Below are 57671 nucleotides of genomic sequence, written 5' to 3'. Positions count from 1 at the left end.
TCACCGCTTGAGCGGGTTTGCCCTTCATGGGCGTCTCTCGCTACCACATAAGATTGACGCAGAGCCTCAATTTGAGGCTCTGTTAGGTATTCTTGGGCAACGTCTTTGAGGCTATCGAATAGATACAAATTAAAGGCCCGGAAGGTTAATTAGTTCGAATGGCGCTATTAGCGACTGTGAGCTAACGAGTGTGAGCGATGCTGCTTACTGCTGCAAGTTCAGCCGCTTCTTGCTCTTGTTGCTCTTGACGCTCACGAGCATCTAGTACGTCTTTAGTGATAAGACCTTCTTCGATTTCACGAAGAGCGATAACCGTTGGCTTATCGTTTTCTTCAGGCACTAGTGAATCTTTACCGCCAGTTTGCATTTGACGTGCGCGGCGAGCCGCAATAAGAACTAGGTCGAAACGGTTGCCAACTTTTTCAACAGCGTCTTGAACAGTTACGCGTGCCATGAGGACTCCAAATAGTAATTAACTAATAAATTTTTTATGACGAGAAAGTATACAAGTTTAACTAGATAGTTTCTAGTTCACCGTATACTTATCTCAATGGAAAATCCAGTTATACCAATCACAGTAAATAAGTGCTCAGAGATAGCGCCGGAAAAAAGTTTGAGAACAAGGAAGAATTTTTCGATAAGTAGTGACCCTACAATCAAAAATTCTAACGACGTTATCAGGCTTTTTCACAAGCTAGAATGACCAGTTGTTTACTACGATTGGTATCAGAGATTATTCCGCCAGTAGTGCTGTAAGCATGCCGCTGTATTTTGCTGCTTGCTTATCTTCTTTTAAGCGCTCCGCACGAATGATTGCTCTGAAGTCCATTAGGGCTGCATCAAAGTCATCATTCACGATCACATAATCGTATTCTGCATAGTGAGAAATCTCTGATTTTGCTTCGCTCATGCGTTTCGCAATAACTTCGTCGCTATCTTGACCGCGAACATTTAAACGACGCTCTAGCTCACCATTTGATGGTGGAAGAATGAAGACACTCTTCGCTTGAGGCATTTGTTCTCGGATCTGACGAGCACCTTGCCAGTCGATATCTAGGAATACATCGATACCGCGGTCTAGGTTTTCTTCAATCCAAACGCGTGACGTACCGTAGTAGTTGCCGAATACTTCAGCATACTCTAGGAACTCACCTTTACTAATAAGGTCTTCAAAATGATGTTTTTCTACAAAGTGGTAGTGAACACCATTTTCTTCACCAGGGCGCATACCGCGAGTGGTGTGTGAAACAGATACCTTCATTGCGTAGGTTGGATTGGTTTCTAGCATTGCTGAGATCAAGCTCGACTTACCTGCGCCACTAGGTGCAGATACGATGTAAAGAGTACCTTTGCCCATCTGTATATTTCCACTGTTGGTTGGATAGAGTGAAGGCGATAAACCGACACTATAAAAGATAGCACTGACCTTAATTGTTATACCGATGGCTGCATCTATAAAGGGATAACGAGTGAAACTAATAGAGACAACTGGTGAAAATTAGGTCAGAAAAATGGAGGCGAAGAGTAGCATATTTAGATGATTGAGAACAACTGACTTGATCGTTATTTATTAGCGAATGATCTTATCAAGGATCTTTGTATAAATGTAATGACTCATCATGTTCACTTTTTTATGTGATCTGGGCAAAATTTGTTGAAGTTTTAATCCCAACCCTTACAATCCGCGCAAACGATTAAATGCTGTATATGTCTAGGGTTAACAGACCCTACTGGACTAGATGTTTCTACTACCAAGCCTACCTTGGTGACTACAGTTTTTAGTGTAGAGACCTCTCTATTCTCACAGCATTTGAATCTCAAATTCTTAATTTATTGCAAAGGTTTTGTTGTGAGTACCGATTCCACCCTGAAAGCCCAGAACACCTCTGGCTCGCTTGATTCGATGTTTAAAATCACTGAAAGAAAAACCACGATTGGCACAGAGCTGTACGCGGGTTTTATTACTTTCTTAGCGATGAGCTACATTCTGGCGGTTAACCCAGCGATTTTGGGGGATATCCCAGGTATGGACAAAGGGGCAGTATTTACAGCAACCGCTCTGTCTGCCGCTATCGCAACGCTTATTATGGGCATTTGGGGCAACTACCCAGTCATGCTTGCACCAGGCATGAGCATGAACGGCTTCTTCAAAGGCTTATTATTAAGTGGCTCTGTTGCAGTGCTTTGGAATGAAGCGCTGTTTGGCATCTTCCTATCGGGTATCCTTTACCTCGCGTTCTCGTTGACCAATATCCGTAAATCGATGATTGAGTCGATTCCTGAAGATTTGAAGTTGGCGATTACCGTGTCTCTCGGACTGTTCATTGCTTTCTTAGGCCTCAAGAATGCGGGCATCATTGTTTCTAACCCGTTCGTCTTGGTTGGCTTAGGTGACATTTCCGATCCGAAAGTGATCATCGCTTATGTGAGCATCTTCATTGCATTAGGCTGTATGGTTCGTGATATTAAGTTAGCAACCTTTATCTCGTTCGTTTCTGCTATTGCACTGACCATTCTTGCTGATGTCTTCATGGGCACTTCAAATGCACCAATCCCAGAACAGTTCATTGCTATGCCACCAAGCATGGCAGGTAGCTTTGGTGCTATTTTTGATTTCTCTGCTTTTACGCCAGAGAAAATGTTTGACCTCTTGTTCATCGTCCTTATTTTCCTGATTGTCGATTTCTTTGATGGCTTGAGCACAATTGTTGGTGTGGGCCGCGATGCAGGTATCATTGACAAAGACGGCAAGGTACCAAACGCAAAATCAGCGTTAGTCGCCGATGCGGGCGGTACAGTGATTGGTTCAATTCTAGGTACCACATCGATTACTGCTTTCTCTGAATCGGGTATTGCTTCTTCTCAAGGTGCAAAAACGGGCTTGGCAGCAGTCATGGTGGCGGGGCTGTTCTTAATCTCGCTTTTCCTATACCCACTTTTCTCTATCTTCTCGGCGGCAATGGTTGCGCCTGCGATGGTTGTAGTGGGCATCTACATGGTGGGTCGTCTTGGTCAGATTAACTGGGAAAAGAAAGAGTCACGTATTGCAGCTTTCTTCACCATCATGTTCACCGTACTCAGCTTCTCTCCTGCCAATGGTATGGCGATGGGTTTCATCAGCTACGCATTCACCATGGTTGTGGCAGGTAAGCGTAAAGAAGTACACCCGCTTATCTACGGACTGTGTGTGGTGTTCTTAACTTACCTAATCCTGCTATAAGCTTAATAGCGAAGTAACGTTTGTTAAGCAATAGTCGTTAAGTAACAAACCAATAGATGGCTCTGCAGTGAAAGTGGGGCCATTTTTGTATCTGTTATCTCTTAGAATGCGCGACTTATATTGATGCATGCTATTGTAGAGGTTGGATTAATTATTTTTGAAGAGTGACTATGTCTTCTCACTTACCTAAGTCTTTTAGTAAGCCTTTCCTTAAGGTTTTCCACATTCTTGAAGCCGTTCTATTAGTGGCGATCACACTGGCGACACTGTTTGCCATGATGGAAGAGTTCATGCACGTCTTTGCTGAACGTCGAGTACAACTGACCGACATTCTGCTGATGTTTATCTACTTAGAAGTGCTAGCCATGGTTCAGCAGTTCGTGATGAACGGTAAGATCCCAGTGCGATACCCTATCTATATCGCGATGATGGCGATAGCACGTTACATCACCTTGGGTATGAAAGAGTTGGATGCGGTACTGATTGTTTGGTTATCTTTAGCGGCATTTATCTTAGCTGCAGCAACTCTGTTGATTCGAGTTGGTCACCATTACTGGCCATATGTCGATCTCAGAACTAAGCAGCCAGACGAGTAAATTTTTTGAGATCAAAATCTTACAAATCAAGCCCGGCGACCTAGCTGAGCTTGAATTAAAGCCAACCGAACAAAAAAACATCAATTATTTTCAAATAAAGCTTTACAACCGGGCCTAGATCACCAAGAATGGCCTCGCTCTGTTTTCAGAGTTATTAAATGAAACATCCAGTTGTAAAGTAAAACCCTTAGTATTGCTTCATTGTTATTCTCAGTGTTTCCCTTGGCTTCATAGATACATTAAATAATTCAAGCTTTCAGCGCATCGCACTTTTGGCGATTAATTTTTTATTTTTATATAAGGGACACATCATGTCTAACAAAACAAACGGCGTAGTAAAATGGTTTAACGAAGAGAAAGGTTTCGGTTTCCTAACTCAAGACAACGGCGGCGCTGACGTATTCGTTCACTTCCGTGCTATCGCATCTGAAGGTTTCAAGACTCTTAAAGAAGGCCAACAAGTGTCTTTCGAAGTAGAGCAAGGCCAAAAAGGTCTTCAAGCTGCAAACGTTGTAGCTCTATAAGATTTTAAGTCGGCGCAGGTTGCATTAGCAACTTGCGTCACTTTCTCCCTTAAATCTTTCCCCTCTAGTTCCATCTGTAATACCCCCCTCAAAATATTCTAAAATCCTTTGTTACATCCGCTTCTCTGTTTTATCTATCTCTATCTCTTGCTCCAAAAAAATCTCCTGCGTAATAATCTGCTCACTTAGTCATCCTGATTGGCATTATTTTATCCATAAAAAAAGCCCCTAAAATTAGGAGCTTATCTTGATTTAATTAACACTGTTAGTTAATCAACACTGATTCAGCTAATGGCTATTCACAGCGTATTACTGACAAACTATTATTCAATATTCTGGATCTGCTCACGCATCTGTTCGATAAGAACCTTAAGCTCTACGCCCGATGCTGTGATGTCTGTGCTGATCGACTTAGACGCTAGCGTGTTTGATTCACGGTTGAACTCTTGCATCATGAAGTCAAGCTTACGGCCACAAGCGCCACCTTTCTTCAATACTGCATTGGCTTCTTTCACGTGAGAGTCTAGGCGGTCTAGCTCTTCTGCGACGTCTGACTTCTGTGCTAGCAGGATAAGCTCTTGTTCAACGCGAGAACCTTCAAGCTCAACTTTAGCTTCTTCAAATTTGTTAAGTAGACGCTCACGTTGCCATTCTAGGATCTCAGGCATGCGTGCACGAACTTTCACTACTTCTTCAGTGATCGCATCCAAGCGCTGAACGATGAGCGCCTTCATGTTTTCACCTTCACGAGCACGAGCATCAATGAACTCTGCAATCGCATCGTTGAATGCTTCTAGCAGGTCTTTGTTGATGGCATCCATATCTTGCTCTGGCGTTTCCATCACGCCAGGCCAGTTCATGACTTGGAATGGGTTCAAACGGCTGTTTTCACCTGTCATGGTCATAACTTGGTTAGCTGCATTAATGACTTGCTGAGCCAAACCTTCGTTGATACTTAGCTCACCTTTTGCCGCTGGGTTTACCTCAAAGCGTAGGTTACATTCAACCTTACCGCGCGCTAGACGCTTACGGAAACGCTCACGTAAGATTGGTTCTAAACCACGGAACTGTTCAGGCATACGGAAGTAAGTTTCTAGGTAGCGTTGGTTTACACTACGGATTTCCCATACTGCTGTACCCCAATCGCCTTTTACTTCTTTACGCGCGTACGCGGTCATACTATAAATCATCGAATTTTCCTGTCTTTTATCATTCTGAAAATAACGCGCACGAATAGTATCACGATATGGTGTACTCCCGAAGCCTGTCGCTTTTCACTATCGATAGCCTTTGCGATAACTCCCCCTTTCATGGAGATTAGCTTTTAATGGCCAATCGCTTTTAATGAGCAATAGCGTTTAATGACTAATAGCGTTTAATGACTAATAGCTCCTAATAACTAATAGCTCCTAATAACCAATAGCTTCGAACAGTAAATAGATTTGAAAGGTAAACTGCTATATAATCTTGCCCCAATCAAAACTGTCTCACCCCTTTCTTAGGTGATGCACTCTTTCGATAGTCAATCACTTCAGACTGTTAATAAGGTAGATACCAATGCGTCCAAATGACCGCGCTGTAGATCAAATTCGTCCAATTAAAATTACTCGTAACTACACAGCTTATGCTGAAGGTTCTGTATTAGTTGAGTTCGGCAACACCAAAGTTCTATGTAATGCGACGGTAGAAGAAAACGTACCGCGTTGGTTAAAAGGCCAAGGAAAGGGTTGGGTAACCGCTGAATACGGTATGCTTCCACGTGCAACGCACACTCGTAACCGTCGTGAAGCGGCGAGCGGCAAGCAAGGTGGTCGTACGATGGAAATCCAACGTCTGATCGCTCGTAGCCTACGTGCTGTTGTTGACCTGAAAGTACTGGGTGAAATCATGATCACTGTCGATTGTGATGTTATCCAAGCAGACGGCGGTACTCGTACTGCTTCTATCTCAGGTGCAAGCGTTGCAATGGCTGATGCTATCAACAGCTTATTAGCAAGCGGTAAACTGAAAAAGAACCCAATGAAAGGCCACGTAGCGGCAGTTTCAGTGGGCATCGTTGGTGCACAAGCACTGTGTGACCTTGAGTACGTTGAAGACTCAGCAGCTGATACCGACATGAACGTTGTAATGACTGAAGACGGTAAGATGATTGAGATTCAAGGCACCGCAGAAGGCGAACCGTTCAGCCACGAAGAGCTGATGCAGCTTTTAGCCCTGGCGAATAAGGGTATTGCTGACATTGTTGAAGCGCAGAAGTCGGCGTTAGCAGAATAGTTTTTAGATAGCTCCTTTCTTAAGGGGCTATTTTTTTATTTTCGTCATAGATAACTCCACACCTGTGTTAGCTACAATTTTTCACCCTAATCACATAGGTTCCCTATGCTCATAGGGCTGAAAAACTTTGCTGCCTTGTTGTAGAGCTATCTATTTAGAAAATACATCATCGTTAGCTTTCGAAGTGATCGGAAGTTAGGAATTGGAAAGTAAATTAATTTAGAGGATGAGCATGAAAGCATATCAACGTGAATTTATTGAATTTGCACTAGAGAAAGAAGTACTTAAGTTTGGTGAGTTTACTTTAAAGTCTGGCCGTAAGAGCCCTTACTTCTTCAATGCTGGATTGTTTAATACAGGTCGTGACTTAGCGCGTTTAGGTCGCTTCTACGCAGCAGCATTGGCAGATTCAGGCATTGAGTTCGATGTACTATTTGGCCCTGCATACAAGGGTATCCCAATTGCAACGACAACAGCAGTTGCTTTGGCTGATCATCATGATGTAGACACGCCTTACTGCTTCAACCGTAAAGAAGCGAAGAATCACGGTGAAGGTGGCAACCTAGTGGGTAGCGAACTTGAAGGTCGCATCATGCTAGTGGACGATGTGATCACTGCTGGTACTGCAATTCGTGAGTCGATGGAAATCATCCAAGCAAACGGCGCTGACTTAGCGGGTGTGCTTGTTGCTATCGACCGTCAAGAGAAAGGCAAAGGCGAGCTGTCTGCAATTCAAGAAGTTGAACGCGATTTCGGTTGTGCAATCATCTCAATCGTTAGCCTGACTGATCTTGTGACTTTCCTTGAAGAGAAAGGCACAGACGCAGCGCACCTCGAATCTGTAAAAGCGTACCGCGCTCAATATGGTATCTAATACTACTCGTAATTAGACTATAGAATGCACAAGGGGCTGATGATTCATCAGCCCCTTTTCTTTTGGTTCAGTATATTATTTATAACGAATGCCGCGCTCCACTTCGGGATCTTCCATCGTTTTGAAGCGCTTGTGCAGCCACATCCATTGCTCTGGTGCTCGCAAAATAATCTTCTCAAGATAGCGATTTAGATAAGCGGCCGCCGCTTTCTCATCTTTCTGAGGATAGTTATCTTCGATTGATTCATCGGCCATGATTTCATACTTGCCGTCGGCATTTCTAAAACCAGACCCTGGAACAAGGGCGCATCGGCTGGTGTAAGCCAAAATACTGGTGCCTGTTGTGGTACATGCATCTTCTACAGCAAAGAAAGGGACAAACACAGACTTGTTACGGCCGTAATCATGATCTGGCAGGTAGAAAAGGATCTCCCCCTGACGCAGGATTCGAATCATGCGTTTTACATCTTTACGGTGAATCAGGCGATTGCCATTCTGAGTACGACCACGGTATTGAATGAACTCATAAGCCGGATTGTTGTGTGGGCGGTAAACACCTAAACCTGAAATACCTAGAACAGCCATTGCTCGCGCAGTGATCTCTAAGTTCAAGGCATGCACACAGCACAACAAAACACCTTTGCCGTTGGCTTTGTGAGTACGCAGCATTTGGGTGTCTTTATCCACTAGGATTCTTTTGAAACGCCAAGTTGGCCAAAACCACGTAATGCCGGTTTCGATCAGTGCCATACCCGTATTTTTGAAGTTTTCATTGACCATTGCAGCGACTTCATCCGCTGGCTTATCGGGAAATGCTAATTCTAAATTGCGTGTCGCCACAGCAACTCGTTTCTTGCCATAACGAGCCCCGAGAGTTCCCAACGATCGACCTAATATTAATAGTAGTCGGTAAGGAAGGACATTGACGATAAGCGCTAATAACCCGAAGCCAAACCATACACCCCAATATTTAGGGTGAAGTAGAGCTAGAGTAAAAGGCGGCTTAGTAATCACGTGTTGTGCCGTGCCGTTTGCTGAAGAAGTTTTCGTCGTCATAACCATCACTTAAGATTTGATTGCTACTTAATTTGATTGCTACTTAATCTGAGCGCTTAGCAGTGCCCAATAAGCATCAAAGTTTTCTGTCGGTTGATATTTGAAGTCAGAACGTACAAATCGATTCAGGCTGCCTTCAACTTGACCTAGCAACTGAGCCGCTAAGATTTTCTCATCAACTGGGAACGATTTTCCTTCACGAAGCTTTCTTTCGCGAAGAATTTGGCGAAGTTGAGTCTCAATACGTTCGAAAAGCTGATTAATTCGTTCACGAAGACGCTCATTCTCAAACATTAGGGCATGACCCGATAAAATACGAGTTAAGCCTGGGTTGCGCTCAGAGAAGACTAAGATCAGTTGCATCACTAAGCGGATACGCTCAAGAGTGTCTTTCTCTTCATCGAGAATGCGGTTGATTCGAGACATCAACGCTTCTTCTATAAACTCGATCAAGCCTTCAAACATGCGGGCTTTGCTTGGGAAGTGGCGGTATAACGCAGCTTCAGATACGCCGACTTGCTTAGCCAACTTTACCGTTGTGATACGAGAAGCACCTTCGGTCGATTCCAACATTTGTGCGAGAGCTTGTAGGATTTCTTCACGACGGTTTGATTTTCGAGTACCAGCCATCTATTTACTTCCTTTCCTAAAGATGAGGATTGAGTGAAGAAAGATTATAAACACCATTCAATTCTGTTTCCTAGTTTTGTGAGCCCTAGGTCAACAGAATCGAGAGGTGTCAGCAGATTGTCAGAGCAAATCTGTGCGTTTATGCATCAATAAGCTGTTGGATCTGATCGAGGATCTGGAAACCTAGCGTGTCTTTGCTCTCTAGTGGTAGAGATTTATCGCCGCCTTTCCAGTAAAGGTGCAATTCATTGCTACTGCTATTGAAACCTTGGCCTTCGACAGAAACGTCATTGGCACAAATCATATCAAGGTTCTTTCTTTCGAGCTTTCCGCGAGCGTATTTCTCTACATCTTGAGTTTCAGCAGCAAAGCCTACGGTAAAGGGACGACCTTCGGTCATTGAGGCAACGGAAGCGACAATGTCTGGGTTCTTAACCATTTGAATGGTCATGTCGTCTTTACCATCGACCTTTTTAAGCTTTTGGTCTGCAATGGACTGTGGACGATAGTCGGCCACTGCAGCACAGCTAATGAATATATCGTGTTGAGAAGCGTTTGTTGTAACCGCATCAAACATCTGCTGAGCGCTGTCGACATCGATACGATTAACTTTGTTTGGCGTTGCTAGTGATACCGGGCCGCTGACTAGAGTGACTGTTGCGCCTTGTTTAGCAGCGGCTTCAGCCAGTGCATAGCCCATCTTGCCAGAGCTGTGATTGGTAATGTAACGCACAGGATCGATGGCTTCACGAGTTGGCCCCGCCGTTATCAATACAGAGAGACCAGCAAGCGGCTTAGGTTGGAAGAAGTCTTCACAACGGTGTACGAGTTGCATTGGTTCTAGCATGCGACCCATGCCGACATCACCACACGCTTGCTCGCCTGCAGCAGGGCCCCAGATTTCACAACCACGACGTTTTAGCGTGGCAATGTTCTCTTGAGTCGCCGGGTGGCTGTACATTTGCTGGTTCATTGCTGGGGATACCGCAACTGGCGCATCGGTCGCCAAAACCAGAGTGGTCAGCAAGTCGTTGCCCATGCCCGCCGTCATGCGAGCAATAAGGTCAGCCGTTGCTGGCGCTAATAGTACTAAATCGGCCCATTTCGCGAGTTCGATGTGCCCCATCGAAGCTTCAGCAGCAGGATCAAGCAAACTATCAGACACCGGTCTTCCAGATACAGCTTGCATGGTGAGAGGAGTGATGAACTCCTTAGCCGCATTTGTCATAACGACTTGTACCTGCGCTCCTCGTTCAATTAAGCGGCGAGTCAGTTCGGCACATTTATAAGCTGCGATACCACCACTAATACCAAGTAGGATTTTTTTGCCAACTAAGCCTTGTTGGTCAGCGCTGCTCTGTTGATTAACCAGTGTTTGCATGATTCTGTTCCTTAATTTTTCTGGGACTTACGATATCAGAACAAAGGATTAGTGCCTAGAAGCAGAATTGGAACAGATTTGACGCTCATCAAGTTGGTGTTATCAAACTTATCAATTACATGGTTTTGCTAGCGACTCGTTTCCTTTGGTCTTTATTAAACGATCTCTCTTAATAAGCTCATTAAGCTGATGCGTTGTGTTCATGACTAACTAGTTAGCTTTATATGCCTATAAGTAAAATGCCTGCTGAATCTATGCCAAGAGAAAAGCTACTCAATAGAGGGCCGGACTCTTTGACTGATGCAGAGCTGCTCGCGATATTTCTTCGAACGGGTACGCAAGGAATGAACGTTCTAGAGCTTTCTGACAAGTTGATCAAAGATTTTGGTTCGCTGCGTCATCTTTTTTCAGCAACGGAGGCCGAGTTTTGTGCTCATAAGGGAATGGGGCAGGCAAAGTTCGTCCAATTGCAGGCCGTATTGGAGATGACGCAACGCTACTTAGCAGAGACATTATCTCGAGGGGACGCGTTGACCAGTCCGAATCATACCAAGTTGTATCTTTCGAGTATGTTGCGCGATCGCCAGCGAGAAGCCTTCTATATATTGTTCTTAGATAATCAAAACCGGGTAATAAAGGATGAAGTCATGTTTGAAGGAACCATCGATGCAGCATCGGTTTACCCAAGAGAAGTCGTCAAAAGGGCACTTCATCATAATGCCGCCGCCTTAATCTTGGCTCACAACCATCCTTCTGGTGTTGCGGAGCCAAGCCAAGCAGACAGGCGAATTACACGTCGATTAACCGATGCATTGGCGCTGGTGGACATCCGAATTCTCGACCATTTTGTGGTTGGAGATGGTGAAGTTATCTCTTTTGCAGAGAGAGGATGGATTTGAATCACATTTTAGGTTGTTAGTTGCGTTAAATCTGCTATTATTCCGCCCACATTTTAGAACCTTAAATCAGCTCTGATTACTCAAATAGCTGCGGTGCTCAAAAAAAGATCACGAAATCCTTAAAAAGGATCTGTTCGGGTCTTGAGCAATGCATGTCAAGTTAGTATAATACGCGACCTTTGATAGCCTTGAATGGATTTTCCATTGTGGTTTTTACCTCTATTTTCAGAATTGATAGAGAGGTTCGGCCACCAAGGTTGATATCGAGCTGAAACGATTTGGAGAGACATTCATGTCCCGAGTATGTCAAGTAACTGGTAAGCGTCCAGTAACGGGTAACAACCGTTCACACGCACGCAATGCTACCAAGCGTCGTTTTCTGCCGAACCTACAAACTCACCGTTTCTGGGTAGAGAGCGAAAAACGTTTTGTTAAACTACGTCTAACTGCTAAAGGCATGCGTATTATTGATAAGAAAGGCATCGATGCTGTTCTTGTTGATATCCGTGCACGTGGCGAAAACGTTTAAGAGGAATTAAGCAATGGCTAAAGGCATTCGTGAGAAAATCCGTCTAGTATCTTCTGCTGGAACTGGTCACTTCTACACAACTGACAAGAACAAGCGTAACATGCCAGGCAAATTTGAGATCAAAAAGTTTGATCCAGTAGTTCGCCAGCACGTTATGTACAAAGAAGCTAAAATCAAGTAATTGATAGCCCCTTTGTCTCTTCTTTTATAGAAGAATAAATTAAAAACCCAGCTTATAGCTGGGTTTTTTTATGCCCAAAATTTGATTCGCCCCAGTATTTTGAGAGGCTTAAGCTTTTTCGAGAAGACTCAGTGTTTTTGATAGGCGTAAGTTTCATTGACTCAATTTGGCACCTACCGTAAAGACGTTACACTTGCCGATGGGCTTATGTGATAGAAAATAGCGCAACATAGAAAGTATCGCCTTTTTCACGATATACTGAACACTCAATAGGTTAGATGAGCAGAATCAGATGAGATATCGTGGACGCCGGTGGAACAACATACTCATGTTAAGCGTGATCGCTTTTATTGGGGTATTAAACCTGCCCACTTTGATCAAAGCGTATCTTATCGAGCCCGAGCCTGAAGTTAATGTCAGCAGTCCTTATCCCTCTCTTTTAAATCCAGCAGCTGAGCTTCAAGCTTTACACTTTGCTCATTGGTCAGTTTTGAAAGAGGATGGTCATTGGATTTATCAATTTAAAGACACAACACTTCCTCAAACTACCAGTGCACAAGAGCTGTCTCAGCGATGGCAAGAGCTTGTGGGCACTGAAGTCGATTCAAAAACTTATACCGATCTTGCCCCTCAGCTAAAGACACCCCACACCATTGAAGTGTGGTATCAAGACCAAGAAGAGCCACAGCGCATTACTTATTATCAATTGCCTGAATTTTGGTTGTTAAAAAACTGGAATGATCAGTGGCTAGCAGTGTCTATTGAAGAGAACTATTTGTTTCCAAGCTTTGGCTCAGACCAGTCCTTAAAATCAGACAAACTATCTACATCAAACAAGCAGTCTATATCAGACAAACCAATGACATCGGACGACTAACTATGCCTGAATTACCCGAAGTTGAAGTAAGCCGCATGGGGATCTCGCCTCATTTAGTTGGCGAGACGATTAAAACCCTTACCTTTCGTACCCCCAAGCTGCGTTGGGATATCCCTCAAGAACTTAAGAAATTAGAAGGGCAGGTGATTCGCTCTATCTCGCGTCGCGCAAAGTACCTACTGATTGAAACCGATATGGGCACAGCCATTGTTCACCTTGGTATGTCTGGCTCACTGCGCGTGTTAGACGCAGATTTCCCGCCAGCAAAACACGATCACGTGGATCTTAAGCTCACCAATGGCAAGATATTGCGTTACAACGATCCGCGTCGTTTTGGTGCTTGGCTATGGTCGGCGCCTGATGAGATACATACTGTACTACTTGGCTCTGGTCCTGAGCCGTTAACCGATGACTTCAACGCAGATTACATTGCCGAGAAAGCAGAAAAGCGTAAAGTTGCCGTCAAACAGTTCATTATGGACAACAAAGTAGTGGTAGGAGTGGGTAACATCTACGCTAATGAGGCGCTGTTTTCTTCACGAATTCATCCACTTCGCCCTGCTAACAAGATAACTCAAGCAGAGTGGATGTTACTGACCAAAGAGATAAAACAAGTACTTGCGACTGCCATCAAACAAGGTGGCACTACTTTAAAAGATTTTGCGCAAGCAGATGGCAAGCCGGGGTATTTCGCTCAAGAGTTGCAAGTATATGGGAAAGCGGGTGAAAAGTGCCCAAGCTGTGAAGCTCTGATTCAAGAGTTGAAAATAGGGCAAAGAAATACGTTTTTTTGCGAAGAGTGCCAAGTATAAAAAAGCTGAACGCGTGTTCACTTTTTACTGCTAGTAGATATAAGTGCTAGTCGCTATAATTGCAATAATGATATGAATTGAGAATAGTAGAATGAAATATTTAGTAACTGGCGTTGCCGGTTTTATCGGCTCTGCAGTGTCAGAGCGACTATGCGCAGCAGGCCATGAGGTTGTCGGTATTGATAACTTGAATGACTACTACGAAGTCTCTCTGAAACATGACCGCCTTAAACGTATCGAACATGAAAACCTGACCTTTATTGAGCTGGATCTTTCTGATAGAGAGGGCATGGCGAAGCTGTTTGCTGAGCAAAAATTTGACCGTGTGATTCATTTAGCAGCGCAAGCTGGCGTTCGTTACTCAATTGATAACCCAATGGCGTATGCCGATAGCAACCTTGTCGGTCACTTAGCTATTCTTGAAGGCTGTCGCCATAATAAGGTTGAACACCTTGTTTATGCTTCATCGAGTTCCGTTTATGGCTTGAATCAAAAAATGCCATTCCATACAGCAGACAGTGTTGATCACCCGATTTCACTGTACGCCGCGACTAAGAAGTCGAATGAGTTGATGGCGCATACCTATTCTCATTTATACGACGTACCAACGACAGGTCTTCGCTTCTTTACGGTTTACGGCCCTTGGAGTCGCCCTGATATGGCGATGTTCAAGTTTGCGAATCTAATCGTAGCGGGCAAAGAAATCGACATTTATAACAACGGCGACATGATGCGTGACTTCACTTATATCGATGATATTGTTGAAGGTATTATTCGTGTTCAAGATCGTATTCCAGCCAAGCAACCAGATTGGACCGTTGAGCAAGGGTCACCAGCAACCAGTTCTGCTCCGTATCGCGTGTTTAACATCGGTCATGGCAGCCCGGTTAAATTAATGGACTACATCGAAGCATTAGAAGGTGCTCTAGGTGTTGAAGCGAAAAAGAACTTCATGCCAATGCAGCCTGGTGATGTGTACGCGACTTACGCTGATACGGAAGATTTGTTTGAAGCGGTTGGCTATAAACCTCAAGTGAAGATCCAAGAAGGCGCGAAAGCTTTCGCAGATTGGTATAAAGCCTATTACTCGCTGTAGTAATTGATAAACTTTGAATAAAAAATAGCGCTCACTGAGCGCTATTTTTTTCGGTTTAGGTAAAGAGAATTACTTGGCTGTCTTCAGCTTTATCTCGGCTGCCACCTTTTGTGGCACAAACTGGCTAATGTCTCCACCATGAATGGCCACCTCTCGAACTATTGTCGAAGAGAGGAATGCATACTCCTCTGAAGGTGTTAAAAATACACTTTCAAGGCCTGGAAGTAGCTTTCTGTACATGCTGGTGAGTCCAAACTCGTACTCAAAATCCATGGTTGTTCTTAGGCCTCGCACCAACACATTCGCTTGCTGCTGTTTAGCAAAATCGACCAGTAACCCCGAAAATCCTTCAACAGACACGTTAGGTAAGTGAGACACCGCATCACGTAACAACTCTACACGTTCATCTAATTCAAACATGGTTTTTTTACTTGGGCTCGCTGCTACTCCAACAGTGATATGGTCAAACATGCTAGCGGCACGAACAATGATATCAAGGTGGCCATTGGTCACCGGATCAAAAGTTCCTGGATAAATAACGTGTGTGCTCATTTTAGCTGTCCTTGCTTAATGTAGTGTTCGAATTCGGTGCTTTACTAGAGTTTAAGGCCTTATCGAGTTGCTGCTTTACCATATCGAGTGTGATGTCTTTCATCAGGTCATCGCCTTTAGCACGGGTTCCCCATGGAAGGTCTGCGACTGGTTTACCTTGTTGTGCTTCTACGTGCTGTTGATAAACACTCACTACGATATCGAGATCGTTGTAAGGTCCTGTTCTACGAGGATCGCTGTGCGCGTACAAGCCGATTACAGGCGTTGACTGCGTAGTTGCCAAGTGGGCTGGGCCAGTATCAGGTGCCAATACCACCGTTGCATGTTTCAGTACGGCAGTCAGTTGCTTCAAGTTCGTTTTGCCAATCAAGTTGGTTACTGGCGACTGGCATAATTTTTCGATGTCGCTACCAAGGTTAACTTCTCTTGGTGCCGGAGAACCACATAACACCACTTGCATGCCTTGTTCGACAGCATAATCAGCAATAGCTGCATATCGCTCAGTTAACCAATTGCGTGAATCTTTGCTTGCAGCTGGGGAGATAACCAAGGTCGGCTTGTCTGCCATGGTGCTAATTGCGAGTTGTTCATCTTCAGGTGTTAAAGGGATATCCCATTGAGGCTTATCGAAGGGGACACCAATGTAGCGAGCAAATTCGGCAAAGTTATCCAACACATGAAACTTATCTGAAATAGGTAGATGGTGGTTGGTAAAGAGTGACTGCATTTCACGAGTACGGTTTTTGCCAAATCCCACTTTGCACTTCGCCTTTATCCCCCAAGATAGCACGCTGGCTCTGAGTGCGGCTTGCATATGCAGAAGTGCATCAAATTTACGATCAGATAGCTGACGCCATAATTCACGCATTCCTTTGAAGCCTTGTTTCTTATCGAAAACAATCACCTCAATACCGGGTAGATCACCGATCAGCATGGCTTCTATTTTGCCCGTTATCCAAGTGATTTTCGTTTCAGGCCACTGCTTCTGGATGGCTTGAACCACAGAAATAGCATGACAAACATCGCCAATCGCGGAGAGGCGAAGTATGCAAAGAGATTGAGGTGCAGTTGAGAACAGTGACATAAAGTGCCCGAAAAAAGTGAATAACATCAGAATTATGCAGATACTCGCATTAGTTGTAAAATAGCAATGACGAAAAGCGACCCAAAGGCCTCATAGATGGAAACGATTAGCACCAAGAACCAAACAATTTGGTACGACCCTGAACTTTTGGCTCAGGTACCAGAGGGCGATATCGCTCAGATTTTTGAGGCTGAATATTGGCAGCAACAAGACGCCATTTCAGGCAGTGCTCAAGGACGCGGTACCACATGGTTCATTCAGCTTGATGGAATACAGGCCGCATTGCGCCATTATCGCCGTGGCGGATTGTTTGGGAAGCTCGTCGAAGACCAATATCGCTTCTCTGATTGGGAAAACACGCGCTGTGCGATGGAGCTTAATGTTCTCAAGGCATTGGCAAACGCAGGTGTGAATGTACCGAAGCCCATTGCTGCTAGAGCCATTAAAAGCGGACTACTTTATCGAGCGGACTTAATGTCTGAACGAATTCCCAATGCCAAAGATCTGGTTGATGTCTTGGTCAATGGCCCGATAGATGCGGATATTTATCGTCGAATTGGGCAAGAGGTACGCAAGATGCACGATGCTGGGGTTAATCATACCGATCTCAACATTCATAATATCTTGCTTGATGACTCGCAAAGGGTGTGGATCATTGATTTTGATAAGTGTGGTCATCAAGCGGGTGATGACTGGAAAGAAGGCAACTTGAATCGCTTAAAGCGCTCGTTCTTAAAAGAAGTGAACAAGCGCCAGATTCAATGGCAAGAGCCGGATTGGGAACTGTTATTGCAAGGCTACCAAGGTTAGTTGCTGTTAGTTAAGAGTGGTGACTAGCTAAGAAGGCCATTAGCTAAGAATGGCCATTAATTAAGAATGTATGCCAAGGTTTTATTCAACGCCCCTCGGTTCTGTTCAACCACTTGATAAGCCGCTAAGCCTCTGTTTTTACGCAAGTCAGGCTGAGAGAATAGCTCTCTTAGCTGGCCTGCAATTTCATTACTGTTTTGACTAATAGTGACAGCTTGAGCTTCAAGTAGTTTGTCTGTGATCTCGCTGAAGTTAAAATAGCTAGGGCCATTGAGTAAAGGTAACTGCAGTGCCGCAGGCTCTAGAAGATTGTGGCCACCTACCTTATCGCCCACAAGGCTCCCTCCCATAAAGCACACATCAGATCCGCCGAGTAATACCAACATTTCTCCCATCGTATCCGCAATATACACTTCAACATTAGAGGTGATTGGTTGCTGACTCGTTCGAGTAATGGTGTTGAATTGGTGTTGTTTAGCCAGTTCCGTCACTTGATTAAATCGCTCTGGATGACGAGGCACAATCATCAGCAAAGTATTAGGATTGTCTTTAAGGAGCTGTTTATGAGCGTCTAAGATAATTTCATCTTCGCCTTGATGAGTGCTGGCTGCTATCCACACACAGCGTTCAAAGCCAATTTGTTCACGTAACGCTTTGCCTTTTGATACTTGTTCAGCTGAAACTTCAATATCAAACTTGATCGACCCAGTCACATGCACAGATGCTTTATCTAACCCTAATCGTATAAAACGCTCAGCATCACTTGGGTATTGGCAAAGTACTTGAGAGAGATTTTTGGCTAAGAGATCAAAAACGGCTTGGAATTTAGCATAACGCTGGCACGAGCGTTCAGATAGGCGAGCGTTGAGTACCGAAATGGGGATTCCAGCTTTCGCGACGCAGTGCAGTGTATTTGGCCATAACTCGGTTTCCATGATTAGCATCTGTTTAGGCTGAACAGTCTTCAAAAAACCTCGAATACACCAAGAAAAATCAATCGGCATGTAGCGATGCTCGACTAAATCACCGAGTTTTTCTATCTGTTCTGCACCCGTGCTGGTTGTCGTGGTGACAATAATGGCTTGGTTTGGATCTCGTTGCTTCAGTTGCTTGATGATCGGTACGGCGGCAATCGATTCACCAACCGATACTGCGTGAATCCAGATAGGATTCTTACCTTGAGTTTGCGGTGTGATCCCGAAATGTTCTTTCCAACGCTGACCAAAACTTGGCTTTCCAGGTTTGCTCTTATAAAGCCCATACAGCAGTAGCGGAGAAGCTAATGACAATATGAGAGTATAGATAAGTCGTATAAGCATAAAAATATAAAAACTTTGAGAGTAAAACGAAGAAACATCGTAGATTAACTCTATCTTAAGTTAGAATGTTATTTTAGAAAACAGGCATTAAAGAGATAAACTGTGAACTGCCAAAAACGTCGCTATTTGATGTATATATCACAAAATTATTCATATGCAATATTGCGCCCATTACAAAAAGTAATCTTGGAACACCAAGGCGAAGTGCGTTGGTTCTTAGAGGGGAATGAAGTTGATGGTAGGTTTCTATTACATGACGAGGTTCAATTAAACAGTATAGTTGAGGTGAACCAATGGAGTCCTGATGCGGTATTTGTACCGGGTAATGTCGTTCCTAGTTTTATCCCAGGGGTTAAGGTGGGAGTCTTTCATGGTTTTGATTCTGGGAAAAGAGAAGGAAAACATTATGCGATTCGAGGTAGTTTTGACCTCTATTGCACGCAAGGGCCGCAAACGACTGAACCATTTTTAAAATTAAAAACTAAACATGGTTTTTTCGATGTAAAAGAAACAGGTTGGCCTATGTTAGATCCGTTGTTTTCTAAACAAAGTGACAATCCATATTTAAATGAGCACGACTCACGGCCAACCGTTCTGATGTGCTCCACATTCTCTCGTAACCTAACTTGTGCTCCACACTTATACGATGAAGTAAAACGAATGTCTGAAAGTGGGAAATGGCGGTGGTTAGTACAGTTTCACCCTAAAATGTCATCTGATATTGTTGATATGTATAAATCATTAGAGAGTGAAAACTTAACGTTTGTTGAAACTGATAACGTGATTCCACTTTTACAGGCAGCTGATGTAATGCTGTGTGATACATCTTCTGTGTTACTAATGTTTTTGCTTCAAAGGAAGCCTGTGGTGACATTTCGTAATCAGAACCCTATGCCTCACCTACATAATATTGAGAATAGTAATGATGTAGAGCCGGCGATAGAATATGCGTTAAGCAAACCTGACTCTTTAATGAAAGAGGTTGAGGATTATTCTGAGTTTATTCATCCTGACCAAGATGGACAGTCTAGCAAGCGTGTACTTAATGCGAGTAATGAACTCATCGAGTCAGGGCTAGGCTCACTCAAAAGAAAACCACTAAATTTAATTAGAAATTTTAAGCTGAGAAGAAAGCTCGGTTATTGGAGGTGGTGGTAACGCTTTAGAGCTCTGAGTTATGCCCCTAATTGTCCAATGATTAAGTGATAGATAAATATGAAAAAAATTAAGCTACTCGCTGTAACCCATCACAGTCGCCCTAATATCAATCCTATTCGACCTGAGGCCTCTCAAATCATTGGCTTACATCATTCTGGAGCCGTAGATGTGACGGTACTTTGTAATCCAGGATCAGGGTTGATAGATTATTTTGAAAAGCAGGGTATTAAGGTTTTAACTGATCCGCTAGATAAAAAATTATCGACATCTACGATAAAAAAGATTCGACAGCTCATTACCTCTGAAGATATCGATATTCTTCACCTATTTAATAACATTGCTTGCAGTAACGGGGCAACGGCAGCTATAGGCACCAAAGCTAAAGTCATTGCCTATAGAGGACAAACTGGCAATATCAGTCGTTTTGATCCTACCAGCTACATTAATATGCTTCATCCAAGGCTGAATAAAATCATATGCGTTGCCAATAAAGTGAGAGATGATCTAAAGCAGCATATTTGGGGGGATAAAAATAAACCTGTGACCGTGTACAAAGGGCATGATCAGTCGTGGTATCAGAAATCAGCAGCAGATCTGTCATCACTCAATCTTCCTAATGATAGCTTTAAGTTATCATTAGTTGCAAACCTCAGACCACGAAAAGGCCTGCATGTATTAATGGACGCAGTTAGTCTTTTACCAACAGATATTAATCTTGATGTCTTGCTTGTAGGTGCAGATCCTAAATCTGAAAAAATACAAGAAATGATAAATCGTAGCGGTAAGCCAAACCGAATTCATGCTTTAGGGTACCGTACAGACGCCCCTGAGGTAGCTGCTGCTTCTGATTTGACTATTCTGCCCACAACCAAGCGTGAAGGTTTGTGCCGAGCTGTTTTGGAAGCGAATTCATATGGTGTACCAGCTATAGTTTCCGATACTGGAGGCAACGCTGAATTAGTGGCTAATGGTGAAACAGGGCTGGTGGTAGCTCCAGGTGACGCTCAGCAGCTTGCCGATGCCATACTTAAGCTCTATAACGACCGAGAATTGTGTCAACAGTTCGGCAGAGCGGCAAAACAACGAGTTATCGATAAATTTAATGTAGAACAAGGTGTTCAGGCAACGTTAGATGTATATCTAGATTTGTTAGAGTGACCGTTCCTCGATTATTTTATTGATACGTTTTTGAATACTTTTAGAAATTCTATTAGCGACTTGCTTATACAGTAGGTCGGAGTTTCTCAAGATAAACAAAAGTTTGTTTTTTTTAATGATAGCTTTACGCTTGAAAGTATTTTTTTTTGTTGGGTTACGATCCATGTAGCTATAGTAACGGATTAACGTTCTTTTTTTTGTTTGTTGTTTATAAAACTCGACGTCTGCTATTTGTCCCGCATAAAACTGTAAGAATAAGGGCTTAAGGTATTTAATTTTTGCTATCGATTCGATTACTTGATGGCCTACACCATAAAAATGTAGGTAGTGTGATTGTGCTGGGTATAAATGTGCAATGGCTTTATCTTCTTCGTTAAACGGGTCGTAGATTATGCTCCAATGAGTGCTGTGACACTCTGTAAAATCAAAGTTATGGTCACGTTTTGGAGGTTGAAGAGGAGAGTAAAGCAGAGCTCTATTGATGTTAAGTTGACCGGCGTAATATGTTACGGCAAATGCCCCCATGCTCGCCCCGTAGCCCAAACGTTCTGGAAATCGCTTTAGCAATACTGCAAGTTTTGGGACATACTCCTCAAATTCTGAGCAAAGAAACCAGTGGTTCAGAGATAAAGTATTGATCGCAACAACGTTGATACCAAGCGAAGAGATAAATTTAAAGCCCCAGGCATGTGCGCCAGAGTGTAGTTGCTTCTCAGAAAGCAGTTTACCCGCAGGGTTGAAGCAGATAACGACAGGTTTGTTATAGTCAAAAAAGGCACACTCAACGAGAGTATTGCCCACAATTGATCTGTTGCTGTATACAATATCCATGATTATTATAGATTCTTTAATTTTTTGTATCTAGGCTTAAAAGTCACAGCACTTCGTAATAACCTTTGTGACCATTTTTTACTACTACTTCCAAAATCATGTGGGCCTTGAGGACCTAGATAATGGTAAAGTACCTTATCTATATATATAGCTCTAGAGCCAGAAAGCTCTAGTAATGGCAATGTTATGTATTTATCACTACAGCGTCGAGTGTACCTCTCGTCATTTGTAACTAAGTCCTCATATCTAATTTTTCGGGCTTCTGACCAAGATCGAATACGACCAGTAAATAAGTAAGAGTTGAGTACTCGTTTCTGCTCATTCTTTGTTAAGGTAAAGCTTGAAGGGTCAACCTTTTTCCATAAAGCGAATTTAAATGTCTTTAAATGGTTAGCTCGCCATTTTGCAAATCGGAATAAATTAAATCTTTCGACAAATACAGGATAGGATGAGCAGTTTATTCCTCTCTTTCCGTTAACGGTATAAGAGCCAAAGGTCATCCAACATTGGTGTTTTTCGTACTCATTTTTTAAGTACTCTAATGAGGTTGAATTTGCAAGAGAGTCATCTCCATCAATAAGCACAATTACGTCATCATCATTCGGGTTTGCGCATTTTATGGTTTCTGCAATATTTCCAATAGAGTACAATTTTTTTTTGTGTCGAATAAGATGAAACCTATGGTCATCTTTAATGTTCTCCTCTATGACCTTACAACTACTATCATTAGAAAGGTCATCACCGAAATAAACTTCAAAGTTACTGAAAGTCTGTGACTTTAAAATGTCGATATTTTTTTTTAGCATGTTAGACATGTTATATACGGCACTAATTATTATAAACTTCATTGAAATTTTGACTCTGTGTTATTTTCTTGATTGCTGATAATTAATATGTAGGTTGATATTAAATAGAAGTAAAATTGATGTGCTCGTTCAAATGGCATATCAGTAATGCTCAATACCAAATACATACCAATTAGAATAAAAAACATGTTTTTATTTTGACCAGGTTTTATTTTATATAATGGGTAAATAATGAGAGAAAGGGTGAGTAATAGCCCTATGATACCATATTTAGCAAGGTCATTTATCCATTGATTATGAAAGTGTACATAGTGTGCTGCTTCTTTAGTATATATACCTTGATCAATCATAGCTTCTTTCACTTTAATTTGACCTTTATCACCAACACCGATTAACCAGTTATTCTTTATTATTTCGATACCAGCATGCCACATCTGAAACCGTAAACCAATTGACGAGCCCATATCATTATTTTTAATTCGTTCAAGCTCTGTTTTAGTTTCAATAATCCTGTTTTCTATAGGTTTTTCTAAAAAAACACCTGTGACAACTATAATTATCAAAATAGAAACTACAGATTTTATATTTATTTTTTTTAAATTTAAAGAAGTTACTATTAAAATAGCCAAACCAAAAAAATAAGCTATCCATGGTCCTCGGGATAAAGATAAAATCAAAGGGAGCAAACTTGCAAAAGCTAAAAAAAAGCTTATCCATTGATGCTTTTTGTTTTTGCTATTTATAAAGTAATACAGGTTAATAACTGAGGTGAAACCACTGATAATCCCAATTCTTATTGGGTTTATACTCCAATACCTGTTGAGTAAATTCCCATCTAGGTATTGCAAAAATAGGAAGATTAGGAAACTGACAGATAGTAACCAAATTAAATGTCTAAAATTTATTTCATTTATATAAATTCTAGGAAGTATGATTAAATATAGTGTTACCAAGCTAATAACTCTAAAACTACTCGATGATACTCCGTAAGTAAAATAAGCAACAATACATAAGGAAAACCCAAAAATTAATATCCAAAGGAATTTATTACTTTTAATAGTGCTAGGTATGTCACTATAACCAAGGTGAATTAACCGGATAATAAAAGCAAGAGGGACTAGAGCATTAAGTACCTTACTACCATTATCTAGTATGAATAACCCACTGAAAGCCCAAAATATCGGTAAGATTATTATAAATGAAAAAATATTGTATTTTTTTAATATTTCTAGCATGTATATTATACTCTATAAGGGTTTTTATCAGTATCAGGACGAGTCTTAAGCAGCCTTAAGATCCACATATATTGCTCTGGGTTTTTGCTCACGTAATTTTCAATACATTGGTTCATCATACGTGCGTCCTCTTCTTCGCTTCCTGTTGGGAAGGGTAGAGCAGGGTAGAAGTCCAAGGCGTATTGGCCTGTACTGCTATCGTATTGAGCAAACAAGGGCACAATTTTAGCTTTACTTAGTTTTGATAGGCGACCAAGGCCTGAGATAGTTGCTTTTTGAGTCGCGAAAAAGTCAACGAAGACACTGTGCTCACGGCCAAGATCTTCATCAGGGAGGTAGTAACCCAGGTACCCATCACGTACCGACTTGATGAAAGGTTTGATACCACCACTGCGATCATAAACACGACCGCCGTATTGCACGCGCTGTCGGTGCATTAGCCAGTCACTGAGTTTGTTTTTTTGTGCTTTCGCCATCGCAGATACAGGTAAATTGCGTGAAGCTAATAATACCGCTGGGATATCGATAGCCCATGTGTGTGGCACCAGCAAGATCACATTCTCGCCACTGTCTGTAATATCGGTTAGGTTGCTCAGGCCGTTTATCGAAGTGTTATTCTCTAGCCAAGTTTTACTCTTGAGTGTCAGTGAAGCAAATCCCATCAAAAATGAGATGGAAGTAACGTATGACTGATAGAGAGTTTCTTCGCGCTCTTCGATAGATTGCTCAGGGAAACACATCTCAAGATTCACTCGAGCCCGGCGGTTAGCCTTATTCTTAATTTTTACAGCTTGCTTAGCCATAAACTTAACTAATGCTAAACGAATGCTATTAGGTAAGAAGCAGACTAAAGACGATAACAAAACAGCGATCCAAGTTCCCCAGTATTTAGGTGCTAGAAAACCCCATTCAAACTCAGGATTGTAAGCTTTTGGATCAAAATCATTGCGTTGTGTGGTCATTCATTCACTACATTATTTAAATCAGAGAGTTAACTTAATATCGGTCACTCTGGGAATGATTATATTCGTTAGACATTCCCAATAATACACGCTAAAAGTAGGGTGTATTATTGGTCCTAATCTGAAATATACCGTTAAGCGTTTACGATCTTCATGTACTCAGCAACGCCATCGGCTACTGCTTTAAACTCGATATCGCAACCTGTACCGCGAAGCTTCGTTAGGTCTGCTTGAGTGAATTCCTGGTAAGCGCCTTTTAAATGCTCAGGGAAAGGAATCGTTTCGATTTCGCCTTTACCATGGTGCTTGATAACTGCCTTGGCGACTTCTTCAAACGACTCAGCATTGCCAGTACCTAGATTAAAGAGGCCAGATACCCCATTCTCTAAGAACCACAAGTTTACAGCCGCGACATCACCCACATACACAAAATCACGCTTAAAGGTTTCGCTAGCTGCGAACAATTTCGGGTTTTCACCGGCATTCATTTGGTTGTTTAGGTGGAAAGCGACAGAGGCCATGCTGCCTTTGTGTTGCTCGCGTGGACCATAAACATTGAAGTAACGGAACCCTACGATTTGCGAAAGCGTTTCGTTGTGTGCTGCTGCATCCGCGGTTAAGCGACGAACGTAGTTATCAAATTGTTGTTTTGAATAGCCGTAGACATTCAATGCACCTTCGTACTCTCGTTCTTCAATGAAAGTGTCGGTTTCACCGTAAGTTGCAGCTGAAGAGGCATACAAGAAAGGAATTTCACGTTCAACACAGTAATGAAGTAGCTCTTTTGAGTATTCATAGTTGTTGAGCATCATGTATTTGCCATCCCACTCAGTGGTAGCAGAGCATGCTCCTTCATGGAAAACAGCTTCAATATGACCAAAATCATCACCGGCCATGACTTGAGTTAGGAAGTCATCACGATCCATGTAATCCGTGATGTCTAGGTCTACAAGGTTCTTAAATTTCTTACCATCTTTTAAGTTGTCGACGACTAGAATATCGTTGTGGCCCGCTTCATTAAGCGCCTTAACAATATTGCTGCCAATCATGCCAGCACCACCCGTTACGATAATCATAATTTTCTAACTCTTTTGAATACAAAACTGTCACGAGTATAGCAAGGAATGGATAAAGCGGGCTAGTGGAATAATTCCCTAACCAGAGTATGATATGGCTAGATAAAATATGAATTAAATCGAGTAAATAACTCGAAGCTATAGGTATGAGTATGAAAATTGCAATAGCTGGGACAGGGTATGTTGGGTTATCCAATGCGATGTTATTAGCACAAAATCACGAAGTGGTAGCGGTCGATATCATTGAAGAAAAAGTGATAATGCTTAATAACAAAAAATCACCGATTGTTGATAATGAGATTGAACACTTTCTGTCAAGCAAAGCGCTAAACTTTAGAGCGACAACTGACAAGGCAGCTTACGAAGACGCTGAATTCGTTATCATTGCTACACCAACCGATTATGATCCTAAAAATAACTATTTCAACACATCTTCTGTTGAATCTGTTATTAAGGATGTTATGAGCATAAACCCTAATGCGGTAATGGTGATCAAATCAACGGTTCCTGTAGGTTACACTGCGCAGATCAGTGAAGAGTTAGATTGCGAAAACGTCATTTTCTCTCCGGAGTTTTTGCGTGAAGGCAAGGCCCTGTACGACAATCTACACCCATCACGTATTATCGTTGGTGAATGTTCTGAACGCGCTAAAGTGTTTGCGAATCTTCTTGTGGAAGGTGCGGAAAAAGAAAACATCGACGTACTGTTTACTCACTCAACGGAAGCAGAAGCAGTAAAGTTATTCTCAAATACTTATCTAGCGATGCGAGTTTCTTATTTCAATGAGCTTGATTCTTACGCGGAAGCGCATGGCTTGGATTCTCGTCAGATCATCGAAGGTGTTGGCTTAGACCCTCGTATCGGCAATCATTACAACAACCCTTCATTTGGTTACGGTGGTTACTGCTTACCAAAAGACACCAAGCAACTATTAGCAAACTATCAAGATGTACCAAACAATATTGTGGGTGCGATTGTTGATGCAAACCGTACCCGAAAAGACTTCATTGCGGATTCAATTATTAAGCGCTCGCCTAAAATTGTCGGTATTTATCGTTTGATCATGAAGGCGGGCTCTGACAATTTCCGTGCTTCTTCCATCCAAGGGATCATGAAGCGTTTAAAAGCCAAAGGCATCGAAGTCGTCGTGTATGAGCCGGTATTGGAAGAAGAGCATTTCTTTAACTCTAAAGTTTATTCTGACCTTGAAGATTTTAAAACCGTATCGGATGTGATTGTATCTAACAGAATGGTAGAAGAAATCGCAGACGTAGCAGATAAGGTGTACACACGAGACCTGTTTGGCAGCGATTGATTACAGTAGCGATTGATTGTACGAGTGATTAAGATTAATGACACGAGCGATTAATGACAGCTGTGATTGATCAAAGGTGTGACGGTTGAAGGTGAATTTTAGCGTTTGCTAATTCGACCAGATGTTAACAGCTCGATCTATCCGTTTAGTGGCGATATACTGAACCTCTAAACGGATAGGGACACTTATTACCAATGAAAACACGTGACAAGATTGTTTATGCTGCTCTAGAGCTTTTTAATGAGCACGGCGAGCGCAGTATTACGACCAATCATATTGCTGAGCATATCGAAATTAGCCCTGGTAATCTCTACTACCACTTCCGCAACAAACAAGAAATTGTCCGTGATATCTTTACTCTCTATTCGACAGAGTTGCTTGAAAGGTTCACACCGATTCAAGGGCAACAAGAAAGCCTCACGCTACTCAAGCGCTACCTAGATTCTATCTTCACGCTGATGTGGAAGTACCGATTCTTCTATGCGAACCTACCTGAAATACTGTCTCGTGATGAAAAGCTCCACCTTGATTACATGGCTGTACAAGAAAAGCTGCAAACCAACCTTGTGGGTATCATGCGAGCCTTCGTTGAATTGAATTTGCTCAAGGCAACAGATGCAGAAATGAAGTCGATGGTGACGTCTCTTCACTTGATTGCATCAGGTTGGTTGGCGTATCAATCTGCGATGTCTCCAAAAGCTCAAATTACCGAACAAGTGGTTCATCAAGGAATGCTGCAGATGATCGCGACGGTTAAACCGATTGCGACAGCTCAAGGTTTTGAGCAGCTGACATTATTGGAAGATGGTGTAAGGGCGTTGAACTCTAAATAGAAAGAGACGAGTAAGCGATATACGGGATTCGAAGAAAGATACTCGCATCCCGTATCTGCTCTTTATCGAACCAACCAGCTCTTTGGATTCTGAGCTTGGCTGTTTCTACGAATTTCAAAGTACAATGATGGGCGTGTTTGGCCGCCAGTGTCACCGGCAAGCGCGATGGCTTCACCCGCTTTAACCTTGTCACCTTCTTTCTTCAGTAGTGCTTGGTTAAAGCCATAGAGCGTCATATCACCTTTACCATGGTCGAGAAGAACCACTAAACCATAGCCTCGCAGATACTCGGAAAATACCACCGTACCTGAGTAAACGGATTTTACCTGCTGACCGTACTTGGCGTTGATCACCATGCCTTTCCAGTTAATTTGCCCCGTTTGACGTGAACCGTAGTTATGTAGAACTTTATCTTTGATCGGCCAAGGTAGCTTACCTTTACGTTTTGCTAGGCCATCCATCGGTACTGCATTACGTCGTTCTCGAGCCGCTTTTTCTGCTTTTGCTATTTCAGCTTTCAGGCGAGTTTCATTTCGCTGAAGTTCAGCCAAGTAATTTTTGTCGCCAGAAATATTCTTCTTAATGCTGCCAACGGTTTTCTTACGTTGTGTTTGAGTCTGAGACAACTTGTCACGCTTTGTGGTTTGCTGTTTTAACAATGTTGCAATTTGTTCTTGCTCGAGTTGACGCTGTTTGTGGCTTTCTTCTAATTCGAGTTGCGTCTGTTCAATCGTTTTAATGGTTGCGGAGCGAGCTTTGGCAAGGTGCTGGTAATAATGACTGATGCGATCTTCTTCTACACCGGTGTTGAGAATGTGAGAAGAAGCCTTAGATCGACTCGTCATGTAGTAAGTCTGAATGAGCTGCTCTAACTTGTCTGTCTGGACTTTTTTCTGTGCAGTGAGCGCTTTAATCTTTGTGTCTAAATTAGCAATATTAGCATTAGCGGTATTGAGCTGCTTTTTACTGTCTAGAATCGCTTTTTCAAGTGAAGCGATAGACAGCTCCTGCTTCTTGAGGTTTGCCTGTAGGCTATCGAGTTTCTTTTGCTGGGAAGAGAGCGCTTTCTGTTGACGAGAGATTTCGCTTGATACGCCTTTCAGTTCACCTTGAGATGCAGCAAATGATGATGAAGACAAAAGAGCAACACCAAGGCTGGCAGATATCAAAAGAACAGTGCTCATTGATTGAACGGGTTTCATCATTATCGTCATTTTGCTCTTATTAATAATCAGCATCTGCTGCGAGTCTTTTCGCATCTCGGCTATCGGTTATTTGTCGGATCTCGAATCTGCCCTTAAATCCCATCACCATGGATGAAGTTCTGAGAACGACCGTTAAACCCCTGATCCATATCCAAAGACGGCTTGTCAGTTTTCGGTTTTCCAACAATTTTTGCAGGAACACCAGCGACAGTCGTATGAGGCGGAACGGCTTGAAGAACCACAGAGCAAGAACCAATTTTCGCGCCTTCACCCACTTCAATATTGCCAAGTATTTTAGCGCCGGCACCGATCATTACACCTTCTCGGATCTTAGGGTGACGATCGCCACCTTCTTTACCCGTACCACCTAAAGTCACGTCTTGAAGGATAGATACATCATTTTCGACGACGGCTGTTTCACCAATCACGATACCGGTGGCGTGGTCGAGCATGATCGCTTTACCGATACGAGCGGCTGGGTGAATATCCACTTGGCAAGCAACCGAAATTTGGTTCTGTAGGTAAGTAGCAAGCGCAATACGCCCTTGCTTCCATAGCCAGTTAGCCACTCGGTAACCTTGCAAAGCGTGGTAGCCTTTCAGATAAAGCAGAGGCATCGAGTACATCTCGACCGCAGGATCTCGATTTACCGTCGCGCAGATATCACAAGCAGCCGCATCAATAATCGATTGATCTTGCTTAAATGCTTGTTCAACCACCTCACGCACCGCCATTGCGGGCATTGAAGCCGTCTTTAGCTTGTTGGCTAGGATATAACTTAATGCAGCGCCTAAGCTTTCGTGGTTGATAATGGTGGCATGGTAAAAACTCGCAAGCATAGGTTCTTGCTCTGACTGCTGTCGAGCTTCCTTCACAATGCATTGCCAAACCTTTTGCTGTTCACAGTGTTTCATTTTTCCATCCATTTTATCTATTTCATTCCACGACTTAATAAGCGATGTTATCGCTCTGACTTCTTGTCTCGAGCAAGCAGATCTTGTGCCGCTAAGTGGGCATCTTTCCCTTGATACAGCACTTGATAGATTTGTTCAACAATTGGCATCTCAACACCCATACGTTCGGATAGTAACCAAACTTCTTTAGTGTTGCGATAGCCTTCGACCACTTGGCCGATCTCTTCTTGTGCAGTATCGACGTCTTTACCTGAACCTAAAGCCAATCCAAAACGACGGTTACGTGATTGGTTATCAGTACAGGTTAGTACTAGATCGCCCAGCCCTGCCATACCCATAAAGGTTTCGGGTTGTGCACCCAGTGCAGCGCCTAAGCGACTCATTTCAGCTAAGCCACGCGTGATCAGTGCAGTACGAGCATTGGCACCAAAACCAATGCCATCCGACATGCCTGCGCCAATTGCGATAACATTTTTCACCGCGCCGCCAAGTTGCATGCCGATGAAATCTGAGTTTGCGTATACGCGGAATGTTTTACCGCAGTGGATCTTCTCTTGCAGCTCTTCTAAGAATACTTCATCTGGTGAAGCGACAGAGATAGCCGTTGGCATGCCCATCGCTAACTCTTTGGCAAAAGTAGGCCCTGATAGAACCGCTAGCGAGTACCCATCACCCAGCACATCGTGCGCGACATCTTTAAGTAAGCGGCCTGTTTCTGGCTCTAGGCCTTTGGTCGCCCAACAGATGCGAGAATCCGTACCTAAGTAAGGTTTCAGGCTGTTTAGAACAATACCAAACACGTGGCTAGGCACAACAACGAGAAGGTCACGACTTGCTGTTACTGCTTTCTCAAGATCGGATTCGATGATTAGGCTTTCTGGAAAGTCGATATTTGGCAGGAACTCATTATTAGCACGCTCAGATTCAAGACGAGCCATATGAACAGGGTCGTGTCCCCAAAGAACAACATTGGCACCGTTACGCGCTAGAGATATCGCTAAAGAGGTTCCGTAAGAACCGGCGCCTACCACTGTCATCGCAATGTCTTTACCGTAAGCGCTGTCTTTACCGTAAGCGTCTGCCGTGTTAGTCGGGCGAGTTGTGTCTGTCATGCTTCCACCTAAAAATAATGAGGGAAATCGAAGAGTTTTGGAGAAACTCTTTACTAAGAAGAAAAAGCGCTCTACCAAAGTACAGTGTAAATAAAAAATGCACATCGCAGAAGCTGCGATGTGCATTTAAAACTAATTATTTCACAAAAACTAGCTATCGAATAAAAGGCCATCTTCTAATAAAAATAGCCGTTTGTTGGCCGTTCGTTTATTAGTTATTTATTGGTCATTTATTCGCTAAGCGTTAAGACTACATTGAGACTTAAGCTTGTTCGCCTTCAGCTTGTTGAGCTTGATTTTGTAGGTAGTTCATGAACAAAGCATCAAAGTTTACTGGAGCTAGGTTCAATTGTGGGAACGTACCTTTAACTACTAGGCTAGAAATTGTTTCACGCGCGTATGGGAACAGGATGTTCGGGCAGAATGCACCTAGGCAATGTGCCAGTTGGCCAGCTTCCATTTCGCTTGCAGAGAAAATACCACCTTGTTGAACTTCACAAAGGAATGCTGTGTCTTCTGCATTCTTAACGGTAACAGTTAGACGTAGGATAACTTCGTAAACGCCTTCGCCAAGCTCACGGCTTTGAGTGTCTAGGTCCAGTTTTACATCTGGGTTCCACTCTTTTTGAAACATATCTGGAGAGTTTGGCGCTTCGAAAGAGACGTCTTTTAGGAAAATACGTTGGATTGCGAAGTTCTGTTGTGCGTCTTGTTGTGCTGCTTCAGCCATTTTCTTGTCCTTAAAAATTTATAATTAGGCTCTGTTCATCATATCAGTCGAATAAAGCCCTAAAGTAATATCGTTTTACTCGGTCAGCTTATTTCTTACCTTTAACCTATTTCTTACCTTTAACTAAAGGAAGGTTAGCTTCGCTCCAAGCCACTAAGCCGCTTTTCAGCACGCTTACGTTTTCGAAACCTGCTTTAACCAGCAAGTTTGCGCTTTCTTGAGCGGTTTGACCCGTCTTGCATACTACGATGATTGGGTCTGCTTTGTGACTTTCAAGGCTACCAAAGTTATTTGCTTTGATATCTGACGGTAAAATGTGAACTGCGTCAGTAATATGGCCTTTCTTGAACTCATCCTTAGTACGAATATCAACCACAACACCGTTTTCGCGGTTAATCATGTGTGTGGTTTGCGCTGCCGTGATCTCTTTATAAGCTGCGTTTGATGTCTTGATAACGTTCGCAATGATGGCAACAACCAAGCCGATCCATACGATGGCTAAAATCATATTCTCTTGAACAAATGGAACTAACTCTTGCATATCTTGAACTCTTATTCGTTATTGGGCGAAAAACTCTAGGTCAGGAGTATAGCGAGGTTTTGGATTTGGTGCACATAGTACTAACTACCTCATACCGACCACCTGATTTTTTTTTGATTATATCCACTGTTACATAGATAATAGGGATATTTACATTTTTAAATTTTAATGCGTAGTTTGGTTGTCGCTTTGTTACCGAAGGGCGGTAGCGTACCTGATGGAGTTCACTACTACCTGTTAGGTCTATGATTTTCAAGTTTTATTTTAGGAGTTTTTGTGAAAATATTAGTCACCGGTGGCGCTGGTTTTATCGGTTCAGCAGTTATACGTCATATTATAAATAATACTTCTGACAGCGTGATCAACGTTGATAAGCTCACTTACGCAGGTAACTTAGAATCTCTTATCGAAGTGGATTCGTCTGAACGTTATGCATTTGAGCAAGTCGATATTTGCAATCGAGTAGAGCTTGACCGTGTTTTTATTGAACACAAGCCAGACGCAGTGATGCATCTTGCGGCAGAGTCGCATGTTGACCGTTCAATCACAGGCCCTGCCGCGTTTATTGAAACGAACATTGTCGGAACATACACGTTGCTAGAAGCGACTCGCGAATACTGGAATGCGCTTGAAGGCAGTGCAAAACTGGAGTTTCGTTTTCATCACATCTCGACCGATGAAGTTTACGGTGATCTTCCGCATCCAGATGAGGTTCCTGAAGGCACTGACCTGCCGATGTTTTTAGAAACAACCTCGTATGAGCCATCAAGTCCATACTCGGCGTCAAAAGCATCGAGCGATCACCTTGTGCGTGCATGGTTACGTACTTACGGCCTTCCAACCATCGTAACCAACTGTTCAAATAACTATGGCCCTTATCATTTTCCTGAAAAATTGATCCCATTGGTTATCCTTAATGCGCTAGAAGGTAAAGAGTTACCTATTTACGGTAAAGGCGATCAAATCCGTGACTGGCTATTTGTAGAAGACCATGCGCGAGCACTCTACAAAGTAGTGACCGAAGGTAAAGTAGGCGAGACCTACAACATCGGTGGTCACAACGAAAAGAAAAACCTCGAAGTCGTGAAGACGATTTGTGACATTCTAGATTCGTTAGTACCAAAGGGTTCTGCGTATGCAGAACAAATCACGTACGTTCAAGATCGTCCTGGTCACGACCGTCGTTACGCGATTGACTCGAGCAAAATGCAGCGTGAACTAAATTGGACGCCTGAAGAAACGTTCGAAACCGGCCTTCGCAAAACAGTGCAATGGTATTTAGATAACTCGGTATGGTGTCAAAATGTACAAGATGGTAGTTACCAACGTGAACGTTTAGGTGTAGACACAACAGAATCAAAGGGAAATCAATAATGAAAGGGATTGTATTGGCCGGTGGCTCTGGCACTCGTTTATACCCATTGACTCGCGGCGTATCCAAACAACTCTTGCCGATTTACGACAAACCCATGGTGTTTTACCCAATCTCAACACTAATGCTGGCGGGCATCAAAGATATTTTGATTATCACTACACCGGAAGACAATGCTGGCTTTCAACGCCTGCTGGGTGATGGCTCTGATTTTGGTGTTAACCTTGAATACGCGATTCAGCCAAGCCCTGATGGCTTAGCTCAGGCGTTTATTATCGGTGAAGAGTTCATTGGTGATGACAGCGTGTGTCTAGTTCTGGGAGATAACATCTTCTATGGTCAATCTTTTTCTAAAACACTACAAAGTGCTGCTTCAAGAGAATCAGGCGCGACAGTGTTTGGTTACCAAGTGAAAGACCCAGAACGTTTTGGTGTGGTTGAATTTGACGATGAAATGAAGGCAATTTCAATTGAAGAAAAGCCGGAAGTACCAAAGTCTAACTATGCCGTAACAGGTTTGTATTTCTACGACAATCGTGTGGTTGAAATGGCCAAGCAAGTGAAGCCATCTCATCGTGGTGAGTTAGAAATTACCACACTGAATGAAATGTACCTTAACGATGGTTCGCTGAATGTTGAACTGCTGGGACGTGGCTTTGCTTGGTTAGATACCGGAACGCATGAAAGCCTTCATGAAGCTTCTTCTTTCGTTCAAACGATTGAAAATGTTCAAGGTTTGAAAGTCGCTTGTTTAGAAGAAATCGCGTGGCGTAATGGTTGGCTGAGCGATGAGCAAGTTTTGACGCTCGCTAAACCAATGATGAAAAATGAATACGGCCAGTACTTGACTCGGTTAGTGACTGACGCTCAGAAAAAGGTAGTAGTTTAATGCGTGTATTAATTACAGGCTGTTACGGTCAAGTGGGCTCTTGCTTAACTCAGCAGTTGGTCAATAACGGAAATATCACTGTATGCGGTTTGGATAGAGAGCATCTTGATATTACCAACCAGAAGGCAGTCAGTGCAGCGGTTGCTGAATTTAAACCTACTATCATTATCAATGCCGCAGCTCACACAGCGGTTGATAAGGCTGAAGAGGAAGTCGACCTTTCTTACGCGATAAACCGTGATGGCCCTAAATACTTAGCGCAAGCCGCACAAAGTGTTGGTGCAGCCATTTTGCATATTTCGACCGACTATGTGTTTGAAGGCAATAAAGTGGGCGAGTATGTGGAAACGGATGCTACTAATCCACAAGGTGTTTACGGTGAAAGCAAGTTAGCGGGTGAGATAGCGGTCGCTGAAGCATGTGAGAAACACATTATCCTTCGTACAGCATGGGTATTTGGTGAGAGCGGCAATAATTTCGTCAAAACCATGTTGCGTTTAGGTGAAAATAGAGATGCACTGAGTATTGTGGGTGACCAATTTGGCGGGCCTACGTATGCCGGAGATATTGCCAATACATTGATTCAAATAGCGCAGAAAATTACTCAGGGTGATGCGGTTGATTACGGTGTTTACCATTACTCAGGTTTGCCTCATGTCAGTTGGTTTGACTTTGCTGATACCATTTTTGATGTTGCGGTTAAGCAAGGAGTGCTTGCAAATAAGCCAAGCTTAACGAGTATTACCACTGACCAATACCCAACCCCCGCCAAACGCCCAAGCAATTCTCGATTAAGTACCGAAAAAATCACGCTAGTTTTCTCGGTTAAAGCGAGCGATTGGAAGGCCGCGTTAAACAATATTCAAGCGTATACGGAATAATAAAATGAAAGTAATCGATACTCGTATTCCTGATGTAAAAATCATAGAGCCAAGTGTATTTGGTGATGAGCGTGGTTTCTTTATGGAAACCTGGAATCAAAAGCAATTCGAAGAACTAGTAACGTGCAAACCGACTCAATTTGTACAAGATAATCACTCTAAATCGAAGAAAGGTATCTTACGCGGCCTGCATTACCAAACAGAGAACACACAAGGCAAGTTAGTTCGCGTTGTTTCTGGCGAAGTGTTTGATGTGGCCGTTGATATTCGAAAAGGCTCACCAACGTTTGGTCAATGGGTAGGAGAATATTTATCTGCTGAAAACAAACGACAGTTGTGGGTGCCTGAAGGGTTTGCGCATGGTTTTTATGTGACGAGTGATGATGCGGAGTTTGTTTATAAGTGTACGGATTATTATAACCCTAATGCTGAAATATCTATCAAGTGGGATGATTCAACTTTAAATATTCAGTGGCCTGTATTAGGAGAGCCAATTTTGTCTGCAAAAGATAAAATTGGCTTAGATTTAGAAAGTGCATTTACATTCAATTAAACAGATACAAAAAATAATAAAATTCATATTTTGGTATAATTCGTGAGTTATTGAGGTAATAATCTAAATTTATTACGGCTAGTTGCTGTATTTATGGCTTTATATGCGAATTCTTTCGATTTTTACTGTAAAAAAGTCATGGGTTTCTTAATTTAGATTCATTTGGAGGGCTTGGAATTAGTGTTTTTTATTATAAGTGGTTATCTTATGGTACTGTTTGATTAAGATTAAGATTAAGATTAAGATCAAGTTATTAATAAGAAAAATGTTAATGGTTCTAACTAGAGGCTCGAATGAACTTCATAATATCTCTTTTAAAAGATAGACGCATACTCATAAATTTAATATCTAATGATTTAAAATCTAGGTATTTGACTAATTACTTAGGTTTTTTATGGGCTTTTATACAACCTTGTGCAACAGCATTGACATTGTGGTTAGTTTTTACCTTTGGTTTTAAAGCCGCGCCTCAAAGTGAGGTGCCTTTTTTTCTATGGCTTATTTGTGGGCTTATACCATGGTTCTTTGTAGTAGAAGGACTGAGTAGTGGGTGCGCTTCAATAACAGATAATAGCTTTTTAGTTAAGAAGATAGTATTTAAAGTTTCCCTATTACCAGTTGTAAAAATAGGTTCAGCACTTATTGTACATTCTTTTTTTGTTGTCCTGCTGTGCGGGTTGTATGTATTTTATGGCTTTGAACCAAATTTATATTGGTTACAGCTTTTCTACTATATTTCTTGCGCATCTTTGTTACTGCTTGCCTTAGCTTGGCTAACAAGTTCAGTCGTTGTTTTCTTCTCCGATTTAACTCAAATTGTAGCGATGTTGATTCAATTTGGCTTCTGGCTAACTCCTGTTTTTTGGAATATTGATACTATCCAAGGAAGTGCTGCCAATATACTGAAGCTTAACCCGTTTTATTACATTGTTGAAGGTTTTAGAGACTCAATGATCAAGCAAGTATGGTTTTGGGAGAAACCTCAAGAACTAATGATCTTTTGGGGCGGCCTTTTAGTTTTGTTGTTTTTATCTATGGTCATTTTTAAACGCCTACGACCACATTTTGCGGATGTATTGTGATGATTAGTAATATGATTGAAGTATCGAATTTAAATAAAGTATATAAACTATATCATCGCCCATTGGACAGGTTTTTGGAAGCTGTTTCGCTGACATCAACCTCCAGGCATAAAGAATTCCATGCACTGTCAAATGTCAGTTTTAAAATCCCCCAAGGGCGTACAGTTGGTATTCTTGGCAAGAATGGTGCGGGTAAAAGCACACTATTAAAGATATTAACGGGTGTATTAACACCTTCGTCGGGATCTGTGAATGTTAACGGCCGAATCTCTTCATTATTGGAGCTCGGTGCTGGTTTTAATCCTGAATATACGGGGTTGGAAAATATATACTTTCAAGGAACATTGCTCGGTTTTTCGAAAGATGAAGTGACTGAAAAACTAGATGGTATTTTAAATTTTGCAGACATTGGTGATTTCATTCATCAACCCGTTCGTTTATATAGTAGCGGAATGTTCGCACGATTGGCTTTTTCCGTTGCTATCAATGTTGAACCAGATGTGTTGATGATAGACGAAGCACTGAGTGTTGGAGATGCAGGTTTTCAACTGAAGTGCATGCTCAAAATGCAAGAATTGCAAAAGAGAGGCATTACCATTTTATTTGTATCGCATGATACTCAATCTATTATTCGATTTTGCCAATCGGTAATGATAATGCAAAACGGAGAATTAATTGAATACAGTGATGATGTTATTTCTTCGGCTAAAAATTATGAAAAGAAAATCAGAAACTTAGGTGAAGATTTTGATTTAGAAGGGCAAGAAGAAAAAGTCAAAGATAAATCTTACGACGATGAGCTTGGTGATATAAAAGAAGTAAGGTTTGGTTCAGGTACGACTAAAATAGTTGCCGTTGAATTTTACAACGAAAATGGACAAAAAGAGACACACTTTAAACCCGGGAGTGATGTTCTGTTACGTTGTTATTTAGATTCAAGTGTGGCACAAAAATCGGTCGTTATTGGCTTTTCGTTAAGAAATGCTAAGGGTGTGGATGTTGCCGGCGATAATACCTTATTAGCAAAAGGAAATTTAGACCTTGAAAATGGTCAATATAATATTGACTTTACATTTCCTTTGAACATTCCTAGTGGTGAATATTTCTTGTATATCGGGGTTGCTAGCTTAGATGGAGAAAGAGTTGAACTCGATCAGCGTTGGCCCTTACGTAAGATAATTGTTACTGGCGGTAGAGAAGTGGTTGGGGTCGCATATTGCCCTTCACGTGTAGAAATAATGAAGGTTAAGTAATTTATGATTCAGGTTGGAAACTCAGATATTTCAGATAGTGTTAAGTTCAAAGTGGCTGATGCTGGCGTCTGTATAATCGATGATGGCGTTGAAATCAGAGACTTTGTGGTTATTGAGTGTGGTGATGGTGGTTATATCCATATAAAAAGTGGAACTGTTATTAATAGCCATACTTGGATCAATGCTAGCGGAAAAGTAACGATAGGAAAGGACGTATTAATTGGTCCGAATGTCTCTATCACTTCTACTTCACATCGTCATACTCTTACTAAAAAAATTAAAGATCAAGGGATGCAAGTAAGTGAAGTTGAAATCGGTAATGATGTGTGGATTGGTTCCGGTTGTTCAATACTTGCCGGTGTAAGTATTGGTGAAAGTTCGATTATTGCAGCTAATGCTGTTGTTAAATTTGACATAGGTAGTGTTTGTATTGCTGCTGGTAATCCCGCCCAATATATTTCTGAAAGGAAATACAAAACAGTTGTTTTTTATACATTGCCTCTTGTAATTAGAGAGCAACCAACACTATTTAGCAGTATTGTTGATGTATATAAGCCATTAATGGAAAAATTTTCTGCTATGGGTTGGCGTTGTGTTTTAGTTGGCACAGAGCAATTGGTTGAAGAATACCCTGATTTTCCATTTGACTTAGTGAGTCCTAAAACTTACGGGATGAGTTACCAAGATCATGTCAGTGCAGATTGGTTGGATGATTGGACTAAAATTCTCACCGGAAAAGAACTCCCATACCATAATTCATTTCTAAATAAACTCATGTCTGATGTTGACCCATCGTTGGTTTTTTGTTGGAACTACGATGGAATATTGAAAGGGGTCTGTGAGGGGTTATGTTTACCTATTCTATTTAATGAATTAGGACTTCTTCGTCCGCCGAACCCTATGGCTTATTACTCTGATCCGAAAGGTGTTAATACTACGGCCGGGTTAATTGACGAATTCAGAGAATATAAATCTAAGTTAAAACCTCAAAGTAGTGACTACGTCAATTATGATAGATTACATATATTAGAAAATAATTACCAATCTACAAAAGAAAGAAAATTTGATAGTGTTTTGATTTTGCTACAAGTAAATGATGATTCTAATATTATTCTGGGAAGCCCCTTTGAATCGATGCAAGAATACGTTGACTGTATATCTTCAGCTTTAGCTAATTCGAATTATAAAGTAATCGTTAAACCTCACCCATTGGATAAAAGTCCAATTTTAAATGAAGATGTTGTTGTTGAGGATAAACATGCAGATACAACATCTTTGATTGCAAATGCTGCTGCTGTATTCACCATTAATTCATCCGCTGGTTTTGAGGCTGCCCTTGCAGGAAAAACGGTGTATGTCTTAGGTAAGTCGCCCTATAGCGGGTTAGGTATCACCATCGATGTAGATTCTCCTTCGATGTTACCAAAAATATGGGAAATGAATAAAACAGTATTAGATATCAGCCGTCAACATCGTGCAGATGTAATTAACTTTATTTATGAAACTTATTTTTTAGATAGCGATGCTTTCTCACAACCATCTGCTCATTTCACTCGTTTGATTGAGAGCAAAAGGGATGCTAAAAAAGGGACTCGAAAAGATTTCATTACAGAGTGTGAAGTCAACAGGCAACAAGCCTATATATCCTATCTTGAAACTAATAACAGTGAACTTAAAGAAGGTGTTGATTATTTAAATTTAGAAGTTGAAAAAGAAAAGAACGTCAGTAGAAAACTAGCTGAAAGTTATGATTTAATAATAAAGTCTATTTCATGGCGTATCACTCGTCCGTTGCGATTCTTTAGAATGTTAATTTTAGACCCTAGCTTTGCTTTAAGGAAAATATATCACCGCTTTCCTATTTTATCTCCTGTCGTTTCAAGATTGAGATTTATAAAGCAACGATTAGTTAATTTTTCAAAAAACATTTTCAATTCTAACGATAATATTGCAGCACTTCAATCATTATCAAATCGTCGAGCATTGTATCAATTACCTAAACTAGTGACTAGTGAACTACCTGTGATCGCAGTGTCAATTGTTACTTATAATAGTGAGAAGTGGATTGATGATTTTTTTAAATCTTTATTACAACAATCTTACCCACTAGATAAATTGAACTTAGTTTTAGTCGATAATGGTTCATCTGATAATACGGTTAACGCTCTAGAAGAATACAAAAATAAAATAGGTGAAAAATTCAAATGCTTTTCTATTATTAGGGGCGACAATATCGGATTTGGTGCGGGGCATGATACTGCTATCAATGCTAGCGATGAGTCATTAATCCTGATCAGTAATATAGATTTAACTTTCACTCGTGATGCATTAAAAACGGTAGTGCAGGCAGCAACAAGTGATATTTCAAGTGACGTTGCTTGCTGGGAGTTGCGACAGGCTCCGTATGAACACCCTAAATATTATGATCCTGTTACATTAGAAACTAATTGGTCATCTCATGCTTGTATTCTTGTGCAGAGGGAAGCGTACCAAAAGGTAAAAGGTTATGACGATAAAATCTTCATGTATGGTGAAGATGTAGAGCTATCATATAGATTTAGGTCATTCGGCTACCACTTGAAATATTGTCCTAAAGCACTGGTTTTTCATCATACTTATGAGCATGAAAGCCAAGTTAAACCATTACAGTATAGAGGCAGCACTCTCGCTAATTTCAACTTAAGGTTGAGGTACGGAAAATGGTTTGATAAAGCAGTTATTATTATTTTGCAGTTTGGGCTTTTGAGCAGACCCGCTCCCTATCCCTCTGCTCGTAAAGATGTTGCAAGAAACTTGCTTAAGTTCATTAGAGAAGGGCAGCACTTTCGCACTGGTAAAGGACTAAGTGAGTCAGTCTTTTTCCCATTTAGAATGTTTGACTATGAAATGATAAGGGAAGGTGCATTTTGGCCGGTGGGAACGGAGATTTCAAAATCTCCATTAGTCACGGTTATTGTTCGAACTTATAAGGGGAGGGCTGAATATTTAAGGCAAGCATTAATTTCCATATGTAATCAGACTTACCCTTGTGTTGAAATTGTCGTAGTGGAAGATGGAGGTGATACTCACCATGATCTTGTACAATCTATAGCGTCACTTTCTAATTTTGATATTTCCTATTACCACCTGGAAAAGGTTGGTCGTTCTGTAACTGGGAATTATGGTCTTGAGAAAGCAAAAGGAAAATATTGTGTCTTTTTAGATGATGATGATTTACTTTTCGCTGATCATGTAGAAGTTCTTGTATCTGCTATTGAAAATGATAATCAAACTGTTGCAGCTTATTCTCTAGCAATGGAGGTTTGGACTAAACAGTTAAATGCACAGGGTGAATACAGAGAAGAATTTTTCGATACTCCAGAATCATTTAAGCAAGAATTTGACTATGCTGTTTTGGAAGACCATAACTTCATTCCTATTCAATCAATCCTATTTCAACGTCAGCTTTATATAGATCGAGGTGGGTTTGAAGAAGATATGGACAACTTGGAAGATTGGAACTTATGGTTAAGATACGGGTATGAAAATAAATTTGCTTACGTACCGAAAACGACATCTTTATTTAGAACTCCTGCAGACCCTAATATTAGAGAAGGTCGTCACTCACAATTACACCAAGCATATTTAGTTGCTAAAGAAAGGGCCAGAAAATCTTGTGAGCAGTATAGAAGTAAAGAAAATATATAAGGTATAAATTTTTCAATATAATCACTGGAAAAGTTCATGAGGATGTTTAAGTGAGGCCTAGTATATTAAGTTCTCACTTCTTAAACATCACTATATCTGAGATTATAATAGAAGATGCTTGATTCTGCGTAAATCAGGATCATGCTATGTAACGCTAGTTCTAAATAAGTAACAATAATTTGATCTGATGTACGATAGTGAGCGAGAAGATCGTGCATCAGTTCATAACCGTCTGAATTTGGGTTACAGACTTATAAAGGTTGAAATCGCGTAACGAACTATTGAGCCTTTCTCATATACAATTTTTGATGGTTTCAGTGGAGTTGTTACTTAACTCGAGTTGAAAGGATATAGTTTAATTAATAATAAATAAGAATGTTTTAAGTGCTTTATTTTCGATCTAATATAGAGGTAATAAAATACCGAAAGTTACTGTGTGCATAATATATGAAGGTCTTTGTAAAAATACTTCTATTGTTAAACTGTGCATCATGTATAGCTTTATAGTAAGGATAATAGGTAATTAATATATCTTTCATGCTAGCTCTTCTGCATATGTCAGCATCTTCAAAGTACATGAAATATTTTTCATCAAACCCATTTAACTGTTCATAAACTGAAAACTCGAATAGTAAAAATGACCCTGCAGCCCAATCAACATGAAGAGAAGTACTAATTTTAGACTTATCATAATGATCGGTTCTTTTCATGCCGAATAACGTTTTAATTGGATTGAGTAGTGATGGGAATCGACGAATAGAGTTATCATAAATGGTCATTTCTCTATCTCGATATAAGTTAATGGTAGAAATTAGACTATTATCTTTCTTAACTCTTTTTAATAGGTCAAATATTGTGAATGCATCAATTTCTACATCTGGATTTAATACTAGGAAATAATCATTATTTTTCATGCCTAACTTTTTTTCGGCATATCGAAATACTTCATTGTTGTTAGCTCCAAATCCTTTTCTATTGGTTCCTTGAATTAGATGAATTTGATTTTCTTCACAGTACTTCTTTAACGAAGTAGAGGCTTGGGTGTTCGATTTTAAAATGACTTGATGTTCCAACGCCAAATCTTTCAAGGTTGAGTTGTCACAAATCATCTCATCATGATTATGGTTTACTACTGAAATAAATAAAGTCACACGTTTGCTCTTTCTTGGTCTTGTGGTTTGTACCCGGTAGGCGCATCTAATAAAATTTGGATTATGCATTCTTCATCAAAGTTATGACAACAACCATCGAGTTGTTTCAAAAGTGGCTGCATTTTACTCCAACTCAACATCAGCTCTCTGGCTGTCATAATCTTTTGATGGCCACTACCTTCCACATTATCCCCAATCAAAAGCTCTTCATAAAGTTTTTCTCCTGGTCTTAGGCCCGTAAATTTAATCTCGATATCGCCCTCTTGAGGTGATCCCTCTATATTTTCTTGCATACCCATGAGGTGAATCATTCGTTTCGCTAGGTCTAAAATCTTGACTGGTTCACCCATGTCGAGGACGAACACTTGACCATTGTTACCCATTGCTCCTGCTTGTATAACAAGCTGAGCAGCTTCGGGGATAAGCATGAAATAACGAATGATATCAGGGTGAGTTACGGTTACAGGGCCGCCACATTTGATTTGCTTTTTGAATAATGGAACAACCGAGCCTGAAGAGCCTAGGACATTACCAAAACGTACCATTGTGAAATTTGTGGTGTTTTGTTTGTCCGCCAACGCTTGAAGAACCAACTCAGCCATGCGCTTGGTTGCCCCCATTACGTTGGTTGGTCTCACTGCTTTATCTGTTGAGATTAGAGTGAAGTTTTTTACCCCTGTTTGGATCGCAGCTTCAGCGCAAGCAAGTGTGCCAAACACATTATTACGAACGCCTTCCACAATATTATCTTCAACCAATGGAACATGTTTATATGCTGCAGCATGGTAAACAGTTTCAACTCCGTGCGCTATCATCAGTTTTTCTAAGCGGTTTTGTCTCTGAACGGAACCCAGAGCTGCAACGATTCGAGTTTCGCTTTTTAAGTTTATTTTTGTCGAATTTAATTCTTGGTCGATTTTGTAAAGGTTGTATTCATTTAGCTCAAACAGTACAAGTGTTTTGGGTTTCTGTGACATGATTTGACGACACAGCTCAGAGCCAATAGAGCCTCCAGCACCAGTGACCAGTACATTCTTATTAAAAATATTTTGTGCTAAAAGTGCCTTGTCAGGATCAACTGCAGCTCTTCCAAGTAGATCAGCAACGTCTAAGTCTTTTACGTCAGTTGCTGTCGCTTTTCCTGCAGCAATATCTTCTACTGATGGAACGGATTGTACTGCGATTGGCCAATGCGATAATTTTTCAACCAATCTCAAACGCTCTCCTTTATTTATCCCATTAATGGCTAAAAGCAGCTTTACGGGTTGATAAAGGGATTGAAGGTGTTCAAATTCACTTGGGTGATGGACCTTTAGTCCAAACAATATTTGACCTGACTTTGTAGGGTCATCATCAAGTAAAACTACTGGGTTGTACTCGTCACCTTGAATGAGAGCATATGTCAAGTCGCGACCTGTTGCTCCTGCGCCATAAATAAATACATTGGGCTTTTGACGCTTAAACCAGTGATAGTAGATCGAACGGATGAGTATTCTAGGACCACCTAACGTCAGGGTTGCCAAACCAGCATATATAAACGGGACACTTCTAGGTATGAACGAGTGGAAAAAGAATCCACTCATTATTAAAGCTAAGGTCGAAATTATAACGCCAAAGAAAATGTTGCCCACTGCAGGTAGCATCATATAGCGTAGGACTGCTCGGTACATTCCTAATTTGACGAAGCTATAAATTGTGATTGAAACAGTAATGAAAAGAGTGATTAGTTCCTCTATTTCGACTTCAAAAAATGCATTTCCAAGCCTCAATGCTACAGCTAAATAGAGTGAAAGCACGATAGCGAAAATGTCATAACCGATACTGATGAAACGCTTATTCTTGCGTTTGGCATTTAGTAATATTTGTATTGGTCTGATCATTGTCTTCCTTAGCGGTCTACTGAGCGTATTAAGCTTTATAGTTATAGTTATAGTTATAGTTATAGTTATAGTTAAGGCGGTATTTTAATGCTCTTAAGTGCGGTAAGCTAGTTGTAATTGATGGTTCTGTGTTGCTCAGTAGTTTTGCTGTTGGTGCTGCTTGTTTTTTGTTCAATATGTAGAGCTTTTTTGTGTTATGAAATTATTAGTCACTGGTAGTACGGGCTTTATCGGCTCTCGCGTTGCGAAGTTAGCACAAGAGTGTCAGTGGGAAGTTGTGCCCGTAGTGCGAAAAGCGGCACAAATACAGCCTAATAGCTTGTTTGTTAATAGCCAGTTTGTTAATAGCCAGTTTGTTAATAGCTTTGCTGTTTCTTCTATTGATTCGAGTACAGATTGGTCTGGTGCATTTGACGGTGTGGATTGTGTTGTTCACTGTGCTGCTCGAGTACATCAAATGAATGAAAGTGAGCAAGATGCTTTAGCCGCTTATCGAGAAGTTAATACTCTGGGGACGTTAACTCTAGCGAGACAAGCCGCCGATGCAGGCGTTAAGAGATTTGTCTTTGTTAGCTCGATTAAGGTGAACGGTGAATTGAGTGAATTAGACTCACCCTTTGAGCCTGATTTCAATCATACTCCGCAAGACCCTTATGGCTTGAGTAAGTATGAAGCCGAGACTGAGTTAGCGCAACTTGCCAAAGATACAGGGTTAGAAGTGGTTATCATTAGACCGCCTTTGGTTTACGGACCTGGCGTAAAAGCGAACTTCTTATCAATGATGCGTTTGATTGATAAAGGCATTCCGTTACCGTTTGGCGCTATAAAAAACCAAAGAAGTTTGGTTTATTTGGATAATCTATCTGATTTGATACTGACGTGTTGCGAGCACCCTTCAGCTCCGGGTCGTACCTTCTTAGTATCGGATGATAATGATGTGTCGACAACTCAATTAATGCGAACTATTGCGTTATCAATGGGCAAGGTTCCGAGGCTTTTGCCTATTCCAATGTCTTGGATACAAGCTGGATCGTCAATTTTAAATAAGCAGCATATAGCGCAAAGAGTATGTGGCAACCTCCAAGTGGAAGTAGGTTTGACGAAAGAGGTTTTAGGGTGGAAGCCCCCAGTTACTTTTGAGCAAGGGGTTAAAAACACAGTGCAAGCGTATTTAGATTCCAAATAACTCGTTCCTCACTTCTTAAGTAACAGAATGGCGGAATGACGATATTGGGTTTCTCATTTTGGGAATGATGATCTTGGGCTCTGAGTTGTTTGGAGTTGGGGCGTTGATACTGTGCGTTGGTTTTTGGATAATGTGTTGATTTTGAGTGACGTTGTTTTTTGCATAATAGTATAAGATATGTGCTTTGTGGTATATGGTTGTCATTCTGAACAGCGAGGCACGATCGTGATTCAGTATCTGTGTTGTGCGGTGTTTGGTTCAGGGGCTTTAGATTCCAAATAACTCGTTCCTCGTTTTTGGAATGACGGTGTGGGATTCCTCAATTTCGGAATGACGTGTGGTTGCTCGTTGTTTGGGGGCTTTATTTAAGTTGTCATTCTGAATAGCGAGGCACGAGCGTGATTCAGAATCTGTGTTGTGTGTATACAGTTGGCTTATTTTGTCTTTCACTGATAATAAACTAAGGGGAATTATGGATAGACAGCCCTGTGTATATGTACTTTCATCTCCAAATAACAACGTGTTATATATTGGCGTGACAAGTCAGTTGAAGCAACGAATTTGGCAGCATAAGAATAATATCATGCATTCTATTACCTCTAAATATAATGTTCATAACCTTGTTTACTATGAATTATTTGAAGGTATAGAAGCGGCAATTGCTAGGGAGAAGCAACTCAAAACATGGAAACGTGCTTGGAAAAATGAGTTGGTAAAGAGTGTTAATCCTAGTTGGCAAGATTTGTATAACACGCTTTAGATTCCAGATACTCCGTTCTGGAATGACGAAGTCGCGAGTGGTGAGTATCGAAGAGTTTTGGAGTCTTAGCGTTACTTAAGTTGTCATTCTGAACAGCGAGGCACGAGCGTGATTCAGAATCTGTGTTTTTAGAAAGGGTTTTAAGTTGATTCGTATATTAGATTTTATTTTTGCTTTCTTTGGCTTGTTGTTCCTTTGGCCTGTATTTGTTGTTATTTGTATCCTCGGCTATTTTGATACGGGTTCTCCTGTCTTTTTTCAGACCCGAGTAGGGCGCAACAAAAAACCATTCACTTTAGTTAAATTCCGCACCATGCCAGTGGAAACAAAATCTGTTGCCACTCATTTAGTTGGCGCTAGCTCTGTCACCAAATTAGGTGGGTTTCTACGTAAGACGAAACTGGATGAACTCCCTCAATTGTACAACGTGCTTAAAGGTGAAATGAGTTTAGTTGGCCCAAGACCATGTTTGTTTAACCAACAACAACTGATCGATGAAAGAGAATCAAGAGGCGTACTCGCGGTAAGACCAGGTGTAACCGGATTAGCTCAAATCAACGATATCGATATGTCGACACCGAAAAAACTCGCAGAGTGGGATCAACGCATGATTAACACGCTGAATACTAAATTGTATTTCCAGTACATTATTCAAACCGTTTTAGGCAAAGGCTCTGGCGACAGAGTGTAGTTAACAGTTAATAGCAAGCAGCTAATAGCAAACAGTTGGCTGCATCTTATCTCTAGGCTCAGGTGTGTTTTACCTTCTGAGCTTGGCAGAGGTTTATCTTGTCAGCTTAACAATCGGTTTGTGTGCTTACCTTATCTTGCATAGGCATTAGCATGGGGATAGGTTTCTGCTTTGCACTCATATTTGTGTGACGCTATTTCCTAAATAATGCATTAAAGGTATTGCTTATGATTTATCCATTTACTTGATTGTGGTTATTATCTATCATGATCAATCAGTTGTTTAAGCTGAGCAACTGATTGAGGGTGTAAAACTTACCCTCTACATATAAACGTTTATATTAATGGAAATCATTATGAAAAAGATGGCTCTAGCAGCTGCATTAGCAGTTAGCTTCTCAGGTGCTGCATTCGCAGCTGAAACGACAGCAGCAGCGGGCACTGGTTCTGGTACTGGTACAGCAGCAGGCGCTGGTGCATCTGCAGCAGCAGCTGGCACAGCAACAACCGTTGCAGTTGCGACAGCAGCAGTAGCAGCAGCGGCAGCAGTAGCCGTTGCTTCTAACGAAAGCGGCGCAACGACTACAACAACTACTCGATAATTTTTGAGTAATACATGTTTTAGTTAACGTATGTTCAAAACCATTTTGTGTGAAAGCATAAAGTGGTTTTTTTATATCAGATTTTCATATTGGACATCAGCAACAAGATTGCTAGGAAGCAGAACTCATCATGCTTAAACCTCTAATCATATCCCTTGGTCTTTTTCTTGCTGGTTGTTCTCAGCAGTTTCAAGACGTCAATTCCACTTTTGATGAAGCCTTTTTTGGAAGCTCTGATGTTGAGCTGTCGAAGGAATACATTCAAAACTTACCTTATTCGAGCATTTATGCCGAAGTGAATGACCAAGGTAAAATCTTCATGGTCTTAGCGTACGTCGGTGAAAACCCGCAAACGGGCGCAGAACAGTTAAAGTGGATGTCTTCTGACAAAGCGATGATCGTCACTGAAAATGGACGTGTCGTACAAACGCTGTTGCTTCCTTACGAAAACCTTTCTGGTTTGGCATTCCAACCGTTAAATACGTTCTCTTCTGGAAACAATTCGTCAGCCGATTCTTCTTCTGAGTTTGATGTGTCTGCCAACCCCGGAGCTCAAAAATGGCAAGCGGTTTACGACTGGCAACCTAACTATCGATTCGGCTATAAAGCGAACATCACCCGAACGTATGCGGGAAATGAAACGGTTGAAACTCCGTTAGCGTCTATCGATACCAAGAAGTTCCAAGAAAAAATTCAATTCCCAATGTTAGAACAAGACATCACCAACGAATATTGGGTCGACAGCAAAGGCAAAGTGGTAAAAACCATACAGTATTTAGGCCCTGATATGACAAGGCTTGAGTTAACCGTCCTTAAGCATTATCAAAGCAATTAACGAACAGGGTGATGAACTAAAATGATGAATTATATGAGTCATACATCAAAAATGACGGGGCGTCGGTTGCCAGTAGTGAGAGCTCTGTTAATGATGAGCGCTTTGTTTGCTTTGAGCTCCGCTTCTGCGGCTTCTGATCTTGTTACGCCTGACAGCGCTTCTTCGGTTAAAACAATAATCGAGCTTCCTCTTCAAGGTGTGACGCTTGAGTATCAAACTAACGTTCGACTGCTTCGTGTATTAGACGACGCAAACGCGAATGCGAGCTCTAACGCTAACGGTACTATTGGTTACTTCCCCCTTTCGGCTCAACTGTTTGATGAAACTAATACTGAAGCGACTGCAGTTACTGGATTTAAAGAAGCTAACGAATCTATCGAAGCCAAAAAGCGCAATGTACTGAACCAGCTTGAAGCTTTCGCAGTAGAAGAGCCAGAAGCAAATTTAGTGCGCCAACAATTAGCCTCTTTCCAATATCTCAATCGAGTTTTTATTGAGTTAGACCGTAATGCGGTTATCTCGCAATCAGATAAGAACCCACTGCTTGTTTCAAGTTCTCATACTAACAAGCCGTCGTCTGATGCCATAAAAAGAGTGTCGACTAGCGAAACTCAAGCCTTTTCTCTGTACTTACCACAACGGCCAACGTCAATTCAGTTGATGGGTGCAATGAAAGAGTCGGTAACAATGAATCTGATTGAGCATGGCACGTTGAATGATTACCTCGATGCATTACCGAACGGCTTTGTTGGTGAATCTGCAGATAAAAGTGTGGCGTATGTTGTTCAGCCAGATGGCGTGGTGCAAACCATTCAATATGCGTACTGGAACGAGCAGCCGGTGTACTTAGCACCAGGTGCTATCGTATTTATGGCGTTCTACTCTCTGCCATCGGAATACTCAACGTTGAACCAAGATATTGTCGATTTGCTACGTCATAAGGTTGGCCTGTAATGCTGAAACAGAAATCATTCCCTCTATCGGCAGTGTGCACATCGGTTACCTGCGCCTTGTTAATGACCAACAGTGTTCCGACAAGAGCAGAAACAACCATTGATTCCTCTTCGATTCGAGCAGAAAAATCATCATTCGACGACACTGAATACAGAACATCGCAAATGAACTTTGGTGGTGTTGGCTTAATGCAAATGCCGACAGGCCGAATGGCACCAGAAGGTGAGTTCAACTTTAGTGCTTCGTTTAACAATGAGTACTATTTTTATAACGTGAGCCTACAGGTGATGCCTTGGCTTGAAACCACCATTCGTTATACACAAGTACAAGATCTGCTTTATAGCGGAGGCGCAGACCAAGATTGTTCTCAAAACTCATTCAGTGGCTGTACTAAATACACAGATAAAGGCATCGACTTTAAACTGCGCTTAATCGAAGAAGGGTATTACTTACCTGAAGTATCGGTTGGTATGCGTGACTTTGGTGGTACCGGTTTATTTGATGGCGAGTTTGTTGCGGCGACCAAACGCTTTGGCCCGGTTGATTTTACCTTGGGCATGGCTTGGGGATACATGGGCACCAGTGGCAACTTCACTAACCCATTGTGTAAAGCCAGTGACAAGTATTGTGATCGCCCTTCAGATACTAAAGGCAATGGCGGCAGTGTTGACTTTGAACGTTGGTTTAAAGGCGATGCGGCGATTTATGGTGGTTTTGAATATCAAACCCCGTATAAGCCGTTAACCTTGAAGCTTGAATACGATGGCAACGATTATTCTCAAGACTTCCCAGTAGTACGTGGTGGTGTCGACATGACACAACACACGCCATGGAACGTGGGTGCGGTTTACCGTTTCACCGATTGGGGTTCGGCTAAAGTGAGCTACGAGCGAGGTGATACGCTAACCCTTGGTTTCGATCTCTCTACCAATTTCAACGAAATGTATTCCGTGTGGCGAGATACCGAAACAGCAGAGTTACGCCCGAGTGGTGTCGAGACGGTTGATGACATCGATATGGCGGCCCTTGCAAGCCAACTTGAAACGATCGCTGGTTATGAACAAGCGCAAATCTTGGTCGACGATAACAGCATTGTGGTCAAGGGCACTCAGGTTAAATATCGAGACAGAGATATCGCTGTTGAACGCGGTGCGACCGTGATCGCGAATGCGGTGCCAAGTTACATTGATACTTACAAGATCATCGAAAACGATAAATCGATGGAACTCACCGAGACAACGGTCAATGCCCAAGCGTTCAAAGCGGCGGCGAACAACAATTATCTTAATGCTCAAACCCGTGATGCTTCACACACTCACGAATTAGAACGCAAGAAATCCGTTATCTATCATGATGGGCGTGAGCGATTCGATGTGTCGATTTCACCAAACCTCGCTCAATCGTTCGGCTCGGCTGAAAACTTCTATTTATACAGTTTGGGTCTATACACCAATGCTTCGTTCTGGGCGTTAAACAATGTCGAACTGTCGGGTTCTCTTTACGTTAACTTAATCGATAACTACGACAAGTTTAATTATACCGTCCCATCAGACGGCACTGATCAAACGCCAAGAGTAAGAACCTTGTTCCGCTCTTACGTTGACGATCCGGTTCGCTTAGATCGCTTACAACTGACTTGGTTTGAAGACTACGGCAGCGGTGTCTACACCCAAGCTTACGGTGGTTACCTTGAAAGCATGTTTGCGGGTGTGGGGGGCGAAATCCTGTATCGACCATTCAACCAAAACTGGGCCATTGGCGCAGACATGACAGCAATAAGCCAGCGCGATCCTGAAAGTTGGTTCGGCACGTTTGATCAAGAGATCCAAGTCAACCCAGATGACAGCAGCCGAACGTATAAAGTGATCGATAAGGGCACGACGGGCTTCATCACCGGTTACTACACCCCACAATGGGACTTCTTGAGCGATACCTTGCTTAAAGTGGGCGTCGGTAAATTCCTTGCGGGTGATATCGGTACTCGTGTCGATTTCTCTAAGCAGTTCAAGAGTGGCGTTATTGCCGGTGCGTTTGTCAGCTTAACCGACATGACAACGGAAGAGTACGGTGAAGGCAGCTATACCAAAGGCTTCTATGTATCAATACCGTTTGATCTCGTTACCGTGAAGCCAAGCTCAAGCCGCGCAGGCTTTACCTGGTTACCGATCACGCGTGACGGCGGCCAAGTGTTGAATAAGCAATACAACTTGTTCGATCAAACTGATGCTCGCTCTCCTTGGTTCCAAAGACCAAGCAGCGTTAAGTAGATTTAGGGGCCGATACGAAACAGAGGCTGATGCGAGACAAAGGTTGATGCGATAAAAAGAGTGGCGTCATTCTGAACAGCGAGGTACGAGCGTGATTCAGAATCCGGTTGTGTTTAGTTGTTCAGCAGGTTTTAGATTTCAAATAACTCGTCCCTCACTTTTTTAGTTACAGAGTGGCGGAATGACGAAATAGCGGAATGACGAAATAAGGGTGTTGGCTTCGTTTGAGTCGTCATTCTGAACAGCGAGGCACGAGCGTGATTCAGAATCCGGTTGTGTTTAGTTGTTCAGTGTTTAGATTTCAAATAACTCGTCCCTCACTTTTTTAGTTACAGAGTGGCGGAATGACGAAATAGCGGAGTGACGAAATAAGGGTGTTGGCTTCGTTTCAGTCGTCATTCTGAACAGCGAGGTACGAGCGTGATTCAGAATCTGTGTTTGTTTGGAATGACGAAGTCTAAGAATTACGGATTCATAGGCTTTCAACTATTTGCATCCGCTCCTAGGCTCTCTCATCAACCCTTAAGCTCTTTCACCTTGAATGCTTTTACCTTGAGAGCATTCAACTAGGTTGATAATAAGCACAGATTGTGGATAATGCTTACGCAATAAAATAACCGTGTGGAAGTACGGTCTTTGACACGGTTTACGACAAAAAAACTTCTATCTCAATTCCAAATAGATAGAGGCACATTAACTACGCAGTGTGATGTCGCGGAATATCAAAGGGCGGTAGCGTCCCACTTCCCAATCGTAAATGGGAGCAAGATCACAGCTCTTTCACTCCTTGGCTCTATTAAATACTGCGTAGCTGATAAAATGACTCGCTTAACTTCCTTTGGGTATCCTTCGGGATATCACGACACATTCCGTTTCTATGAACTTGGTTAACATGAAGATTAATAAAAATCGTCTCCTTATAGCGCTCCTTCCTGCACTGCTTGCAGGCTGTACGACTCCAGGAACACACCTTACGACTGGCAATAAGAATGTGATTCAGCCTTCAGAGGAACAACAAGAGTCTGATATTTCTGACGTGGTTAATCTTTACCCATTGACGGCTCAATCGGTATCAAACTACCGAAATGACTCTTTATCGGTTTCACAAGCAAACCCAGAACTCGATGTTGATATCGCCAAGTATGAATATCAAGTGGGTGTCGGTGATATCCTAAACATTACTATTTGGGATCACCCTGAATTGACCATTCCTGCTGGTTCTTACCGGAGTAGTGCCGAAGCGGGTAACTGGGTTCATGCTGATGGCACCATCTTCTACCCGTACATTGGTACTGTTGAAGTTGCCGGTAAAACCGTCCGTGAAGTGCGTGCTGATATTGCAAACCGCTTAGCGAAATACATCGAAAGCCCTCAGGTTGATGTTAACGTCGCGGCTTTCCGATCTAAGAAAACTTACATTACCGGTGAGGTTTCAAAACCTGGCCAGCAAGCAATTACCAATATCCCTTTAACATTACTGGATGCCGTGAACCGCTCTGGTGGTTTGTCTGAAGATGCTGATTGGCGTAATGTTTCATTAACGCGTAATGGCGTGGAAGAAAACATCTCGCTTTATGGTTTGATGCAACGTGGTGACTTAACTCAAAATCGCTTACTGCAAGCGGGTGATATTGTTCACGTACCGCGTAACGATAATCAAAAAGTCTTCGTGATGGGTGAAGTGAATGACCCACAATTGTTGAAGATCGACCGTGTCGGCATGAGCCTAACGGAAGCACTCAGCAACGTAGGCGGCATCAACCAGCTAACGGCAGATGCAACGGGCGTGTTCGTTATCCGCACTTCGGATGATAAATCTGAACGCATGGCCGATATCTACCAACTGAATATGGAAGATGCCTCTGCATTGGTGATTGGCACCGAGTTTGATCTGAAACCTTACGACATTGTGTATGTTACCGCCGCACCAATCAGCCGCTGGAACCGTGTTATTGGTCAACTTGTACCGACCATTTCTGGCTTCAACGACCTAACCGAAGGCATGTTGCGCGTTCGTAATTGGTAATAAGCCCTGGTTGGTAATAAACCCTGCGTGGTAATCAACCCTGATCGGTAATCAGCTCTGATTGAGAATCAGGTTGCATTTCTCGTGTAGCCTGATTTTTATATTTATAAGCTAAGCGCGTCAGATTTATAAATACGCTCGGTTTACGAAAACTAACGTTATAAGTGAATTATGTTTAATAAAATTTTGGTGGTGTGCGTTGGTAATATTTGTCGCTCACCAACTGGAGAACGTGTTCTTCAAAAATTGCTTCCCAACAAAGAAGTGGCCTCTGCAGGTATTGCTGCCGAAAAAAGTCGTTTAATCGGTAAGCCAGCCGATGATACGGCGATTTTGATCGCCTCTGAAAATGGTGTCGATGTTGAAAATCACCAATCTCAACAAGTCACACCGCAGCTTTGTGCTCAGTATGATTTAATATTGGTGATGGAAAAGGGCCATTTAGAAGCGCTCACTCAAATATCACCGGAAGCGCGTGGTAAAACCATGCTGTTTGGCCAGTGGATTGGTCAGAAAGACATTCCCGACCCGTATCGTCAAAGCCGTGAAGCATTTGAATATGCCTATCAATTGATTGACGAAGCGGCACAAGCTTGGGCGAAAAAACTGTAACGGATGCTGTCATTTAATCTAGATAGCCTTTAGCTTTAAGCAGTTAAGCAGTTAAGCAGTTAAGCAGTTAAGCAGTTAAGCAGTTAAGCTTGAATCGCCACCAATAGAATCACATAAGAGGTAAGGGTACGTAAGCCGTACGTCACTTATCTTCAAAATATTAGTTTAGGAAGTAGCAATCTGATGACAACACAACCATCTCAGCAATCACACACAGATAACTCTGATGAGATAGATTTAGGGAAACTGCTTGGTATCCTGTTGGACGCTAAATGGTTAATCATGGTCACCACATTTGCTTTTGCTGTGTTCGGTATCGCGTTTGCGCTACTTTCGACTCCGATTTACAAAGCGGACGCACTGATTCAAATTGAAGAGAAGAGCTCTGGCGGCATTTCATCGATGGTTGGTGATATGGGCGAGTTGTTCTCTCAAGAATCTTCTGCCACGACAGAGGTTGAGATCATTAAATCTCGTATGATCTTGGGCGAAACGGTTGATAAATTCAATTTAACCACCGTAACTACACCGAGTTATGCACCGATTGTCGGTAAAGGGTTTGCTCGCCTAACCGGTGATATTAACCACATTGTCGTGAGCCGTTTTGCATTGCCAAGCTATGCCAGCGATTACGGACATACGATTCAGATCGTCGATGCTGAAAAAGGCACTTACCAGTTAGTTCGTGACGATGAACGCGTTATCTTGAAGGGTAAAGTAGGGGAGCTCGCGACAGCAGACGATTACAGCTTGTTTGTTGCTGGCTTTGAGTCGAGCAATGGCTTTGAATTTACCATTGGTAAACGCAGCCGATTAGAAGCCATTGAATGGCTGAAATCTTCTTTGTCTCTGTCTGAACAAGGTAAGCAAACCGGCATTTTGAAGCTAAGCTTTGAAGGCGAGAACAAGCAGCAGATCTCTGAGATACTCAACCATATCAGCCAGATCTACTTCTTACAGAACGTGAAGCGTAATTCAGCGGAAGCAGAGAAGAGCTTATCTTTCTTAGAAAGCCACCTTCCGGGCATTAAATCTGAGCTAACGGGCTACGAAGACACACTGAACAACTACCGCCAAGAAAACGAATCGATCGACTTGGGCTTAGAAGCACAATCCACCTTGAAGGTAATGGTAGAGCTTGAAGCGCAATTGAATGAGCTGACGTTCAAAGAGAGCGAAATTAGTCAACGCTTCACAAAAGATCACCCAGCTTATAAATCACTGCTTGATAAGCGTAAAACGTTACTCGGCGAGAAAGAGCGCCTAAACAAGCAAGTACAAAAATTACCGAAAACCCAACGTGAAGTACTGCGTATGACACGTGATGTTGAAGTAAACCAACAGATCTACATCCAGCTATTAAATAAGGTTCAAGAACTGAGCATTATTAAAGCCGGCACCGTGGGTAACGTTCGTATTTTAGATGACGCTCAAGCGTATGCTCGCGCAGTGAAACCGAAGAAGCCATTGATTGTTGTGTTAGCCACGCTACTGGGTGGTATGCTCAGTGTCGCGTTTGTGTTAGTAAAAGCAGCATTCCACCGAGGCGTTGAAAGCCCAGACCAAATTGAACAGATTGGCCTGCCAGTATACGCAGCCGTACCAAAATCTGATTTGCAGATAGAGCTGAGCAATCGCTTTAAATCAAAGAAACAGAAAACTAAGGGTGCTCAAGCGCTGCTTGCTGAATCTAACCCTGCGGATCTTTCGGTTGAAGCACTGCGTGGCCTTCGTACCAGCTTGCACTTCGCGATGCTAGAAGCGAAAAACAACATTCTGATGATTTCAGGCCCTGCGCCCGGCATTGGTAAATCATTCATCTCGACCAACTTTGCCGCAGTCGCCGCAAAAACAGGCCAAAAGGTATTGTTGATTGATGGCGATATGCGTAAAGGTTACCTACAACAGAGCTTTGGAGTGAGCTGGGATAACGGTCTTTCTGATGTGCTGAGCGGTAAGCAAGAGTTTGCTCAATCTATTAAAGCCACACCGGTAGAGAACCTAGACATTATTACTCGCGGTCAAGTGCCACCCAATCCATCGGAGCTGCTGATGCACCCCCGCTTTGCAGAACTAATGGAATGGGCATCGAAAGAGTATGACTTGGTGATTGTTGATACCCCACCAGTACTTGCGGTAACCGACCCAAGTATTGTTGGCGCCTTTGCAGGTACCACATTAATGGTTGCGCGTTACGGTCAAAACACCATTAAAGAGATCGATGTGGCTCGTCACCGCTTTGAACAATCGGGTATCGAAGTGAAAGGCGTTATCTTCAACGCCATCGAGAAGAAAGCATCAAGCTCATACGGCTATGGTTACTACAACTACTCATATTCGAGCGATAAGAAGTAAAGAAAGCAGATACGGGATGTGGTGAAACATCCCGTTATTCCATTA

Annotated in this window: 55 protein-coding genes (1 of these 55 running past the window's edge); 33 read left to right on the top strand and 22 right to left on the bottom strand. The window is 42.0% G+C overall.

All coding sequences use genetic code 11. The features are described 5' to 3' along the window. From spoT to gmk, 3 genes are all read right to left on the bottom strand, one after another. Positions 1-128: the beginning of a bifunctional GTP diphosphokinase/guanosine-3',5'-bis pyrophosphate 3'-pyrophosphohydrolase gene (gene spoT / locus ACFI6G_RS17475; protein WP_010433627.1), read on the bottom strand. It extends 1999 nt beyond the left edge of the window; only the first 128 of its 2127 coding nucleotides appear in the window; its start codon is at positions 126-128; its stop codon lies off the left edge, out of view. Positions 129-181: 53 nt separating this feature from the next. Beyond that, positions 182-454, bottom strand: coding sequence for a DNA-directed RNA polymerase subunit omega (gene rpoZ, locus ACFI6G_RS17470; protein WP_009848003.1), 273 nt, complete (start codon positions 452-454; stop codon positions 182-184). A 279-nt stretch (positions 455-733) separates the two neighbouring features. Beyond that, positions 734-1357: a guanylate kinase gene (gene gmk / locus ACFI6G_RS17465; protein ID WP_010433632.1), complete on the bottom strand. Its 624-nt coding sequence runs from the start codon at positions 1355-1357 to the stop codon at positions 734-736. 492 nt (positions 1358-1849) lie between these two features. Between gmk and ACFI6G_RS17460 the strand changes: the two genes are divergently transcribed. The 3 genes from ACFI6G_RS17460 (at position 1850) to cspE (ending at position 4340) form a co-directional block, all read left to right on the top strand. Next, positions 1850-3220 (top strand): NCS2 family permease, encoded by a 1371-nt coding sequence (locus tag ACFI6G_RS17460; RefSeq protein ID WP_010433636.1) that lies wholly within the window; start codon positions 1850-1852, stop codon positions 3218-3220. Positions 3221-3390: 170 nt separating this feature from the next. Continuing rightward, positions 3391-3816 carry a phosphate-starvation-inducible protein PsiE gene (locus ACFI6G_RS17455; RefSeq protein WP_010433639.1) on the top strand — a complete coding sequence of 142 codons (426 nt, stop codon included), beginning with the start codon at positions 3391-3393 and terminating at the stop codon, positions 3814-3816. A 311-nt stretch (positions 3817-4127) separates the two neighbouring features. Continuing rightward, positions 4128-4340: a transcription antiterminator/RNA stability regulator CspE gene (gene cspE / locus ACFI6G_RS17450; RefSeq protein ID WP_004735656.1), complete on the top strand. Its 213-nt coding sequence runs from the start codon at positions 4128-4130 to the stop codon at positions 4338-4340. A 323-nt stretch (positions 4341-4663) separates the two neighbouring features. Here cspE and ACFI6G_RS17445 read toward each other — a convergent pair whose 3' ends face one another. Continuing rightward, entirely contained in the window at positions 4664-5530 is an 867-nt protein-coding gene (locus tag ACFI6G_RS17445) for a YicC/YloC family endoribonuclease (protein WP_462710378.1), read from the bottom strand. A 367-nt stretch (positions 5531-5897) separates the two neighbouring features. Here ACFI6G_RS17445 and rph point away from each other — a divergent pair, with 367 nt between their 5' ends. Both rph and pyrE read left to right on the top strand, forming a co-directional pair. Next, entirely contained in the window at positions 5898-6614 is a 717-nt protein-coding gene (rph, locus tag ACFI6G_RS17440) for a ribonuclease PH (RefSeq protein ID WP_010433734.1), read from the top strand. A gap of 232 nt (positions 6615-6846) precedes the next feature. Then, complete coding sequence (gene pyrE / locus ACFI6G_RS17435; RefSeq protein ID WP_004735727.1) at positions 6847-7488, top strand: orotate phosphoribosyltransferase; 642 nt, start codon at positions 6847-6849, stop codon at positions 7486-7488. A 75-nt stretch (positions 7489-7563) separates the two neighbouring features. Here pyrE and ACFI6G_RS17430 read toward each other — a convergent pair whose 3' ends face one another. From ACFI6G_RS17430 to coaBC, 3 genes are all read right to left on the bottom strand, one after another. Then, the gene (locus ACFI6G_RS17430) at positions 7564-8544 is read right to left on the bottom strand and encodes a Kdo(2)-lipid IV(A) acyltransferase (protein WP_016790736.1); all 981 of its coding nucleotides are present in this window, start codon (positions 8542-8544) and stop codon (positions 7564-7566) included. A gap of 39 nt (positions 8545-8583) precedes the next feature. Beyond that, positions 8584-9174 carry a nucleoid occlusion factor SlmA gene (gene slmA / locus ACFI6G_RS17425; protein ID WP_016768952.1) on the bottom strand — a complete coding sequence of 197 codons (591 nt, stop codon included), beginning with the start codon at positions 9172-9174 and terminating at the stop codon, positions 8584-8586. 139 nt (positions 9175-9313) lie between these two features. Beyond that, positions 9314-10555 carry a bifunctional phosphopantothenoylcysteine decarboxylase/phosphopantothenate--cysteine ligase CoaBC gene (coaBC, locus tag ACFI6G_RS17420; RefSeq protein ID WP_102392832.1) on the bottom strand — a complete coding sequence of 414 codons (1242 nt, stop codon included), beginning with the start codon at positions 10553-10555 and terminating at the stop codon, positions 9314-9316. A 224-nt stretch (positions 10556-10779) separates the two neighbouring features. Between coaBC and radC the strand changes: the two genes are divergently transcribed. The 6 genes from radC to ACFI6G_RS17390 all read left to right on the top strand — a co-directional run bounded on the left by radC (position 10780) and on the right by ACFI6G_RS17390 (position 14949). Next, positions 10780-11454 (top strand): RadC family protein, encoded by a 675-nt coding sequence (gene radC, locus ACFI6G_RS17415; RefSeq protein WP_010433741.1) that lies wholly within the window; start codon positions 10780-10782, stop codon positions 11452-11454. 292 nt (positions 11455-11746) lie between these two features. After that, a complete protein-coding gene (gene rpmB, locus ACFI6G_RS17410; RefSeq protein ID WP_004728407.1) occupies positions 11747-11983 on the top strand; it encodes a 50S ribosomal protein L28 in 237 nt (78 codons plus the stop codon). Between the two features lie 13 nt (positions 11984-11996). Then, a complete protein-coding gene (rpmG, locus tag ACFI6G_RS17405; protein WP_002535344.1) occupies positions 11997-12164 on the top strand; it encodes a 50S ribosomal protein L33 in 168 nt (55 codons plus the stop codon). A gap of 328 nt (positions 12165-12492) precedes the next feature. After that, entirely contained in the window at positions 12493-13041 is a 549-nt protein-coding gene (locus tag ACFI6G_RS17400) for a hypothetical protein (RefSeq protein ID WP_010433779.1), read from the top strand. 2 nt (positions 13042-13043) lie between these two features. Then, the gene (gene mutM / locus ACFI6G_RS17395) at positions 13044-13853 is read left to right on the top strand and encodes a bifunctional DNA-formamidopyrimidine glycosylase/DNA-(apurinic or apyrimidinic site) lyase (protein WP_016768949.1); all 810 of its coding nucleotides are present in this window, start codon (positions 13044-13046) and stop codon (positions 13851-13853) included. 91 nt (positions 13854-13944) lie between these two features. Further along, positions 13945-14949 carry an NAD-dependent epimerase gene (locus ACFI6G_RS17390; protein ID WP_161750243.1) on the top strand — a complete coding sequence of 335 codons (1005 nt, stop codon included), beginning with the start codon at positions 13945-13947 and terminating at the stop codon, positions 14947-14949. 69 nt (positions 14950-15018) lie between these two features. Here ACFI6G_RS17390 and coaD read toward each other — a convergent pair whose 3' ends face one another. Beyond that, a complete protein-coding gene (gene coaD / locus ACFI6G_RS17385) occupies positions 15019-15501 on the bottom strand; it encodes a pantetheine-phosphate adenylyltransferase (RefSeq protein WP_010433787.1) in 483 nt (160 codons plus the stop codon). Position 15502: 1 nt separating this feature from the next. Further along, positions 15503-16585: a glycosyltransferase family 9 protein gene (locus ACFI6G_RS17380; protein ID WP_010433790.1), complete on the bottom strand. Its 1083-nt coding sequence runs from the start codon at positions 16583-16585 to the stop codon at positions 15503-15505. Between the two features lie 96 nt (positions 16586-16681). Between ACFI6G_RS17380 and ACFI6G_RS17375 the strand changes: the two genes are divergently transcribed. Continuing rightward, a complete protein-coding gene (locus ACFI6G_RS17375; protein ID WP_016788461.1) occupies positions 16682-17395 on the top strand; it encodes a 3-deoxy-D-manno-octulosonic acid kinase in 714 nt (237 codons plus the stop codon). 56 nt (positions 17396-17451) lie between these two features. On the opposite strand, the gene waaA is transcribed toward ACFI6G_RS17375, so the two are convergent. Continuing rightward, positions 17452-18714: a lipid IV(A) 3-deoxy-D-manno-octulosonic acid transferase gene (gene waaA / locus ACFI6G_RS17370; protein ID WP_372029549.1), complete on the bottom strand. Its 1263-nt coding sequence runs from the start codon at positions 18712-18714 to the stop codon at positions 17452-17454. 102 nt (positions 18715-18816) lie between these two features. Here waaA and ACFI6G_RS17365 point away from each other — a divergent pair, with 102 nt between their 5' ends. Then, positions 18817-19872 (top strand): CDP-glycerol glycerophosphotransferase family protein, encoded by a 1056-nt coding sequence (locus ACFI6G_RS17365; protein WP_462710377.1) that lies wholly within the window; start codon positions 18817-18819, stop codon positions 19870-19872. Positions 19873-19929: 57 nt separating this feature from the next. Next, on the top strand, positions 19930-21030 hold the full coding sequence (locus ACFI6G_RS17360; protein ID WP_462710376.1) for a glycosyltransferase: 1101 nt from the start codon (positions 19930-19932) through the stop codon (positions 21028-21030). On the opposite strand, the gene ACFI6G_RS17355 is transcribed toward ACFI6G_RS17360, so the two are convergent. The 5 genes from ACFI6G_RS17355 to rfaD all read right to left on the bottom strand — a co-directional run bounded on the left by ACFI6G_RS17355 (position 21022) and on the right by rfaD (position 25940). Further along, positions 21022-21861, bottom strand: a complete 840-nt coding sequence (locus ACFI6G_RS17355; protein ID WP_161750255.1) for a hypothetical protein — start codon at positions 21859-21861, stop codon at positions 21022-21024. The two genes, ACFI6G_RS17360 and ACFI6G_RS17355, sit on opposite strands and share 9 nt — an antisense overlap. Before the next feature lie 5 nt (positions 21862-21866). Continuing rightward, a complete protein-coding gene (locus ACFI6G_RS17350; protein WP_462710375.1) occupies positions 21867-22709 on the bottom strand; it encodes a glycosyltransferase family 2 protein in 843 nt (280 codons plus the stop codon). Continuing rightward, complete coding sequence (locus ACFI6G_RS17345; protein ID WP_462710374.1) at positions 22706-23902, bottom strand: O-antigen ligase family protein; 1197 nt, start codon at positions 23900-23902, stop codon at positions 22706-22708. Before ACFI6G_RS17345 ends, ACFI6G_RS17350 begins: the two co-directional genes overlap by 4 nt. Positions 23903-23907: 5 nt before the next feature. After that, a complete protein-coding gene (gene lpxM / locus ACFI6G_RS17340) occupies positions 23908-24864 on the bottom strand; it encodes a lauroyl-Kdo(2)-lipid IV(A) myristoyltransferase (protein ID WP_161750260.1) in 957 nt (318 codons plus the stop codon). Between the two features lie 134 nt (positions 24865-24998). Next, entirely contained in the window at positions 24999-25940 is a 942-nt protein-coding gene (gene rfaD / locus ACFI6G_RS17335; protein WP_462710373.1) for an ADP-glyceromanno-heptose 6-epimerase, read from the bottom strand. A 152-nt stretch (positions 25941-26092) separates the two neighbouring features. Here rfaD and ACFI6G_RS17330 point away from each other — a divergent pair, with 152 nt between their 5' ends. Both ACFI6G_RS17330 and ACFI6G_RS17325 read left to right on the top strand, forming a co-directional pair. Then, a complete protein-coding gene (locus ACFI6G_RS17330; RefSeq protein ID WP_462710372.1) occupies positions 26093-27256 on the top strand; it encodes a nucleotide sugar dehydrogenase in 1164 nt (387 codons plus the stop codon). A 194-nt stretch (positions 27257-27450) separates the two neighbouring features. Beyond that, positions 27451-28089 (top strand): TetR/AcrR family transcriptional regulator, encoded by a 639-nt coding sequence (locus ACFI6G_RS17325; RefSeq protein ID WP_010433829.1) that lies wholly within the window; start codon positions 27451-27453, stop codon positions 28087-28089. 62 nt (positions 28090-28151) lie between these two features. On the opposite strand, the gene ACFI6G_RS17320 is transcribed toward ACFI6G_RS17325, so the two are convergent. From ACFI6G_RS17320 to ACFI6G_RS17300, 5 genes are all read right to left on the bottom strand, one after another. Next, on the bottom strand, positions 28152-29303 hold the full coding sequence (locus ACFI6G_RS17320; RefSeq protein ID WP_462710371.1) for a murein hydrolase activator EnvC family protein: 1152 nt from the start codon (positions 29301-29303) through the stop codon (positions 28152-28154). Positions 29304-29386: 83 nt separating this feature from the next. Continuing rightward, positions 29387-30208, bottom strand: coding sequence for a serine O-acetyltransferase (gene cysE, locus ACFI6G_RS17315; protein ID WP_009847961.1), 822 nt, complete (start codon positions 30206-30208; stop codon positions 29387-29389). Between the two features lie 47 nt (positions 30209-30255). Then, positions 30256-31320 (bottom strand): NAD(P)H-dependent glycerol-3-phosphate dehydrogenase, encoded by a 1065-nt coding sequence (gene gpsA, locus ACFI6G_RS17310; protein WP_016789196.1) that lies wholly within the window; start codon positions 31318-31320, stop codon positions 30256-30258. 262 nt (positions 31321-31582) lie between these two features. After that, entirely contained in the window at positions 31583-32050 is a 468-nt protein-coding gene (secB, locus tag ACFI6G_RS17305; RefSeq protein WP_009847959.1) for a protein-export chaperone SecB, read from the bottom strand. Positions 32051-32156: 106 nt separating this feature from the next. Beyond that, complete coding sequence (locus tag ACFI6G_RS17300; protein WP_010433842.1) at positions 32157-32591, bottom strand: rhodanese-like domain-containing protein; 435 nt, start codon at positions 32589-32591, stop codon at positions 32157-32159. Between the two features lie 276 nt (positions 32592-32867). On the opposite strand from ACFI6G_RS17300, the gene rfbB reads away from it, so the two are divergent. The 7 genes from rfbB to ACFI6G_RS17265 all read left to right on the top strand — a co-directional run bounded on the left by rfbB (position 32868) and on the right by ACFI6G_RS17265 (position 42308). Next, a complete protein-coding gene (rfbB, locus tag ACFI6G_RS17295; protein ID WP_462710370.1) occupies positions 32868-33965 on the top strand; it encodes a dTDP-glucose 4,6-dehydratase in 1098 nt (365 codons plus the stop codon). Continuing rightward, a complete protein-coding gene (rfbA, locus tag ACFI6G_RS17290) occupies positions 33965-34852 on the top strand; it encodes a glucose-1-phosphate thymidylyltransferase RfbA (RefSeq protein ID WP_462710369.1) in 888 nt (295 codons plus the stop codon). The genes rfbB and rfbA overlap by 1 nt, the downstream gene beginning before the upstream one ends. Further along, positions 34852-35733 carry a dTDP-4-dehydrorhamnose reductase gene (rfbD, locus tag ACFI6G_RS17285; protein WP_462710368.1) on the top strand — a complete coding sequence of 294 codons (882 nt, stop codon included), beginning with the start codon at positions 34852-34854 and terminating at the stop codon, positions 35731-35733. Before rfbA ends, rfbD begins: the two co-directional genes overlap by 1 nt. Before the next feature lie 4 nt (positions 35734-35737). Next, a complete protein-coding gene (rfbC, locus tag ACFI6G_RS17280; RefSeq protein WP_462710367.1) occupies positions 35738-36286 on the top strand; it encodes a dTDP-4-dehydrorhamnose 3,5-epimerase in 549 nt (182 codons plus the stop codon). 293 nt (positions 36287-36579) lie between these two features. Beyond that, positions 36580-37368: an ABC transporter permease gene (locus ACFI6G_RS17275; protein ID WP_462710366.1), complete on the top strand. Its 789-nt coding sequence runs from the start codon at positions 36580-36582 to the stop codon at positions 37366-37368. An 11-nt stretch (positions 37369-37379) separates the two neighbouring features. Then, the gene (locus ACFI6G_RS17270; protein WP_372225475.1) at positions 37380-38621 is read left to right on the top strand and encodes an ABC transporter ATP-binding protein; all 1242 of its coding nucleotides are present in this window, start codon (positions 37380-37382) and stop codon (positions 38619-38621) included. A 3-nt stretch (positions 38622-38624) separates the two neighbouring features. Further along, positions 38625-42308: a glycosyltransferase gene (locus tag ACFI6G_RS17265; RefSeq protein ID WP_462710365.1), complete on the top strand. Its 3684-nt coding sequence runs from the start codon at positions 38625-38627 to the stop codon at positions 42306-42308. A 389-nt stretch (positions 42309-42697) separates the two neighbouring features. On the opposite strand, the gene ACFI6G_RS17260 is transcribed toward ACFI6G_RS17265, so the two are convergent. Together ACFI6G_RS17260 and ACFI6G_RS17255 are read right to left on the bottom strand one after the other, a co-directional pair. Beyond that, on the bottom strand, positions 42698-43459 hold the full coding sequence (locus ACFI6G_RS17260) for a glycosyltransferase (RefSeq protein WP_462710364.1): 762 nt from the start codon (positions 43457-43459) through the stop codon (positions 42698-42700). Continuing rightward, on the bottom strand, positions 43456-45339 hold the full coding sequence (locus ACFI6G_RS17255) for a polysaccharide biosynthesis protein (RefSeq protein WP_462710363.1): 1884 nt from the start codon (positions 45337-45339) through the stop codon (positions 43456-43458). The genes ACFI6G_RS17260 and ACFI6G_RS17255 overlap by 4 nt, the downstream gene beginning before the upstream one ends. Positions 45340-45535: 196 nt before the next feature. On the opposite strand from ACFI6G_RS17255, the gene ACFI6G_RS17250 reads away from it, so the two are divergent. The 10 genes from ACFI6G_RS17250 to ACFI6G_RS17205 all read left to right on the top strand — a co-directional run bounded on the left by ACFI6G_RS17250 (position 45536) and on the right by ACFI6G_RS17205 (position 57626). Beyond that, positions 45536-46525 carry a UDP-glucose 4-epimerase family protein gene (locus ACFI6G_RS17250; RefSeq protein ID WP_462710362.1) on the top strand — a complete coding sequence of 330 codons (990 nt, stop codon included), beginning with the start codon at positions 45536-45538 and terminating at the stop codon, positions 46523-46525. 472 nt (positions 46526-46997) lie between these two features. After that, positions 46998-47285 (top strand): GIY-YIG nuclease family protein, encoded by a 288-nt coding sequence (locus ACFI6G_RS17245; RefSeq protein ID WP_462710361.1) that lies wholly within the window; start codon positions 46998-47000, stop codon positions 47283-47285. A gap of 145 nt (positions 47286-47430) precedes the next feature. Then, entirely contained in the window at positions 47431-47976 is a 546-nt protein-coding gene (locus ACFI6G_RS17240; RefSeq protein WP_016792503.1) for a sugar transferase, read from the top strand. Between the two features lie 355 nt (positions 47977-48331). Beyond that, the gene (locus ACFI6G_RS17235) at positions 48332-48577 is read left to right on the top strand and encodes a hypothetical protein (protein ID WP_016784037.1); all 246 of its coding nucleotides are present in this window, start codon (positions 48332-48334) and stop codon (positions 48575-48577) included. Between the two features lie 130 nt (positions 48578-48707). After that, on the top strand, positions 48708-49412 hold the full coding sequence (locus ACFI6G_RS17230) for a YjbF family lipoprotein (RefSeq protein WP_371963345.1): 705 nt from the start codon (positions 48708-48710) through the stop codon (positions 49410-49412). Positions 49413-49478: 66 nt separating this feature from the next. Then, positions 49479-50366, top strand: a complete 888-nt coding sequence (locus tag ACFI6G_RS17225; protein ID WP_462710381.1) for a capsule biosynthesis GfcC family protein — start codon at positions 49479-49481, stop codon at positions 50364-50366. Beyond that, on the top strand, positions 50366-52633 hold the full coding sequence (locus ACFI6G_RS17220) for a YjbH domain-containing protein (RefSeq protein WP_102364280.1): 2268 nt from the start codon (positions 50366-50368) through the stop codon (positions 52631-52633). Before ACFI6G_RS17225 ends, ACFI6G_RS17220 begins: the two co-directional genes overlap by 1 nt. Positions 52634-53525: 892 nt before the next feature. Next, on the top strand, positions 53526-54659 hold the full coding sequence (locus tag ACFI6G_RS17215) for a polysaccharide export protein (RefSeq protein WP_029189227.1): 1134 nt from the start codon (positions 53526-53528) through the stop codon (positions 54657-54659). 171 nt (positions 54660-54830) lie between these two features. Next, positions 54831-55271, top strand: a complete 441-nt coding sequence (locus ACFI6G_RS17210) for a low molecular weight protein-tyrosine-phosphatase (RefSeq protein ID WP_462710360.1) — start codon at positions 54831-54833, stop codon at positions 55269-55271. 183 nt (positions 55272-55454) lie between these two features. Beyond that, positions 55455-57626, top strand: a complete 2172-nt coding sequence (locus ACFI6G_RS17205; protein WP_462710359.1) for a polysaccharide biosynthesis tyrosine autokinase — start codon at positions 55455-55457, stop codon at positions 57624-57626. Positions 57627-57671: the final 45 nt, after the last annotated feature.

The organism is Vibrio sp. PSi01 (genome assembly GCF_054960695.1).
The sequence above is the reverse complement of the archived record's forward strand: the minus strand, read 5'-3'. Positions and strand labels throughout refer to the sequence as shown.

Bases quoted from the DNA above. Each gene is read 5' to 3' on its own strand.
- ACFI6G_RS17250 (WP_462710362.1), top strand. From the start codon at position 45,536: ATGAAATTATTAGTCACTGGTAGTACGGGCTTTATCGGCTCTCGCGTT.
- ACFI6G_RS17430 (WP_016790736.1), bottom strand. From the start codon at position 8,544: ATGACGACGAAAACTTCTTCAGCAAACGGCACGGCACAACACGTGATT.
- rfbD (WP_462710368.1), top strand. From the start codon at position 34,852: ATGCGTGTATTAATTACAGGCTGTTACGGTCAAGTGGGCTCTTGCTTA.
- coaD (WP_010433787.1), bottom strand. From the start codon at position 15,501: ATGAGCACACACGTTATTTATCCAGGAACTTTTGATCCGGTGACCAAT.
- coaBC (WP_102392832.1), bottom strand. From the start codon at position 10,555: ATGCAAACACTGGTTAATCAACAGAGCAGCGCTGACCAACAAGGCTTA.
- rfbC (WP_462710367.1), top strand. From the start codon at position 35,738: ATGAAAGTAATCGATACTCGTATTCCTGATGTAAAAATCATAGAGCCA.
- rph (WP_010433734.1), top strand. From the start codon at position 5,898: ATGCGTCCAAATGACCGCGCTGTAGATCAAATTCGTCCAATTAAAATT.
- ACFI6G_RS17375 (WP_016788461.1), top strand. From the start codon at position 16,682: ATGGAAACGATTAGCACCAAGAACCAAACAATTTGGTACGACCCTGAA.
- lpxM (WP_161750260.1), bottom strand. From the start codon at position 24,864: ATGACCACACAACGCAATGATTTTGATCCAAAAGCTTACAATCCTGAG.
- ACFI6G_RS17215 (WP_029189227.1), top strand. From the start codon at position 53,526: ATGAAGATTAATAAAAATCGTCTCCTTATAGCGCTCCTTCCTGCACTG.
- rpmB (WP_004728407.1), top strand. From the start codon at position 11,747: ATGTCCCGAGTATGTCAAGTAACTGGTAAGCGTCCAGTAACGGGTAAC.
- gpsA (WP_016789196.1), bottom strand. From the start codon at position 31,320: ATGACAGACACAACTCGCCCGACTAACACGGCAGACGCTTACGGTAAA.
- rfaD (WP_462710373.1), bottom strand. From the start codon at position 25,940: ATGATTATCGTAACGGGTGGTGCTGGCATGATTGGCAGCAATATTGTT.
- rpoZ (WP_009848003.1), bottom strand. From the start codon at position 454: ATGGCACGCGTAACTGTTCAAGACGCTGTTGAAAAAGTTGGCAACCGT.
- ACFI6G_RS17205 (WP_462710359.1), top strand. From the start codon at position 55,455: ATGACAACACAACCATCTCAGCAATCACACACAGATAACTCTGATGAG.
- ACFI6G_RS17350 (WP_462710375.1), bottom strand. From the start codon at position 22,709: ATGAAGTTTATAATAATTAGTGCCGTATATAACATGTCTAACATGCTA.
- rpmG (WP_002535344.1), top strand. From the start codon at position 11,997: ATGGCTAAAGGCATTCGTGAGAAAATCCGTCTAGTATCTTCTGCTGGA.
- ACFI6G_RS17400 (WP_010433779.1), top strand. From the start codon at position 12,493: ATGTTAAGCGTGATCGCTTTTATTGGGGTATTAAACCTGCCCACTTTG.
- ACFI6G_RS17320 (WP_462710371.1), bottom strand. From the start codon at position 29,303: ATGACGATAATGATGAAACCCGTTCAATCAATGAGCACTGTTCTTTTG.
- ACFI6G_RS17275 (WP_462710366.1), top strand. From the start codon at position 36,580: ATGAACTTCATAATATCTCTTTTAAAAGATAGACGCATACTCATAAAT.
- ACFI6G_RS17360 (WP_462710376.1), top strand. From the start codon at position 19,930: ATGAAAAAAATTAAGCTACTCGCTGTAACCCATCACAGTCGCCCTAAT.
- ACFI6G_RS17380 (WP_010433790.1), bottom strand. From the start codon at position 16,585: ATGTCACTGTTCTCAACTGCACCTCAATCTCTTTGCATACTTCGCCTC.
- ACFI6G_RS17210 (WP_462710360.1), top strand. From the start codon at position 54,831: ATGTTTAATAAAATTTTGGTGGTGTGCGTTGGTAATATTTGTCGCTCA.
- ACFI6G_RS17455 (WP_010433639.1), top strand. From the start codon at position 3,391: ATGTCTTCTCACTTACCTAAGTCTTTTAGTAAGCCTTTCCTTAAGGTT.
- ACFI6G_RS17265 (WP_462710365.1), top strand. From the start codon at position 38,625: ATGATTCAGGTTGGAAACTCAGATATTTCAGATAGTGTTAAGTTCAAA.
- ACFI6G_RS17245 (WP_462710361.1), top strand. From the start codon at position 46,998: ATGGATAGACAGCCCTGTGTATATGTACTTTCATCTCCAAATAACAAC.
- secB (WP_009847959.1), bottom strand. From the start codon at position 32,050: ATGGCTGAAGCAGCACAACAAGACGCACAACAGAACTTCGCAATCCAA.
- pyrE (WP_004735727.1), top strand. From the start codon at position 6,847: ATGAAAGCATATCAACGTGAATTTATTGAATTTGCACTAGAGAAAGAA.
- cspE (WP_004735656.1), top strand. From the start codon at position 4,128: ATGTCTAACAAAACAAACGGCGTAGTAAAATGGTTTAACGAAGAGAAA.
- cysE (WP_009847961.1), bottom strand. From the start codon at position 30,208: ATGAAACACTGTGAACAGCAAAAGGTTTGGCAATGCATTGTGAAGGAA.
- ACFI6G_RS17345 (WP_462710374.1), bottom strand. From the start codon at position 23,902: ATGCTAGAAATATTAAAAAAATACAATATTTTTTCATTTATAATAATC.
- rfbA (WP_462710369.1), top strand. From the start codon at position 33,965: ATGAAAGGGATTGTATTGGCCGGTGGCTCTGGCACTCGTTTATACCCA.
- ACFI6G_RS17355 (WP_161750255.1), bottom strand. From the start codon at position 21,861: ATGGATATTGTATACAGCAACAGATCAATTGTGGGCAATACTCTCGTT.
- radC (WP_010433741.1), top strand. From the start codon at position 10,780: ATGCCTATAAGTAAAATGCCTGCTGAATCTATGCCAAGAGAAAAGCTA.
- waaA (WP_372029549.1), bottom strand. From the start codon at position 18,714: ATGCTTATACGACTTATCTATACTCTCATATTGTCATTAGCTTCTCCG.
- ACFI6G_RS17270 (WP_372225475.1), top strand. From the start codon at position 37,380: ATGATTGAAGTATCGAATTTAAATAAAGTATATAAACTATATCATCGC.
- ACFI6G_RS17330 (WP_462710372.1), top strand. From the start codon at position 26,093: ATGAAAATTGCAATAGCTGGGACAGGGTATGTTGGGTTATCCAATGCG.
- ACFI6G_RS17220 (WP_102364280.1), top strand. From the start codon at position 50,366: ATGCTGAAACAGAAATCATTCCCTCTATCGGCAGTGTGCACATCGGTT.
- ACFI6G_RS17325 (WP_010433829.1), top strand. From the start codon at position 27,451: ATGAAAACACGTGACAAGATTGTTTATGCTGCTCTAGAGCTTTTTAAT.
- ACFI6G_RS17300 (WP_010433842.1), bottom strand. From the start codon at position 32,591: ATGCAAGAGTTAGTTCCATTTGTTCAAGAGAATATGATTTTAGCCATC.
- slmA (WP_016768952.1), bottom strand. From the start codon at position 9,174: ATGGCTGGTACTCGAAAATCAAACCGTCGTGAAGAAATCCTACAAGCT.
- ACFI6G_RS17445 (WP_462710378.1), bottom strand. From the start codon at position 5,530: ATGATTTATAGTATGACCGCGTACGCGCGTAAAGAAGTAAAAGGCGAT.
- ACFI6G_RS17390 (WP_161750243.1), top strand. From the start codon at position 13,945: ATGAAATATTTAGTAACTGGCGTTGCCGGTTTTATCGGCTCTGCAGTG.
- mutM (WP_016768949.1), top strand. From the start codon at position 13,044: ATGCCTGAATTACCCGAAGTTGAAGTAAGCCGCATGGGGATCTCGCCT.
- gmk (WP_010433632.1), bottom strand. From the start codon at position 1,357: ATGGGCAAAGGTACTCTTTACATCGTATCTGCACCTAGTGGCGCAGGT.
- ACFI6G_RS17255 (WP_462710363.1), bottom strand. From the start codon at position 45,339: ATGATCAGACCAATACAAATATTACTAAATGCCAAACGCAAGAATAAG.
- ACFI6G_RS17235 (WP_016784037.1), top strand. From the start codon at position 48,332: ATGAAAAAGATGGCTCTAGCAGCTGCATTAGCAGTTAGCTTCTCAGGT.
- ACFI6G_RS17230 (WP_371963345.1), top strand. From the start codon at position 48,708: ATGCTTAAACCTCTAATCATATCCCTTGGTCTTTTTCTTGCTGGTTGT.